The sequence below is a fragment of the Mycobacterium sp. P4_H6 genome, assembly GCF_056400845.1.
The window spans coordinates 1-44,592 of record NZ_JBFUKN010000046.1; the positions used below are offsets into that span (position 1 = coordinate 1).

42 protein-coding genes are annotated in these 44,592 nt (G+C 68.5%); 23 read left to right on the plus strand and 19 right to left on the minus strand.

Annotated elements, in window-relative coordinates:
* Positions 1 to 116 precede the first annotated feature (116 nt).
* The gene (locus tag AC1DTF_RS19055) at positions 117 to 482 is read left to right on the plus strand and encodes an SRPBCC family protein (protein WP_477475213.1); all 366 of its coding nucleotides are present in this window, start codon (positions 117 to 119) and stop codon (positions 480 to 482) included.
* A 41-nt stretch (positions 483 to 523) separates the two neighbouring features.
* Here the strand turns inward: AC1DTF_RS19055 and AC1DTF_RS19060 are convergent, their stop codons facing one another.
* Together AC1DTF_RS19060 and ilvD are read right to left on the minus strand one after the other, a co-directional pair.
* Positions 524 to 1,261, minus strand: a complete 738-nt coding sequence (locus tag AC1DTF_RS19060) for an SDR family oxidoreductase (RefSeq protein ID WP_477475188.1) — start codon at positions 1,259 to 1,261, stop codon at positions 524 to 526.
* 55 nt (positions 1,262 to 1,316) lie between these two features.
* Positions 1,317 to 3,041 (minus strand): dihydroxy-acid dehydratase, encoded by a 1,725-nt coding sequence (gene ilvD, locus AC1DTF_RS19065; RefSeq protein WP_057169951.1) that lies wholly within the window; start codon positions 3,039 to 3,041, stop codon positions 1,317 to 1,319.
* Between the two features lie 80 nt (positions 3,042 to 3,121).
* Here ilvD and AC1DTF_RS19070 point away from each other — a divergent pair, with 80 nt between their 5' ends.
* The 3 genes from AC1DTF_RS19070 (at position 3,122) to AC1DTF_RS19080 (ending at position 5,140) form a co-directional block, all read left to right on the plus strand.
* A complete protein-coding gene (locus AC1DTF_RS19070; protein WP_477475189.1) occupies positions 3,122 to 3,709 on the plus strand; it encodes a DUF305 domain-containing protein in 588 nt (195 codons plus the stop codon).
* Positions 3,706 to 4,002, plus strand: a complete 297-nt coding sequence (gene ricR, locus AC1DTF_RS19075) for a copper-sensing transcriptional repressor RicR (protein ID WP_057169949.1) — start codon at positions 3,706 to 3,708, stop codon at positions 4,000 to 4,002. The genes AC1DTF_RS19070 and ricR overlap by 4 nt, the downstream gene beginning before the upstream one ends.
* Before the next feature lie 172 nt (positions 4,003 to 4,174).
* Entirely contained in the window at positions 4,175 to 5,140 is a 966-nt protein-coding gene (locus AC1DTF_RS19080; RefSeq protein ID WP_057169948.1) for a L,D-transpeptidase, read from the plus strand.
* Positions 5,141 to 5,206: 66 nt separating this feature from the next.
* On the opposite strand, the gene AC1DTF_RS19085 is transcribed toward AC1DTF_RS19080, so the two are convergent.
* Positions 5,207 to 7,180, minus strand: coding sequence for a M13 family metallopeptidase (locus AC1DTF_RS19085; RefSeq protein WP_477475190.1), 1,974 nt, complete (start codon positions 7,178 to 7,180; stop codon positions 5,207 to 5,209).
* Between the two features lie 50 nt (positions 7,181 to 7,230).
* Here AC1DTF_RS19085 and AC1DTF_RS19090 point away from each other — a divergent pair, with 50 nt between their 5' ends.
* Positions 7,231 to 7,800, plus strand: coding sequence for a hypothetical protein (locus tag AC1DTF_RS19090; RefSeq protein WP_477475191.1), 570 nt, complete (start codon positions 7,231 to 7,233; stop codon positions 7,798 to 7,800).
* On the plus strand, positions 7,797 to 8,486 hold the full coding sequence (locus AC1DTF_RS19095; protein WP_477475192.1) for a hypothetical protein: 690 nt from the start codon (positions 7,797 to 7,799) through the stop codon (positions 8,484 to 8,486). The genes AC1DTF_RS19090 and AC1DTF_RS19095 overlap by 4 nt, the downstream gene beginning before the upstream one ends.
* A 13-nt stretch (positions 8,487 to 8,499) precedes the next feature.
* On the opposite strand, the gene AC1DTF_RS19100 is transcribed toward AC1DTF_RS19095, so the two are convergent.
* Both AC1DTF_RS19100 and AC1DTF_RS19105 read right to left on the minus strand, forming a co-directional pair.
* Positions 8,500 to 9,087: an XRE family transcriptional regulator gene (locus tag AC1DTF_RS19100; protein WP_477475193.1), complete on the minus strand. Its 588-nt coding sequence runs from the start codon at positions 9,085 to 9,087 to the stop codon at positions 8,500 to 8,502.
* On the minus strand, positions 9,084 to 11,936 hold the full coding sequence (locus tag AC1DTF_RS19105; protein WP_057169943.1) for an MMPL family transporter: 2,853 nt from the start codon (positions 11,934 to 11,936) through the stop codon (positions 9,084 to 9,086). The genes AC1DTF_RS19100 and AC1DTF_RS19105 overlap by 4 nt, the downstream gene beginning before the upstream one ends.
* 297 nt (positions 11,937 to 12,233) lie before the next feature.
* Here AC1DTF_RS19105 and AC1DTF_RS19110 point away from each other — a divergent pair, with 297 nt between their 5' ends.
* The 3 genes from AC1DTF_RS19110 (at position 12,234) to AC1DTF_RS19120 (ending at position 14,964) form a co-directional block, all read left to right on the plus strand.
* Positions 12,234 to 12,773: a hemophore gene (locus tag AC1DTF_RS19110; protein ID WP_477475194.1), complete on the plus strand. Its 540-nt coding sequence runs from the start codon at positions 12,234 to 12,236 to the stop codon at positions 12,771 to 12,773.
* Positions 12,774 to 12,851: 78 nt separating this feature from the next.
* Entirely contained in the window at positions 12,852 to 13,520 is a 669-nt protein-coding gene (locus AC1DTF_RS19115) for a response regulator transcription factor (RefSeq protein WP_082614434.1), read from the plus strand.
* Between the two features lie 16 nt (positions 13,521 to 13,536).
* Positions 13,537 to 14,964 carry a sensor histidine kinase gene (locus AC1DTF_RS19120; RefSeq protein ID WP_477475195.1) on the plus strand — a complete coding sequence of 476 codons (1,428 nt, stop codon included), beginning with the start codon at positions 13,537 to 13,539 and terminating at the stop codon, positions 14,962 to 14,964.
* Here the strand turns inward: AC1DTF_RS19120 and AC1DTF_RS19125 are convergent.
* The 3 genes from AC1DTF_RS19125 to AC1DTF_RS19135 are packed head-to-tail and all read right to left on the minus strand — an operon-like array spanning position 14,903 to position 17,599.
* A complete protein-coding gene (locus tag AC1DTF_RS19125) occupies positions 14,903 to 15,265 on the minus strand; it encodes a DUF3054 domain-containing protein (protein WP_477475196.1) in 363 nt (120 codons plus the stop codon). The genes AC1DTF_RS19120 and AC1DTF_RS19125 overlap by 62 nt on opposite strands.
* Positions 15,258 to 16,517: a M23 family metallopeptidase gene (locus AC1DTF_RS19130; RefSeq protein ID WP_477475214.1), complete on the minus strand. Its 1,260-nt coding sequence runs from the start codon at positions 16,515 to 16,517 to the stop codon at positions 15,258 to 15,260. Before AC1DTF_RS19130 ends, AC1DTF_RS19125 begins: the two co-directional genes overlap by 8 nt.
* Positions 16,517 to 17,599, minus strand: a complete 1,083-nt coding sequence (locus AC1DTF_RS19135) for a lysylphosphatidylglycerol synthase transmembrane domain-containing protein (RefSeq protein ID WP_057169939.1) — start codon at positions 17,597 to 17,599, stop codon at positions 16,517 to 16,519. The genes AC1DTF_RS19130 and AC1DTF_RS19135 overlap by 1 nt, the downstream gene beginning before the upstream one ends.
* 79 nt (positions 17,600 to 17,678) lie before the next feature.
* On the opposite strand from AC1DTF_RS19135, the gene AC1DTF_RS19140 reads away from it, so the two are divergent.
* The gene (locus tag AC1DTF_RS19140) at positions 17,679 to 18,824 is read left to right on the plus strand and encodes an AI-2E family transporter (RefSeq protein WP_057169938.1); all 1,146 of its coding nucleotides are present in this window, start codon (positions 17,679 to 17,681) and stop codon (positions 18,822 to 18,824) included.
* On the opposite strand, the gene mmpL3 is transcribed toward AC1DTF_RS19140, so the two are convergent.
* The 3 genes from mmpL3 to trmB form a co-directional block, all read right to left on the minus strand.
* Positions 18,784 to 21,672, minus strand: coding sequence for a trehalose monomycolate exporter MmpL3 (gene mmpL3 / locus AC1DTF_RS19145; protein ID WP_477475197.1), 2,889 nt, complete (start codon positions 21,670 to 21,672; stop codon positions 18,784 to 18,786). The two genes, AC1DTF_RS19140 and mmpL3, sit on opposite strands and share 41 nt — an antisense overlap.
* Before the next feature lie 64 nt (positions 21,673 to 21,736).
* Positions 21,737 to 22,429 carry an NYN domain-containing protein gene (locus AC1DTF_RS19150; RefSeq protein WP_057169936.1) on the minus strand — a complete coding sequence of 231 codons (693 nt, stop codon included), beginning with the start codon at positions 22,427 to 22,429 and terminating at the stop codon, positions 21,737 to 21,739.
* 2 nt (positions 22,430 to 22,431) lie between these two features.
* Entirely contained in the window at positions 22,432 to 23,214 is a 783-nt protein-coding gene (trmB, locus tag AC1DTF_RS19155) for a tRNA (guanosine(46)-N7)-methyltransferase TrmB (RefSeq protein ID WP_057170041.1), read from the minus strand.
* A 156-nt stretch (positions 23,215 to 23,370) separates the two neighbouring features.
* On the opposite strand from trmB, the gene AC1DTF_RS19160 reads away from it, so the two are divergent.
* The 4 genes from AC1DTF_RS19160 (at position 23,371) to AC1DTF_RS19175 (ending at position 28,832) form a co-directional block, all read left to right on the plus strand.
* The gene (locus tag AC1DTF_RS19160) at positions 23,371 to 24,309 is read left to right on the plus strand and encodes a hypothetical protein (RefSeq protein ID WP_477475198.1); all 939 of its coding nucleotides are present in this window, start codon (positions 23,371 to 23,373) and stop codon (positions 24,307 to 24,309) included.
* Entirely contained in the window at positions 24,303 to 25,751 is a 1,449-nt protein-coding gene (locus tag AC1DTF_RS19165; RefSeq protein WP_477475199.1) for a hypothetical protein, read from the plus strand. Before AC1DTF_RS19160 ends, AC1DTF_RS19165 begins: the two co-directional genes overlap by 7 nt.
* 173 nt (positions 25,752 to 25,924) lie before the next feature.
* A complete protein-coding gene (locus AC1DTF_RS19170) occupies positions 25,925 to 27,754 on the plus strand; it encodes a phosphoenolpyruvate carboxykinase (GTP) (RefSeq protein WP_057169934.1) in 1,830 nt (609 codons plus the stop codon).
* Between the two features lie 127 nt (positions 27,755 to 27,881).
* Positions 27,882 to 28,832, plus strand: coding sequence for an SDR family NAD(P)-dependent oxidoreductase (locus tag AC1DTF_RS19175; RefSeq protein ID WP_477475200.1), 951 nt, complete (start codon positions 27,882 to 27,884; stop codon positions 28,830 to 28,832).
* 1 nt (position 28,833) lies between these two features.
* Here AC1DTF_RS19175 and AC1DTF_RS19180 read toward each other — a convergent pair whose 3' ends face one another.
* From AC1DTF_RS19180 to AC1DTF_RS19190, 3 genes are all read right to left on the minus strand, one after another.
* Entirely contained in the window at positions 28,834 to 29,265 is a 432-nt protein-coding gene (locus AC1DTF_RS19180) for an SRPBCC family protein (protein ID WP_477475201.1), read from the minus strand.
* The gene (locus tag AC1DTF_RS19185; RefSeq protein WP_477475202.1) at positions 29,262 to 30,479 is read right to left on the minus strand and encodes a mechanosensitive ion channel family protein; all 1,218 of its coding nucleotides are present in this window, start codon (positions 30,477 to 30,479) and stop codon (positions 29,262 to 29,264) included. The genes AC1DTF_RS19180 and AC1DTF_RS19185 overlap by 4 nt, the downstream gene beginning before the upstream one ends.
* Before the next feature lie 102 nt (positions 30,480 to 30,581).
* The gene (locus AC1DTF_RS19190; RefSeq protein WP_477475203.1) at positions 30,582 to 31,361 is read right to left on the minus strand and encodes a hypothetical protein; all 780 of its coding nucleotides are present in this window, start codon (positions 31,359 to 31,361) and stop codon (positions 30,582 to 30,584) included.
* Between the two features lie 279 nt (positions 31,362 to 31,640).
* Between AC1DTF_RS19190 and fadD4 the strand changes: the two genes are divergently transcribed.
* The gene (gene fadD4 / locus AC1DTF_RS19195; protein ID WP_477475204.1) at positions 31,641 to 33,158 is read left to right on the plus strand and encodes a fatty-acid--CoA ligase FadD4; all 1,518 of its coding nucleotides are present in this window, start codon (positions 31,641 to 31,643) and stop codon (positions 33,156 to 33,158) included.
* 13 nt (positions 33,159 to 33,171) lie between these two features.
* Entirely contained in the window at positions 33,172 to 34,086 is a 915-nt protein-coding gene (locus AC1DTF_RS19200; protein WP_057169928.1) for an enoyl-CoA hydratase/isomerase family protein, read from the plus strand.
* Here AC1DTF_RS19200 and AC1DTF_RS19205 read toward each other — a convergent pair.
* The gene (locus tag AC1DTF_RS19205) at positions 34,049 to 34,759 is read right to left on the minus strand and encodes an SDR family oxidoreductase (RefSeq protein ID WP_057170039.1); all 711 of its coding nucleotides are present in this window, start codon (positions 34,757 to 34,759) and stop codon (positions 34,049 to 34,051) included. The two genes, AC1DTF_RS19200 and AC1DTF_RS19205, sit on opposite strands and share 38 nt — an antisense overlap.
* A gap of 101 nt (positions 34,760 to 34,860) precedes the next feature.
* Here AC1DTF_RS19205 and AC1DTF_RS19210 point away from each other — a divergent pair, with 101 nt between their 5' ends.
* The 6 genes from AC1DTF_RS19210 to AC1DTF_RS19235 all read left to right on the plus strand — a co-directional run bounded on the left by AC1DTF_RS19210 (position 34,861) and on the right by AC1DTF_RS19235 (position 40,729).
* The gene (locus tag AC1DTF_RS19210) at positions 34,861 to 35,679 is read left to right on the plus strand and encodes a helix-turn-helix domain-containing protein (protein ID WP_477475205.1); all 819 of its coding nucleotides are present in this window, start codon (positions 34,861 to 34,863) and stop codon (positions 35,677 to 35,679) included.
* A 48-nt stretch (positions 35,680 to 35,727) separates the two neighbouring features.
* Positions 35,728 to 36,993 (plus strand): MFS transporter, encoded by a 1,266-nt coding sequence (locus AC1DTF_RS19215; RefSeq protein WP_477475206.1) that lies wholly within the window; start codon positions 35,728 to 35,730, stop codon positions 36,991 to 36,993.
* Positions 36,935 to 37,309 (plus strand): ArsR/SmtB family transcription factor, encoded by a 375-nt coding sequence (locus AC1DTF_RS19220; RefSeq protein ID WP_057169925.1) that lies wholly within the window; start codon positions 36,935 to 36,937, stop codon positions 37,307 to 37,309. Before AC1DTF_RS19215 ends, AC1DTF_RS19220 begins: the two co-directional genes overlap by 59 nt.
* 85 nt (positions 37,310 to 37,394) lie before the next feature.
* Positions 37,395 to 38,291, plus strand: a complete 897-nt coding sequence (locus AC1DTF_RS19225; RefSeq protein ID WP_477475215.1) for a hotdog family protein — start codon at positions 37,395 to 37,397, stop codon at positions 38,289 to 38,291.
* Positions 38,292 to 38,318: 27 nt separating this feature from the next.
* Positions 38,319 to 39,434 (plus strand): CoA transferase, encoded by a 1,116-nt coding sequence (locus AC1DTF_RS19230; protein ID WP_477475207.1) that lies wholly within the window; start codon positions 38,319 to 38,321, stop codon positions 39,432 to 39,434.
* Positions 39,428 to 40,729 (plus strand): amidohydrolase family protein, encoded by a 1,302-nt coding sequence (locus tag AC1DTF_RS19235; protein ID WP_477475208.1) that lies wholly within the window; start codon positions 39,428 to 39,430, stop codon positions 40,727 to 40,729. The genes AC1DTF_RS19230 and AC1DTF_RS19235 overlap by 7 nt, the downstream gene beginning before the upstream one ends.
* Before the next feature lie 3 nt (positions 40,730 to 40,732).
* Here the strand turns inward: AC1DTF_RS19235 and AC1DTF_RS19240 are convergent, their stop codons facing one another.
* Positions 40,733 to 40,870 (minus strand): hypothetical protein, encoded by a 138-nt coding sequence (locus AC1DTF_RS19240; protein ID WP_477475209.1) that lies wholly within the window; start codon positions 40,868 to 40,870, stop codon positions 40,733 to 40,735.
* Positions 40,871 to 41,249: 379 nt separating this feature from the next.
* Here AC1DTF_RS19240 and AC1DTF_RS19245 point away from each other — a divergent pair, with 379 nt between their 5' ends.
* Positions 41,250 to 41,636, plus strand: coding sequence for a heme-binding protein (locus AC1DTF_RS19245; RefSeq protein ID WP_057169922.1), 387 nt, complete (start codon positions 41,250 to 41,252; stop codon positions 41,634 to 41,636).
* Positions 41,637 to 41,661: 25 nt separating this feature from the next.
* On the opposite strand, the gene AC1DTF_RS19250 is transcribed toward AC1DTF_RS19245, so the two are convergent.
* The 3 genes from AC1DTF_RS19250 to AC1DTF_RS19260 form a co-directional block, all read right to left on the minus strand.
* Positions 41,662 to 42,576, minus strand: coding sequence for an alpha/beta hydrolase (locus tag AC1DTF_RS19250; RefSeq protein ID WP_477475210.1), 915 nt, complete (start codon positions 42,574 to 42,576; stop codon positions 41,662 to 41,664).
* A gap of 14 nt (positions 42,577 to 42,590) precedes the next feature.
* Positions 42,591 to 43,121: an HD family phosphohydrolase gene (locus AC1DTF_RS19255; RefSeq protein WP_477475211.1), complete on the minus strand. Its 531-nt coding sequence runs from the start codon at positions 43,119 to 43,121 to the stop codon at positions 42,591 to 42,593.
* A gap of 79 nt (positions 43,122 to 43,200) precedes the next feature.
* On the minus strand, positions 43,201 to 44,592 hold a 1,392-nt coding region (locus tag AC1DTF_RS19260), incomplete at its 5' end, for an acyl-CoA dehydrogenase family protein (RefSeq protein WP_477475212.1).

Genomic DNA, 44,592 nt, shown 5'->3' on the forward strand with positions numbered 1-44,592 from the left:
CAACCATGCAGCGGGCGCGGCACGAGAAGGTCTTGGGCCGACTGGCAAGAGCTGAATGCAGCGAAACACGCCGGGTCATCGAGGGACCGGACGCTGTATTGGGTATGACCCCATCCATGTGGAAAGTGATTCGGGACGTCGAGGCGCCCGCAGACACCGTGTGGCGGATTCTGACCGATCTCGAAGCCTGGCCGCGTTGGGGACTGACGGTGTTCAGGGCAGAACTCGACGGCACCGCGTTCCTGCTGGGCGCGACGGGGCGGGTGTGGACACCGGTCGGTGTCCCGCTGCCGTTCGTGATCTCTGAATTCGATCCCGGCCGGACCTGGGGTTGGGATGTGGCCGGGGTACCCGCCACCCGGCACGGCGTGCGGCCGACCGACGGCGGCTGCCGGGTCTGGATGAGCGCGCCGGTGTGGGCGCCAGTCTATTTGCCGGTCCTGGAGGTCGCGGTGCGCCGGATCGCGAAGATGGCTCAGTAGAAGGGAGCTCAGCGAAGCGAGGCCCACTGAAAAGGCGCGGCTCAGTGAAAGGTGTAACCACCGTCCGGGAACAGCGTGGACCCGGTGGTGGACGGATTCAGCAGCAGATAGCCGACGGTCTGGGCGATCTCGTCCTCGGTGCTCAGCCGACCCAGCACCGTGGCCGTCCGGTAGGAGGCGAACGCCGCGTCCCGCACCTCGGCATCGCGGCGGGCCCACAGGGCGCCGTCCACCGTGCCGGGGGCGATCGCGTTGACGCGGATGGGACTGAGTTCGACGGCGAGTCCACGCGCCAGCCCCTCGATCGCGGAGTTGGCGGCGCTGTAGGCAGGCGCCGGGCCGGCGGGCCGGGCCCCGGCCGCACCGGACATCAGTACCACCGACGCATCGGCGGCGAGTTTCGGTAGCGCGGCCTTCACGGCGCGGTACTGGCCCCAGAACTTGGAGTCGAAGGCCGTTGCGGCATCGGCGACCGAAAGCTCTGCCAGCGGACCGGTGACGTACGTGGCCGCGGTGGTCAATAGTCCGTGCACCGTGGCGATTTCGGCGAAGAACCCGTCGATGCTCGCCGGGTCCGAGGTGTCGACCACACCCCACTCGGCCGCCTCACCCAACTGATCGGCGGCATCGCGAAGCGTGGCCGCGGTGCGACCGCCGAGCACCACCCGACCACCGGCGGCGGTGACGAGACGCGCGACCGCCAAACCGATCCCCGAGCCACCGCCGATGAGGACGACGGTACGACCGGCAAAAGCACTCTCCGACAACAGATATGGCATGACCTCAGGCTAGAGGCCGCCACCCGGACCCGCCCCGGTTCAGATCACTCGGATCTCAGCTGCAGACCGCGCCGACCGCCGCCGAACCGACCAGCTTGGTGTACTTGGCGAGCACGCCGGTCTTGTACACCGGGGGCAACGGCTCGAAACCAGCCTTGCGGGACTCGAATTCGGCCTCGTCGACGAGCAGATCGAGGGTGCCGTTGGCGACATCGAGACGGATCCGGTCGCCGTCCTGCACGAAGGCGATCGGGCCGCCGTCCACCGCCTCGGGGGCGATGTGGCCGACGCACAGGCCGGTGGTGCCGCCGGAGAACCGGCCGTCGGTCATCAGTAGTACATCCTTGCCCAGCCCGGCGCCCTTGATCGCACCGGTGATGGCCAGCATCTCGCGCATACCCGGGCCTCCCTTGGGGCCCTCGTAGCGGATGACGACGACGTCGCCGTGCGTGATGGTGCCGTCCTCGAGTGCGTCCAGCGCCGCCCGCTCGCGCTCGAAAACCCGTGCGGTGCCCTCGAACACGTCGGAGTCGAATCCTGCGGACTTGACCACCGCGCCCTCCGGCGCCAGCGAGCCGTGCAAGATGGTGATGCCCCCGGTGGGGTGGATCGGGTTGTTCATGGCGCGGAGCACCTTGCCGTCCGGGTCCGGCGGCTCGATGTGGGCCAGGTTCTCGGCCATTGTCTCACCGGTGACGGTCAGGCAATCCCCGTGCAGCAGACCGGCATCGAGCAGCGCGCGCATCACCACCGGCACGCCGCCGATCTCGTCGACATGCTTCATCACGTAGGCGCCGAACGGTTTGACGTCGGCGAGGTGCGGAACCTTCTGCCCGACGCGGGTGAAGTCCGCCAGCGTCAGTTCGACCCCGGCTTCCCACGCGATGGCCAGCAGGTGCAGTACCGCGTTGGTGGAACCGCCGAACGCCATCACCACGGCAATGGCGTTCTCGAAGGCCTCCTTGGTGAGGATGTCGCGGGTGGTGATTCCGCGGCGCAGCATCCCGACCACCGCTTCACCGGACCTGCGCGCGTACTCGTCGCGGCGCTTGTCGATGGCGACCGGAGATGCACTGCCCGGCAAGGACATGCCCAGTGCTTCGGCGGCCGAGGCCATGGTGTTGGCGGTGTACATGCCGCCGCAGGCGCCCTCACCCGGACAGATGGCGCGCTCGATGATGTCGACGTCCTCACGCGACATCAGCCCGCGCGCGCACGCCCCCACCGCCTCGAAGGCGTCGATGATGGTGACTTCCTTCTCCGAGCCGTCGGTCAGCTTGGCCAGGCCCGGCATGATCGAGCCGTTGTACAGGAAGACGCTGGCCAGATTCAGCCGCGCCGCCGCCATCAGCATGCCGGGGATCGACTTGTCGCAGCCGGCCAGCAGCACCGACCCGTCGAGGCGCTCGGCCTGCATGACGGTCTCGACGCTGTCGGCGATCACCTCGCGGGACACCAGGGAGAAATGCATGCCCTCGTGGCCCATCGAGATCCCGTCGGACACCGAGATGGTGCCGAACTCCAGCGGGTAGCCGCCGCCGGCGTGCACGCCGGCCTTGACGGCCTGCGCCAGCCGCTGCAGGGACATGTTGCATGGGGTGATCTCGTTCCACGACGAGCCGACGCCGATCTGCGGTTTGGCCCAGTCGTCATCGCCCATGCCGACGGCGCGCAGCATGCCGCGGGCGGCGGTCTTCTCCAGGCCGTCGGTGACATCACGACTGCGCGGCTTGATGTCGATTTCGGCCGTGGTGGGAAGAGAATCAGAACCTGAGGGCATGAAAATAAGTATGCATTCGGCGTCGTTGCCAGCCCAAACTTATTGTCGATACCCCTCTGGGGTACCGGTAGCCTGGGCCCATGAGCCGAACGGGATTACTGGCAGCACTGGCGGTTGCTGCGCTGATCTCGGGCTGCGGCGGCCAGCAATCCACACCGACGGAGTCAGCCGGGGCGACGACGTCGGGGACCGCCACCCTGACGCCCGGGGTCAATGCCACCGACCGGGCCTTCGCCTACGGGATGCTGGCCCAGCGGCCGCAGATCGACCAACTGGTCCAACTGGCGCGCACCAACTCCGGGAACCCGTCGATGGTCGCGATGGCCGACACGCTGGCCGTCAGCGAACAGCAGCAGAGCGAGACCATCAACGCACTGCTCGTGCAGTGGACCGACGGCGAAGAGGGCGGCCAGGGCCCACCGCCCGCCGGCCCGACGCTGTTCGACCGCGGGGCCGTCGAGCGGCTCGGGTCGCTGCAAGGCCCGGAATTCGACAAACTATGGCTACAGGTCATGCTCAACCACCACCAGGCTGTGATGACCATGGCTTCCTCCGAGATCAGGGAGGGTGAGGACATCAACGCCAAGACGCTGGCGCAGGCGATCATCACCACCCGTCAGGAGGAGATCGTTCACATGCAGCAGTTGATGGGAGGCGGTCCGCGATGAGTGAGGCACCGGAGCACGGCTACTCGCCGCAGAAGGAGAACTACGCCAAACGGTTGCGGCGTATCGAAGGCCAGGTCCGTGGGATCGCCAAGATGATCGACGACGACAAGTACTGCATCGACATCCTGACCCAGATCAGCGCGGTCAACAGCGCGTTGCAGTCGGTCGCGCTGGGCTTGCTCGACGAGCACCTGGGCCACTGCGTCACCCAGGCCGTCGCCGAGGGCGGCGATCAGGCCGATGCGAAACTGGCCGAGGCATCGGCGGCGATCGCCCGCCTGGTGCGGTCCTAGCGGCCGCTGAGAGAGATCACAGTTGTAACGAACCACGGCCCGGTGGCGATCAAACTCCCAGGTCAGTGGTGCGGGTCGGACGGCGATGAGGGGTCCGTCCGGCCTCGCCAGGGGATAGCTCGTTCCCCTGCTATGACACACTGGTCTGCAGATATGCCTGTGGAGGTGACATATGGCGCAGCGGACGAGAAGCACACTCGCCAGCGCGTTCTTGGCGGCCGGATTGGTCGTCGGACTTGGTTTCGGCAGCCCGGCTGCCTCGGCGGAACCCCCGGCGCCACCGCCGGCACCGGCGTTCCCCAATCCGTTCGCACCGCCGCCGGCGGCTGAACCCGACCCGTTCGCACCGGTCGGCGGCCCCGGTGCGGTGCCCCTGGCGATCCCGGAGGGCACCCCGGCCGGGCAGAACCCGAACCCCTTCATCGGGCTGCCGCCGTTCGTCCCGCCGTCCTTCAACCCGGTGAACGGGTCGATCGCGGGCGCGGCGAAGCCGATCTACATCAACTTCCAGCGGCCCATCGCCAACCGGCAGATGGCACAGGACGCGGTGCACATCACGTCCAACCCGCCGGTRCCCGGCCGGTTCTACTGGGTCACCGATACCCAGCTGCGCTGGCGGCCCCAGGACTTCTGGCCGAAGGGCGCCGTCGTCAGCATCGACGCCGCGGGCACCAAGTCGACATTCACTGTCCCGGAGCAGCTCGTCGCGACCATCGACGACGCCACCAAGACGATGACGGTGATGCGCGACGGCGAGCAGGTCAAGGAGTTCCCGGTGTCCATGGGCAAGGCGGGCAACGACACCAAGAACGGCACCTACTACGTGCTGGAGAAGTTCGCCGACATGGTGATGGACTCCTCGACCTACGGGGTGCCGGTGGATTCCGACGACGGGTACCGGACCAAGGTCAAGGACGCCGTGCGCATCGACAACAGCGGCATCTTCGTGCACGGTGCACCGTGGTCGGTGGGCTCGCAGGGCGAATCCAATGTCAGCCACGGTTGCATCAATCTCAGCCCGGCCGACGCGAAGTGGTTCTTCGACAACTTCGGCAGCGGCGACGCGGTGGTCATCAAGAACACCGACGGCGGGCTCTACAACCAGCCCGATGGCGCGTCGGATTGGCAGATGTTCTAGCCACCCGGCCGCAACGCGAAAATCCCCCGAAACCTCCAGGTTTCGGGGGATTTCTCGTTCTGTGCCTCAGCTCCAGATGCGAACGCGGCGTTCCGGCTCCAGATAGAGGGCATCGTCGGTGCCGACCTCGAACGCGTCGTAGAACGCGTCGATGTTGCGGATGACGCCGTTGCAGCGGAACTCCGGCGGCGAATGCGGGTCGGTGGCCAGCCGGCGGATCGCTTCGGCATCACGCGATTTCGTGCGCCACACCTGCGCCCAGCCGAACAGCACCCGCTGCACACCGGTGAGTCCGTCGATCACCGGCGGCTCCTCACCATCGAGCGACAGCTCGTAGGCCAGCAGCGCGATGGACAGCCCGCCCAGATCGCCGATGTTCTCCCCGACGGTGAACGCGCCGTTGACGTGATGCGAAGCGTCCAGGCTGCGAGGTGTGAATGCCTCGTACTGATCGATCAGAGCGGTGGTGCGATGGCCGAACTCGGTGCGGTCGGTGTCGGTCCACCAGTCGACGAGGTTGCCGTCACCGTCGTACTTGGCGCCCTGATCATCGAATCCGTGCCCGATCTCATGCCCGATGACCGCGCCGATCCCACCGTAGTTGGCGGCATCGTCGGCCCCGGCGTCGAAGAACGGCGGCTGCAGAATCGCTGCCGGGAAGACGATCTCGTTCATGCCCGGGTTGTAGTAGGCGTTGACCGTCTGCGGCGTCATGAACCATTCGTCATGGTCGACCGGGCCGCCGAGCTTGGCCAGGTCGCGGTCGTACTCCAGTGCGTACCCACGCTGGTAGTTGCCGTACAGGTCGGTCCGGTCGACGACGAGCGCCGAATAGTCGCGCCAGCGTGCGGGATAGCCGATCTTCGGGGTGAACTTGTCCAGCTTGGCCAGCGCGCGTTCCCGGGTCTCGGGAGTCATCCAGGCCAGGTTGGTGATGCTGACCCGGTAGGCCTCGCGCAGATTGGCCACCAGCTCGTCCATCCGGGTCTTGGCCTCGGGCGGGAAGTGGCGCTCCACGTACAGCTTTCCGACGGCGTCACCCATCAGGTTCTCGACCAGACCGACACCGCGCTTCCAGCGGTCGCGGATCTCCTCGGTGCCGCTGAGTGTCTTGCCGTAGAACGCGAAGTTCTCGGCCACCAACTCGTCGGTGAGCAGTGATGCGCGCGAGCTGATCACCCGCCAGCTCAGCCACTGCTTCCAGTCCTCCAGCGATTCACCCGACCACAGCGCCGCGAACGCGGTCAGGTAGTCGGGCTGGCGCACCACCACTTCCTCGGGGGCCGCCCCGAGCGCACTCACCCAACCGGACCAGTCGAATCCCGGTGCTTCGGTGGGTAGTTCGGTGAAAGCGCGCAGGTTGTAGGTGAGGTCGGCGTCGCGGCGCTTCACCACATCCCAGTGCGCGGCCGCCAGCTTGGTCTCCAGCGCGACGATGCGCGCGGCGGTGTTCTCCCATTCACCGGCGTACTCCTCGCCGTGCACCAGGGCGAACATCCGCGCGATATGGGCGGGGTAGCCGGACAGGATCTCGGCGTGCGAGGCGTCGCGATAGTAGGACTCGTCGGGCAGCCCCAGCCCGGACTGCGACATGTGCAGCAGGTAACGGGTGGAATCCTTGGAGTCGGTGTCGACGTAGACGCCGGTGCCGCCGCCGATCCCGGTCCGCTGCAGCCGGCCCAGCACATCTGCCAGTGCCTCCCGGTCGGAGGCGGCCGCGATGGTGGCCAGCTCGGCCTGTAGCGGGGCGACGCCGACCCGGGCGACGGTGTCGGTGTCCATGAAGCTGGCGTACAGGTCGCCTATCCGCGCCGCATCGGGCCCGTCCGCCGAGGATGCGGAGGTGATGATGTCGCGGACCTGTTCCTCGGCCCGATCGGCCAGGGTGCGGAACGCGCCGTCGGTGGCCCGATCGGCGGGAATGTCGTATTCGGCGAGCCAGCGGCCGTTCACGTGGCCGAACAGGTCATCCTGGGGACGCACCTGGGAGTCGACGAAACGCAGATCGATACCGGAACGAATATCACTATCCAGAGTCACTCTCACATCCTGCCAGAGCCTGCGACCCGGGCACCGGTAGCCTCACGGCCATGCCTGATGAGCAAACCCGGGGGCTGTCCGCTTACGGCATCGCCGCGATCGTGTTCGGTGTGCTCGGGGTGGCCGCCGCGGTCCTGGGAACGATGATCTGGTCCGGACACCGCGACGACGTCACCGAACGGGTGCACCAGACCGAGGTGCTGCAGGCCGCGGCGGACTGGACCGGTCTGCTGATCAACCTGAACAAGGACTCGGCTGCACAGAACCTGCAGCAGCTGCGCGACGGCACCGTCGGCCAGCTCAACGTGGAGTTCGACAAGACCACGGCGCCGTTCACCAGTCTGGTGGCCAAGCTGGATTCCAAGACCGTCGGCCAGGTCGAGTCCGTGTCGATCGAGACGCTGCACCACCAGGCCGGGGATGCGCAGGGCCGGCCGCCCGAGGACTCCCAACCCGAGCTGGACTCGGTGGCCTCGCGCACCGACACCGTGCTGGTGGTGGCGACCTCGGTGAACCAGAATGCCGGCGCGGAGCCGACGACCGTGCGCTGGAATCTGCGTCTGGATGTGGCCGACGTGGACGGCAAACTGCTGATCTCACAGCTGGAGACGATCCGATGAGCAACCGGCTGCGGGTACTCGCCGTCGACATCGCGGCCCCGTTGGCCGCCATCGTGGCGCTGGTGTTCATCGGCGCGGCATTGGACTGGCCGCGCTGGTGGGTGGCGGTGTGCACCGCGCTCGTCCTGCTGATCGTGCAGGGTGTGGTGGTCAACGTGGTGCTGTACCGCCGCGACGGGGTCACCGTGGGCACCGATGACGACGGTCCGGTGCTGCGCTTCGGCGTCATCACCGCCGCCGCGGTGGCGCTGGCTGCGGGCGTGTTCGTCGGCTACACGCAGTGGACGGTCCCGGATCGCAACCTCAACCGGGACACCGCCGAGGTGGTCGGTATCGCGAGCAGCGTGTCCGAGGCGTCGGCGACCTTCTCGCCGAGCAGCCCCAATGCGTCCATCGACCGGGCCACCGCCTTGATGTCACCGCGGCGCGCCGAGTCCTATCGCAACGAATTCGCAGCTGTGGCAAAGGATTTGACCAGCCGCAACATCTCCGGTCAGGCGCAGACAGTGTCGGCCGGGGTGGAGGCCATCGGGCCGGCGGTGGCCAGCGTCGCCGTGGTGATGCGGGGCACCCAGAACGCCCCGGGCAAGCCCGCCGATGTCGCGGTGCTCGCGCTGCGCGTGACGTTGGAGAAGGAAGGCGGCAAGTGGCTGGTGACCGACGTGACGCCGATCAACGCCCGCTGAGGAGGGGGAGGAGCTAGCCGGAGTTGGCGGCGCGCTGGGCGCGGATCCGGGCGAACCGGTCCGACAGCCGGCGCATCCGGATCATCAACGACGCCGACGGAGTGGTCGCCGCGTCCAGGAACCCGGTGAACTCCTCGCTGGGAACCCCGATACGGGAGGCGAACTCCGGGGCGCCGAGACCGGAGCGTTCCAGTAACTGGCGCACATGGCGGGCCACCTCGGCGCACTCATTGGCCTCAAGATGCTCGCGGGCCTTCTCCAGGACCTCGGCCAGCGCGGCCGACACCCCGTAGGGCTGCTCGGTCGCCAGCACCTCTTCGACCTGCCGGGCGGTCCTGCCGAACGGGTCACGTTTGATGGCGGCGACGATGCGCTGCCACACGTCGAGGTCGTCGTTGTCCAGTGCGGCACGGATCGCCGACGTCGGCCAGAACTCCACGGGCCGCTCGTCGGGACGTTGAAATTTCCCGTCGCTTCGCTCGCCCGGACCGAATTTCCCGTCGCTTCGCTCGCCCGGACCGAACTTCCCGTCGCTGCGCTCGCCCGGACCGAACTCCCCGTCGTCCTGCCGGCTCGGCGAGGGCTTCGCGGCCAAACTCACTTCGCCTCCTCCAGCATCGCTACGGCAACCGACAGGCAACTCTGCCGGACTGTGGCCCAATCGGCGTCGGTCTGTTCCGGCGCGTCCGGTTCGTCCGACGGACGCGGGTCTGCCAGCCGTCGAACCAGTTGCGTGGCGACCCATTGCGCCCGCGGGCGTTGTCCACAGTAGTACCGGTCCATGCCGGTGAGGACGCGGGCCGCGGTGTGGGTTTCCATAGAATCCACCAGCCGGGCGAACTCGGTGTAGTCCTTGGTGCTGTTGCGGCACATCAGCAGGTAGCTCTTCAGCCGCAGCGTCTCGGCGCCGGTCGGGATGAGCAGCCGGTCACCGGTGGGCAGCTGCACATTGGTGGCCTCCATCGGGCCGCGGCGCTGCACCGGCAGGCGCTCGGAGTCCGAGGCGGTGGCCAGTGCGTCGAGTGCGACGTTGAGCCGCCCACGCCACATCGTGATGGGATGCACGGGCCGGGCCGCGGTGTTGGTCGGGATGCGCCCGCTGAACCGTCGCGCGCCGACGACATCGGGTGCCGGGCCGCAGCCGCTGAACGCCAGCGGGTCGGGGACCACCACGGTGTGCGGGGCAAGGCTTTTCAGCTTGGCTGCGGATTTGACCACCATGCGCAGGTCCCCGCCGGGCGCGGCCGCCGCGGTCTCGGGGACCATCACCAGGTCGCTGATGTCGACCTTGGGCAGCGGCTTCTCGAAGTCGACCGACGGCAGGATGCGGTCCAGCCAGCGCGGCAGCCACCAGTTCCACTGGTCGAACATCGCCATCAGTGCGGGCACCAGCACCAGCCGCACGATGGTGGCGTCCACCGCGATGGCCGTCGCGCAGGCCACCCCGATCTGGGCGACCAGCGGCATACCCGCGAACGCGAACCCGATGAACACCGCGATCATGATCAGCGCCGCGCTGGTGATGGTGCGGGCGCTGGTCGACACGCCGTAGGTGACGGCGTCGCGGGTGTTGTTGGTGATCAGGTACCGCTCCCGGATCCGGGTCAGCAGGAAGATCTCGTAGTCCATGGACAGGCCGAAGGTCATGGCCAGCACCAGCGGCGGCACCGTGCTGTCCAGCGACTCCAGCGGCGCGAAGCCCAGGTCTTCCAGCCAGCCCCACTGGAACACCACGACCAGGCTGCCGTAGGCGGCGGCCACCGAGAGCACCGTCATCAGCACGCCCTTGAGGGCGAGGAACACCGACCGGATCGCAATCAGCAGCATGACGAACGCGATCAGCGACACGAACAGGAAGACCAGCGGCTGTACTGCCGACACCTGATCGTCGAAGTCCTTGATCAGCGCCGTGGGGCCACCCACGTCGATGCGCAGCGCGCTGTCGACGCGGGGCAGCTCGGCGCGCAACCAGTCCACGGCCTCGCGGGCCCGGAAGTCCTCGGGGTCCACCGACAGCACCGCCGACATCAACGCGCTGTCGTTGTCCTTGCCGATCGCCGGCGGGGACACCGTCGCGACGTTGGGTCCCTGGGCCATCCGCTGCCCGATGGCGTCCAGCGTGCTGCGCGACGTCGAACTGTCCGCATTGCCGTCGGGGAAGGTGACCAGTACCCGCACCGGTCCCAGCGCACCCGGTCCCAGCGCCTCGGAGGCCGCATTGACGCCGCCGCGGATCTCGTGGCTGGGGTCGAACTGGCGCAGCATGCTGTTACCGAGGGTCATCGCGAACGCGGGGGCGGCCATGGTGAGCAGGAAGACCGCGGCCAGGGAGGCGGACAGCCACGGGCGTCGCATGACGCCGCCGATCCAGCGGGTCCAGAACCGGGACTGGGTGGTATCAGGGCGTCGAGACCAGTGCAGCAGTCGGGACCGTTTGGCCGCGGAGCGACCGAAGGTGGCCAGCACCGCCGGGGTCAGCGTCGTCGAGGTGAGCACCGCGACGGCGACCGCCAGGATGGCGCCGGTCGCCATGGACTGCAGCACCGGGGTGTTGATGAGGTAGATACCGGTGACGGAGGCGATCACGGTGGCACCGGAGAGCACGACGGCCAACCCCGAGGTCGCCATCGCCGCGTCCACGGCCTGGGCCGAGTCGCGGCCGGCCCGCAGCTCCTCCCGATAACGCATCAGGATGAACAGCGAATAGTCGACGGCCAGCGCGATCCCGAACATCGACACCGTCGAGGTCGCGAACACACTCATGGTGGTCACCGAGGACAACAGGAAGACCACGCCCATCGTCACCGCCACCGTGCAGACCCCGAGCAGCAGCGGCATCGCCGCGGCCGCCAGCGAGCCGAAGACCGCGAGCAGGATGATCAGGACGACCGGCAGATTCCATTTCTCGGCCTGCGCGATGTCGTGTTTGGTGGCGTACTGCGCCGCGGCGCCGAGTGCGCCCTGCCCGATGACGTAGAGCCGGACCTTGCCGTTCTCGGATTCGCCTGCCGTGTCCCCATGGATGCCGACCTTGTCGCGCAGCTGATTGGCGATGTCGACGGCGCCGCTGTTGTTGAAGTCCATCTGCAGCTGGACGACGTAGGGGCGGTCCGGCGCCGGCGGTGGCTGCTGCGGGTTGGGTACCTCGGTGATGCTGGGCACCTCGGTGGCGATGCGCTGCAGCTGAGCGACCGCGGCGTTCATGTCCTCGAACGACGCGTCGGCGCGCGGCACGGCGACCAGCGCCAACGGTGAGGCGCCCTGGTCGGGGAACTGCTCCTCGATCTGGTGCTGAACGCGCAGCGACTGTGAGCCGGCGACTTCGAAACCGCCGCCGGTGAGCTGGTCGGACTGGTTCATCGCCAGGTATACGGAAGGCACCAGAAGCAGAACCCACACCACAAACACCGCCCAGCGATATCTGCGCAGGTTGCTGCTCAAGCGCATCATGAACTGCTGGATGGCGCCCTCTGCCTTTCTCCCCGCTGGCTGGTAGCGAGAGCGTACCGCAGCAGCCTGTGAGGTGGCGGGGGGTCGTTTTCACTTGTGACCAGGCCGGAATGTTCACGTTGCGCACGTGTGCGGTGCACGAACCCCGGACGACCTGCAAGTTTGCTGCGTAGATTGGTCGCCGGATCACCCGGATGGCATGATGGCCTCTGATCGTTTCTGGGTCGGGGATCCGAGCACCGCCGATCGCGACTGTTCGCGAGCCGGTATCACGTGCATCACTGGCAAGGAGTGCCCATGACTGTCACCACTGCGCCGCTGCGCCGCGGTCTGTTCGCCGTGTTCGCTGGAAGCGCCATCGGCGGGGCCGCGCTGCTCGGCATGTCCGGTGTGAGCGCGCCCGCGGCGGGTGCCGCACCCGATCCGTGCGCGGCCAGCCAGATCGCCAAGACCGTCGGTTCGGTGGCCACCTCGATGGGCACCTACCTGGATGCGCACCCGGCGGCCAACCAATCGCTCACGGCGATCGCGGCACAACCGGCGGGCCCGCAGTCGCTGGTCGCGACGAAGAATTACTTCGACACCAACCCGCAGACCGCCAAGGACCTGCAACAGCTGCAGGCCCCGCTGGTCAAACTGTCGGCCCAGTGCAAGCTGCCGGTCACGTTGCCCCAGTTGCTCGGACTGATGCAGGCCGCCCAGACGCCCGCCGCGAATCTGCCGGGCGGGCTGGACGCGCTGGCCAACGTCGGCGCCCAGGGTGCCGCCGACGCGGTGACCTCGGGCACCGTCCCGGGTATCGGTTCGGTGTCCGGTCCCGCCGCTGCCACGCGGTGACGCCGCTGAAGCGGCCATAATCCAGGAGTGCGCACAAACGAGCATTCCCCGTCGGAGAACACCGGCCGCACGGTCCTGATGGTCGACGACGACCCGGACGTGCGGACGTCGGTGGCCCGGGGGCTGCGCCATTCCGGCTTCGACGTCCGGGTCGCCGCGAACGGCAAGGAGGCACTCCGGCTGCTTTCCAACGAGGCGCACGACGCGCTGGTGCTGGACGTGCAGATGCCCGAACTGGACGGGGTGGCCGTGGTGACGGCGCTGCGGGCACTGGGTAACGAGATCCCGATCTGCGTGCTGTCGGCCCGCGACACCGTCAACGACCGCATCGCCGGTCTGGAGGCGGGCGCCGACGACTATCTGACGAAGCCGTTCGATCTCGGTGAGCTGGTGGCCCGCCTGCATGCCCTGCTGCGCCGGTCCAGCCATTCCGAACAGGAATCGGACGTCATGATCGTGGGGCCGCTGACCATCGACACCGCGCGCCGCCTGGTCTACGTCGACGGTGAACGCGCCGATCTGACCAAGCGCGAATTCGATCTGCTGGCGGTGCTGGCCGAGAACGCCGGCGTGGTGCTCACCCGGCAGCGCCTGCTCGAGCTGGTGTGGGGCTACGACTTCGACGTCGACACCAACGTCGCCGACGTGTTCATCTCCTATCTGCGGCGCAAGCTGGAGCGCGAGGACCGGCCGCGGGTCATCCACACCGTGCGCGGTATCGGGTACGTGCTGCGGGAAGAGGCGTAATGAGAAGGGGCTGCCGGTGCGCTTATCCCTTCCCCTGATCGGCCGGTCGGCCTCGCTGCGCACCCGGGTCGCCGTGGCGTCCGCGATCGCGGCCTCCGCGGTGGTGGCCGCCTTCACCGTGCTGACCACCGTGGTGCTGGTGAACAACGATGCCGCACAATTGGATCGGCGTCTGGACTCGATCGTCGAGGCGAGCATGTTCCCCGAGCAGCTGTCCGACCCGCGCCGGGGGGTCCTCACCACCGGCCGGTCCCGATCCAGCGGGCAGGTGATGTTTCAGCGCGGATTCCAGCTGCCGGCGCTGCCGCCGGGCACCGAGACCGTCGCGGTCAACGGTGTCGAATACCGGGTCCGCACCATCCCGATGGACCAGCAGGGCGGCGGTGTGCTGCTCTCGATCGGCATCCGCGCCGACAGTATCCTGTTGAGCCAGGCCAGAATTCCGATCTACATCGCGGTCGGTGTGCTGACGGTGTTGGTGGCGGCCGGATTCGGCTGGCTGCTGGCCGGGCCCGCGGTGCGGCCGCTGCGCAGGCTGACCGAGCAGACCAAGCTGCTGGGCAACAAATCGGGTGCGCAGATGCCCGCCGTCACCGGTGCGCGCGAAGCCGAGGAATTGTCGGATGCGATGGCGGGCATGCTGAGCAGGCTGGTGGCCGCGCAGCAGGCGACCACCCGGTCTCTGCAGGCCGCACAGGATTTCGCGGCCAACGCGGCGCACGAACTGCGCACCCCGCTCACGGCCATGCGGGCCGACCTGGATACCCYGCGCATCCACGATCTGCCGACCGAGGAGCGCGAGGAGGTGGTGGCCGACCTGCTGCGCGCCCAGCGCAGAGTGGAAGCCATCATCACCGCGCTGGGTCAGCTGGCCTCGGGTCAACTGGCCCAGGCCGAGGACCGCGAACTGATCGACATCACCGATCTGCTGGACCGGGTGGCACGTGAGAACGCGCGCGCCGACGCCCCGGCGGACATCACGGTGGAGGCCGGCGACGATCTCGGCATGGTGTGGGGGTGGCCCGGCGGGCTGCGCCTCGCGGTGGACAACCTGGTGCGCAACGCCGTCGCGCACGGTGCGGCGCACCGGATCGTGCTGTCCGGGATCCGCGGCCCGCACCGGCAATTGCGCATCGTGGTCGACGATGACGGGCGCGGCCTGCCCGCCGAGGAACGCACCGCGGTGCTCGGCCGGTTCGCGCGGGGTAGCACCGCCGCGCCCGGCGGCTCGGGTCTGGGGCTGGCGCTGGTCACTCAGYAGGCGGCGCTGCACGGCGGCCGGCTCGAACTGTCGGACAGCCCACTGGGCGGGCTGCGTGCGACGCTGACGATCTCCGACCGCGCGCCCGATCAGATCGAGGACGGTGCCGAGGCCTCGGCGCTCAGCGCCGCGCCAGAACCGTCGCGATGGCGCGCCAGCCGAGCAGCAGCACGGCGGTCGTGATCGAGGCCACCACGATGAAACTGGTGGCGGTTCCGGCAGAGGTGGCCCTGCGCAACAACATTCCGACGACCACGGTGAACACCCAGACGATCAGCCCGGTGGGGTAGAGGGTGGCGGGCCGCTGCCAGGCCCGCGCCGCGGCCCAGCCCGCCAGGGTCCCCGTCAGGAACGGCCAGGCCGTCTCGGCGACACCGGCGACGGTCAGACCCTCGGCGTGGCTGCGTCTGCCGATGGTGCAGAACACCACCACGCACAGCAGGTCGGTCAGCAGCGCCACCAGCGGGCGCGGACGTTCATTCACCGGAGTAGTCCATCACATCGGAAAACAGTGGGAGCAGCCCGGTTTCGTCACGCGGTGACACGTCGGGCTGCAACGGTGCGGGTTTGCCGGCCATCGCGGCGTCGACCGCATCGCCGTCCGGGCCGACCTGATCGGATGTCCGTGCGGTGAGGCGGAATTCGTCGATGACGAAGGGCAGGCCGTCGGCCTTGAGCGGGTCCGGTCCGTCCATCACGTGGAAATGCAGATGCGGTGCGTCGGTGTTGCCGCTGTTGCCCAGCTGCCCGAGCACCTGCCCGGTGCTGAGCCGGTCGCCGGGTTTCACCGCGACCGAACCGGTTTTCAGGTGCGCGTAGAACGCGTAGTTCCCGTTACCGATGTCCTGCACCACATGATTTCCGCCGTACTCGTCCAGCCGCAGCCCGGTGGGGTTGACGCCGGACACCTGCTCGGGCAGGCCGTCGAGGACGGCGACCACCGGACCGTCGGCGACGGCGTGGATATCGGCGCCGAAGTAGGGATAGCTCTGCAGGTCCTCGACCGCGCCGTCGTACAGCCGGCCGTCGGGCATCAGCTGCACGTAGTCGATGGCGAACCGTTCGGCTCCCCAGAGTCCGCCGTCGATCGGGTTGATCGCCATCCGGTGCGCCGTCATCCCGCAGCAGCCGTTGGCATCCCACCATTGCGGCCCGCGTAGCGGTGCGGCGATGGTGACCGGTTTCCGGGTTTGCACGGTCACCGGCGCGACGGACTCGGTCACCTCGGCKGGCATCAGCGGCGGCACGGGCTGGGTCAGTCTCACCCGCACCTGGTGGTCGAGTTCGGTGGGCGCCTGCCCGTTCTCGGTGATCACATCGAGCCAGACCAGCGCGGACTGCGACGGTCCGAGTGTTGCGGTCGGGGTGGTGGTGCCCAGCACCCGGGTGCGGCCGGCGAGCTCGGCGCCGGCCAGTGTCAGCAGGGGATCGCCGGCGCCGGGACGCACCAGGACCGAGTCCACGGTGACGTCCTGGTTCATCGAATTGGTCAGCAGCAGTTCGTAAACCAGGTGGGTACGGCCATCGGTGGCGGGCACCGGTATTGGGGCGGCCAGGACCCGGGCCAGCAGTGGGGTGGCCACCGGCGCGGCGGGCGTGCTGGTGGTGGATGTGGGCGCAGGAGTCGACGATGACGTCGCCGACGTCTCGGTACTCGCCTGTTCGGTGCTGGGCGAACAGGCTGCCAGGACCGCGACAGCGCCGAAAGTCAGTGCCAGGAAGGATGTTCGGCGCATCACGGGTCTCCTGCTTGCTTCGGTGGGTCCTCCGGTGCGTCGGGGTCGACGTCCATCTCGGTACGGAACATGAAGAAGAACACCACCCAGCCGATCGACGAGATGAAGATCCAGCTGACCAACCGGTAGATGAGCATGGCCGAGATCGCCGAGGCCAGGGTCATCCCGCTGGATACCAGGCCGGGCACCAGCACCGCCTCCACCACCAGCAGGCCGCCGGGCATCAGCGGGATCGATCCGACGGCGCGCGCGGCGGCGTAGGCCACCGTCAGTGCGGCCAGCGACGGATGTCCGCCCGCCGCGTAGGCGGCGAACGCCAGGCAGGCGACATCGGCGATCCAGTTGAACAGCGACCACCCGAACGCATTGCCCAGCGCACGCCGGCTCAGCCGCACCGATTCCAGCTGGCGCAGCATCTCGCGCCACTTGTCCAGCCAGGTGTCGGTGGGTTTGCCGCGCAGCGAATTGAACCAGGACAGCAGCCGGACCCCGATACCGTCGAGCTGCTGGGGGTTGGAGGCCACCGACTGGGCCAGCACCAGCAGCAGGAAGAACCCGCCGAGGGTGAAGATCAGCGAGAGCGGGTTCTTGCTGGCGCCCAGCAGGAACGCCCCGCCCAGCCCCAGTAGCGCCAGGCCGACGGCCTGCAGCACGCCGGACATCACCAATTGCCAGGACGCCACCACCGGGGAGGCGCCCCAGATGCGCTGCTGGCGGTACACGAAGGTGGCCGAGAGCACCGGTCCGCCGGGCAGCGTGGTGGACAGCGCGTTACCGGCATAGAACGCGGCCTCGGACCGCCACTGCCGCACCGTGACGCCCGCCGAACGCAGCAGGGTGCGCTGGATCTGCGCGAAGCTGTGCATCGAGGCCATCGCCGCGACGACGGCGGCCAGCACCCACCACCAGTTCGCCGACAACAGGCTGGTCCAGGCCTTGGCCAGCTGATCCCACACCAGCACCAGTTCGACAGTCAGCACCAGCACGGCGACCGCGAGGACGGCCCACCGCACCCACCAGTACTTGCCCCGCGGGCGCGCGTCCTGGCCAGGGGCGTCGCTCATCGGCGCGTCGTGCGACACGTCCTACAGGGTAACGGCGCGCGCTGCGGGTTCCCGCCGGTTCCGGCGGCGCGCCGCCACCCGGTCGTACGCTGCGGCCATGACGATAGATTCGGTCGCCGATCAGGCGGTGAGTCCACTGGTGCGCAAGGCCGCGGCGTGGGCGTGGCGGCTGCTGATCCTGGGCGCCGCGGTGGTGGCGCTGCTGTGGCTGGTGTCGAAGCTGACGCTGATCGTGGTGCCGGTGGCGCTGGCGTCACTGCTGGCCGCGCTGCTGCTGCCCGGGGTGGATCTGCTGCAGCGGCGCCGCGTGCCGCGCGGGTGGGCGGTGGCCGTGGTCCTGCTCAGCGCGATCGCGGTCGTCGGCGGCATCTTCAGCTTCGTGGTCAGCCAATTCATTTCGGGCGCACCGGGACTCGTGGAGCAGGTGACCCGTAGCGTGGACGGCCTGCGTACCTGGCTGATCGAAGGCCCGGTGCACCTGAGCCGCGATCAGATCGACCACGCCGGTGACGCGGTGATCAAGGCGCTGCAGGAGAACCAGGCCAAGGTCACCAGCGGCGCACTGTCCACGGCGGGCACCGTCACCGAGATCGTCACCGGTGCCGTGCTCGTGCTGTTCACCCTGATCTTCCTGCTGCACGGCGGCCGCGGCATCTTCGCCTTCGTCACCTCGATCTTCCCGACCACGGTGCGGGAACGGGTGCGCGACGCGGGGCGCGCCGGATTTCGGACACTGACCGGCTATGTGCGGGCCACCTGCCTGGTCGCACTGGTGGACGCCGTCGGCATCGGCACCGGTCTGGCCATCATGGGCGTGCCGCTGGCGTTGCCGCTGGCCTCGCTGGTGTTTCTCGGCGCCTTCGTCCCGCTGATCGGCGCGGTGTTCGCCGGCGGGGTGGCCGTCATCGTCGCGCTGATCGCCAAGGGCTGGGTTTACGCGCTGATCACCCTCGGCCTGATCCTGGCGGTGCAGCAGCTGGAATCGCATGTGCTGCAACCGCTGGTGATGGGCCGTGCGGTGGCGGTGCATCCGCTGGCGGTGGTGCTGGCGATCACCAGTGGCGGCGTGCTCGCAGGCATCGTCGGTGCGCTGCTCGCGGTTCCCGTCATGGCCGTGCTCAACAGCGCGGTCCGGGTGCTGCTGGCGCCCGACCCGGAGGCCGAGCATCAGCAGATTGCCGCCGAACTCGCGCCCGACGGAGTTACAGGCGACCCTCCCGGCGCAACAGATCCGCCGCGCTGACGCCGCCGCCACGGCGGGTCGGCGTCTCACCGGCGTCGCGGGTGTCGATCTTCTCGGTCGACTCCGGATCCTGTTGGGCGGGAATGGCAGTCGTCGGTTCGCTACCGCCGGCATCGGGGATGGCGCGAGTCGGGTCCGTCGACGGACGCGACGTGGGGGTCGCGGTCGGGATCGCGGTGGTCGGGGTGCTGCTGCCGCGCAGCTCGCCCAGCCAGGACTCGATCTCGCGGCGTTCGCGACCGGGTGACGGGTCGACCCGCGGGGCACGCTCCGTCGGGGGTGCGTTCACGGCGTTGATCGCCGAGGTCGCAGCCGAATCCGGTTGTGCGGCAAAGCGAGTCGTGGGGGGTTCCGGTGCGGGTCCGGGCGGTGCGGTCGGGATGCGGGTGGTGCCCGCGGCCGACGGGCCGGACGGGCGGACCGGAGGCAACGCGCCACGCGGTCCCGGCGCCGGCGGGATGGCCGGATGCCCGGGATCGTGCTGGGCCGGGTGTGCCGGCGCACCGGCGCCGACCAGAGCTTCCTGATCGGCGACCTCGCCCTCGGGCTCGCGCACGACGGGTCGCTTGCGCTCGTCGGGAAGCTCGGTCTCACCGAGGCCGATGCGTTCCTGCACGCGCTTCATCCACTTCGGCGCCCACCAGCAGTCGTCGCCGAGCAGCTTCATGATGGCCGGCACCAGGAACATCCGGATGACGGTGGCATCGAGCAGCAGGGCGATCAGCAGGCCGAAGGCCAGGTACTTCATCACGACCAGATCGGAGAACGCGAAGGCCGCGACCACCACTGCCAGCACCAGGGCGGCACCGGTGATGAGGCGGCCGGTGGTGGCGGTACCGATGCGGATGGCCTCGGCGGTCGACAGACCGCGCGCCCTGGCCTCCACCATGCGGGACACCAGGAACACCTCGTAGTCGGTGGACAGACCCCAGATCACCGCGATGATCAGGCCGATCATCGGCGCCAGCAGCGGCTGCGGCGTGTAGTTGAACAACTGGTCGCCGTGACCATCCTCGACGAACATCCAGGTCAGGATGCCCATCGTCGAGCCAAGCGTGAGCGCGGACATCAGCGCCGCCTTGATCGGCAGCACCAGCGATCCGAACGCCAGGAACATCAGGATGGTGGTGGTGATGACCAGGATCAGCCCGAGCATCGGCAAGTTGGAGAACAGACTGTGGATGCTGTCCTGGGCCAGCGCGGGGGTGCCGCCGACGAGCACCTCGGTGCCGCGCGGGGGCTGCAGGTCACGCAACTCGGCCAGCTTCTTGGGCGCGGAGCTGGCGTCGACCAGGCCGTTCTGCAGCACCCGGACCGACGGATCCTTGGTGCCGCCCTCCTGCGGAGACCGCTCCTGCCACATCTTCGCCGGGTCCTCGGTACCGGAGAAACCGGACACCGTCTGCGCCTCGGCGCGCAGCGTCGCGACCTGCTGATCGGTGACCGGCTCACCGTCGGTGGAGCGGATCACCATGGTCAGCGGTTCGGTGCGGAATTCGGAGAACTCGCGGTCGAACTGTTCCTGCGCCATACGCACCGAGTTGTCCGGTGGCAGGTACTTCTCGCTGAGGCCGCCGAGCGCGAGCTGGCCGATCGGGATGACCAGCAGCGTCATGATCACCAGAATCGGCGCCGCGAACGCGATGGGCCGCTTCATCACCTGGTTGACGAGCTTGCCCCAGAAGCCCTTCTCGACCTCTTCGCGGGTCATGGTCTTCTGGGTCTTCTCGATGAACCAGTCGATGATCTTGCGGGAGAACGGCCAGTTCGCCAGGAACGGCACCCGAAGCAGGGTGCGCACCCCAAGCGCGTCGACGTTCGGCCCGAGGATGCCCAGCACCGCGGGCAGCACCGTGATCGACAGGACCGCCGCGAGCAGCACCGAGGCGATGATCGCGTAGGTGATCGACTGCAGGAATCCGAGTGGGATGAGCAACAGCGGGAGCGAGGATGCCACGATGATCACCGCGGAGAACGCGACGGTGCGGCCGGAGGTCATGACGGAGCGCCGGACGGCGGCCTCGACGTCGTAGCCCTCGGCCAGCTCTTCTCGGAACCGGCTCACCATGAACAGGCCGTAGTCGATGGCGATACCGAAGCCCATCATCGTCACGACCGGTTGGGCGAAGAAGTGCACCGCGCTGAACTCGGCGGTGAACCGCAGGATGCCCAGCGCGCCGGCGATCGTCAGTCCACCGATGATGGCGGGCAGTGCCGCCGCGACGGCGCCGCCGAAGACGAAGAACAGCACCACCGCCACCAGCGGGACGATGACGAGCTCGGCGCGTTTCTGATCGGTGCCGATGGTGCCGGTGAGCTCGCTGGCCAGCGGGTTGAGACCGGCGAGCTTGATATCGCCGCCGTTGATCTGTTCCAGGTCGGGCTGGACCGCCTGGTAGTTCTTCAGAATCGAATCGTCGTCGTCGCCCTTGAGCGGGATGCTGACGAAGGTCTGGCGCAGATCCTCGGTCTTCATCTGGTTGACCGTGGCGTTGCTGGTGTCGGGGGCTTTCAGCCAGCCCACCCAGCCGACGATCTGATCGGGGTGGTCCTCGACCACCTGATCCAACTCGCCGGCCACCTTCTGCTGCCAGGCCCGATCGGTGACCTTCTTGCCGTCGGGCGGAGTCAGGATGGCGACCACATGGCTGGTGCGGTCACGGCCGTACACCTCGTCGCCGATCAGCGATGCCTGCACCGACTCGCTGGTCACATCGTAATAACCACTCTGGGTGACGTGGGACCCCAAACTGGCCCCGTACACGCCGCCACCAAGGCACAGTGCAACCATGACCCCGATCACTATGTATCGGAATTGGTACACCGTTCGACCCCACCAGGCGAACACGTCAGCTCCTTATTTGTTCTTGTCGATCTGAATCACGCTCCGCGCGCACAGTCACTTCAGTTCTTCACACGCGCGAGGTCAGCAACGCGGACAACGGCCGGAACGGCTGCAGCCAAGCGCCCTGCTCGGGCAGCGAATCAAGGCCGATTCGCGGTAGCGGCTCCCGGAAGACACCAGGGATGTCCTCCAGGTCGACGAACTCCAAGCTATCCGACGCTAACGCCCAACTGGCATGTTCGCGAAATCCGAGCACCTGCACCGGAACGCCCTCGTGGGCGATCTCTTCCAGCGGTATCCGGAACGCCTGACCGTCCGCGGATGCCACCACGACACCGGCCAGCCCCTCGTGGCGGCGCAGCGCGATGTGCTCCAGCATGTCGCTGTCCACGTCACTGTCATCGTCGATCTTGGGTTTGGCGAAGACAGCGAAGCCCACGTTACGCAACGCCTCCACCCAGGGCCGGACGACATCGGCGCTACCAGGGGCGATGTTGGTGAAGACGGTGGCCTCTGGCTCCAGCGTGGCGACCGCACCGGTCTCGGCGTCGCGACGGCTGGACAGTTCTGCGGTGCGGCTCAGCAGCCAGCGGCCCAGCGCGTCGAAACGCGGCCGGTGCGCCGCCGTCGGCCGGCCACCCAGGATGGACCCGAGGCCCATGTCGAGGTTGGGTGCGTCCCAGACCAGCAGCACTCGCTGGGTGGGCGGCACCTCGGGTGTCGTCGGCGGGGTCTCCGGGATGGTGGGGTCGGTCGTCATGGTCACAGGCGCTCCCACAGCAATTCGGTCACGACCGGCCCGGCCAGGGCCTTGCGCTCGTACTTCGTCTCGGGCCTGGCGACCGATATCGGCAGATCGTCGTTCATGCTGACGCGGCGCAGCCGCGGTTCGGCATCCCCGACCTCGGCGATGTGCTCGGCGTACCCCATGTGGTCGGTGGCCGCGTGCAGGATCCCGCCGGGCCGCAGCCGGTCGGCGATCAGGGCCATCGTTTCGGACTGCAATAGCCGGCGCTTGTGATGGCGGGCCTTGGGCCACGGGTCCGGGAAGAACACCCGCACCCCGGTCAGCGATCCCGTGGTCAACGAGTGTTCGAGCACGTCGACGCCGTCACCGCGGACCAGCCGGATATTGGGGATGGCGTCGCGGTCGATCGCGCCGAGCAGCTGGCCCAGCCCCTTCTTGTAGACCTCCACGGCGATGACGTCGAGGTCGGGCTCTTGCAGCGCCATGGCCGCCGTCGAGGTGCCGGTGCCGCAGCCGATCTCCAGGATCAGCGGGGCCTGCCGGCCGAACCACTGCGCGGCGTCCAGCACCGTCGGCCGGGCGTCGGCGTCACGGGCCTCGGTGCCGATCTGCGGCCACAGCCGTTCCCAGGTTTCCTGCTGCCCGCCGGACAAGGTGGAACGACGGGACCGGAAGCTGGTGACGCGGCGCATGTGGTGGGGCTGGGAGGCTCCCGCCCCGGTTGCTGCGCTCTGTTCCGGAGAGGTTGCCTCCCCGGCTTCCTCGCGCTGGGCATACATCGGTCCATCGTCGCTCATCCAGACAGGTGTACCCGCATCGTGGTGCAGATTGATACCCAACAGTTGTCTTTGCGCCGACATGTCTGGAAAACACTGCTCACCGGGGTGTCGTGGCGATGTCACCATGTGATGTGAGCCATGGTGGCGGTGCAACGGATGTGAAAGGAGCGGGGGATGTCTGTCGACGAATTCGTCTCAGAATTGTCCGCCCACGCCGAAGCCACCGGGCGGCCCGCGCTACGTCCGATCATCGATGGTCTGTCCCGCCCGATCCGGGTGCGCGCGACGGGCCGCCCCGGGGTGGGACGGCGCACCCTGACGGCCGGGTTGCGCGACGCCGGGTTGACGATGGTGGACGCCCGGGCCGACGTCGAGGTGCTGGTCCTCGCGGAGACGGCCAAACCGGAGGACTGCCGGACCGCCCAAGCGCCCGACGGCCCCCTCGTCGTCGCGCTCAACAAGGCCGACCTGCTGGGTGCCGCCGCGGCCGACCGCACAGCGGCGGTCCGCCGGGTCACCGGTGTCCCGGTCATCCCGGTGTCCGCACTCCTGTCGACCGCCACGCTGGACGACGCGCTGGTCGCCGCGGTGCGGGTGCTGGCCACCGAACCGGCCGACCTCAGCTCCACCGACGCGTTCTGCGCCGCGCCGCACTCCGTGGACACGGCCACCCGGGCGCGACTGCTCGCAGTGGCCGACCTGTCCGGGATCGCGCACGCGGTCGCTGCCGTCCGCGCCGGCGCGGACGGACACGCGCTGACCGCGGTGCTGCGCCGGGTGAGCAATATCGACGAGGTGCTGGCCGGTGTGCGCGCCGCCGGCGCACCGTTGCGGTACCGGAGGCTGTGCGCGTCGATGACCCGACTGCGGGCCCTGGCGATCAGGACCGGCGACCCACAACTGGACGCGATGCTGACCGGGGATGCCGCCGTGCGGGCCGCGATGGCGGCGGCCGCCGAGGTGGTGGGCGCGGACGGCCCGGAGGCCGGACCGGATGATCCGCTGCGCCGGGCGGTGCGCTGGCAGCGATACAGCCGGGGCCCGGTCAATGCGCTGCACCGCCGCTGCGGCGCCGATATCGCGCGGGGAGCGTTGCGCTCGGGGGTGTGGTGACCGCCGAACTGGTCCGCGAAGACCCCCACGACCTGGACGCCAGGATGTCCGCGCTGGCGCCCGGGCTGACCCCGCCGCGACCGGTACCCGGTGCGGCCGTCCTGGTCATCGGTCCGTGGCTGGCCGGAGTGACCAGTCTGGCCGCGGCACTACGGGAGCGCATGCCCGAGCGGGAGTTCGTCGAGGCCGAGGAACGTGCGCCCGATATCGCGCCCGTCGCGGTCGTTTTCGCGGTCTCCGCCGTGGCCCCGCTGGCCGAATCGGACTGCGCGGTACTCGAGGGCGCCGTCCGACATACCGATCTCGTGGTCGGTGCGCTGACCAAGATCGACGTCCACCGGGACTGGCGGGCGGTGCTGAGCGCCGACGCAGGGGCTGTCGGCGCGCGGATACCGCGACTGGGTGGCATGCCGTGGGTCGGTGTGGCCGCCGCGCCACCCAACGGCAGGCCGCACCTCGACGGTCTGGTCGCGGTGCTGCGGGAGGCGCTGTCCGATGACACACTCGTGCGCCGAAATCGCTTGCGGACGTGGGAAACTCATCTCAGTGATCTGATCGGTGCAGCTTCGGAAGCGGCCGCCGACGCTGAATCCGCGGCATTGCACCGCCGGCGCGAAGACATTCTGCGGGACGCCCGGTTGTCGCGCTCGGAGCGCACCATCGCGTTGCGCAGCCGCATCCAGCAGGCCCGTGTGCAGCTGGGCTACTTCGCCCGCAATCGGTGTGCGTCGGTGCGCACCGAACTGTCCGAGGACGCCGCGACATGGGGTGGACTGCCCTGGGTTGGCCGGCGTCGCGCCGATGATTTCCAGACCCATGTGGCCGGCTGCGCCGCCGTGGTGGTCGCGGAGGTCGATTCCGGTGTCACCGAACAGTTCCGGGATATCGCCGCCGAACTGGGTCTGGCCGCACCGCCGGCGCCGCCCGCCGCGCACGTCCCGAAGGTGGGTGGTGCCGGGCTGCCGTCCCGGCGCCTGGAGATGCAACTGATGATGGTGTTGGGTGCGGGTTTCGGGCTGGGTGTCGCGCTGGCGGCCAGCCGGCTGTTCAGCGGGCTCGCGCCGGGTCTGACCGCGGTCGGTGCGGTGGCCGGTGGCCTGCTCGGGTTGTTGCTCACGGTGTGGGTGGTCGGTATCCGGGGTCTGCTGCACGACCGGGCGCAGCTGGACCGATGGGTCGGCCGTGTCGCCGCGGCGCTGCGGGAGGACACCGAGGCGCTGGTCGCCACCCGGGTGCTGGCCGCCGAGGTCGACTTCACCGGCCAGGCGGCGGCCGCCGACGAGCGGGCCGCCGCGGAGACGGCCCGCCAACTGGATGCCCTCGATGCCCGGCTTCGGGAGCGCGCGGTGTCGGCGGCGCGTGCCGCCTCGGCCGCCGAACGTCGATTACCGGCGCTGCACGCCGCGCTGAATGCCGTCCGCGATGATTTAATAATCAGATGAATTCGGTTACCGCTCAGTACGAATTTTCTGAATAGGTTTCTGAATCGTTCCTGTGAGTGATCGGACATTGTCCCGATTCCCCAGACCAAAGTCACCCGCGTTAACCTCTTATTAGGGACGATCGTGACCAGTCGGTTATCGGCATGTTCACGGAAACTACGCAGGAGACTTTGATGACCTCAGCGACCATTCCCGGTCTGGACACCGCACCGACGACGCATCAGGGGCTGCTGGCCTGGGTCCGCGAGGTTGCGGAGCTGACACAGCCCGACCGCGTCGTGTGGGCAGACGGTTCACAGGAGGAGTACGAGCGCCTGGCCGCTCAGCTGGTCGAGGCCGGCACCTTCCAGAAGCTGAACAACGAGAAGCAGCCGAATTCCTACCTGGCGCTCTCCGACCCGTCCGATGTGGCGCGCGTCGAATCCCGGACCTACATCTGCTCCGAGCGTGAGGTCGACGCCGGCCCCACCAACAATTGGATGGATCCGGCCGAGATGCGGCCGCTGATGACCGAGCTGTACCGCGGCGCGATGCGCGGCCGCACCCTGTGGGTGGTGCCGTTCTGCATGGGCCCGCTGGAGGCCGAGGACCCGAAGCTGGGCGTGGAGCTCACCGACTCGGAGTACGTGGTCGTCTCGATGCGCACCATGACCCGGATGGGCCAGGCGGCGCTGGACAAGATCGGTGAGGACGGCTTCTTCGTCAAGGCCCTGCACTCACTCGGCGCACCGCTCGAAGACGGCCAGCAGGACGTCCCGTGGCCGTGCAACGACACCAAATACATCACGCACTTCCCCGAGAGCCGTGAGATCTGGAGCTACGGATCCGGCTACGGCGGCAACGCGTTGCTGGGCAAGAAGTGCTACTCGCTGCGCATCGCCTCGGCGATGGCCCACGACGAGGGCTGGCTCGCCGAGCACATGCTGATCGTCAAGCTCATCTCCCCGGAGAACAAGTCCTACTTCGTGGCCGCGGCATTCCCGTCGGCCTGCGGTAAGACCAACCTCGCGATGCTGCAGCCCACCATCCCGGGCTGGCGCGCCGAGACCGTCGGCGACGACATCGCCTGGATGCGGTTCGGCAAGGACGGCCAGCTCTACGCGGTGAACCCCGAGTTCGGCTTCTTCGGTGTCGCTCCCGGCACCAACTGGGACTCCAACCCCAACGCCATGAAGACGATCGCCGCCGGCAACACCGTCTTCACCAACGTCGCCAAGACCGACGACGGTGATGTGTGGTGGGAGGGCCTGGAGGGCGAGCCCGATCACCTGATCGACTGGAAGGGTCAGGACTGGGTCCTCCGCGAGACGGAAACCAAGGCCGCTCACCCCAATTCGCGTTACTGCACCCCGATCTCGCAGTGCCCGACGCTGGCGCCCGAGTGGGACGATCCGCAGGGCGTGCCGATCTCGGCGATCCTGTTCGGCGGCCGCCGCAAGACGACGGTCCCGCTGATCACCGAGGCCCGCGACTGGCAGCACGGTGTGTTCATCGGCGCCACCCTGGGCTCCGAGCAGACCGCCGCCGCCGAGGGCAAGGTCGGCACCGTGCGCCGCGACCCGATGGCCATGCTGCCCTTCCTGGGCTACAACGTCGGTGACTACTTCCAGCACTGGATCAACATCGGCAAGCAGGCCGACGAGTCCAAGCTCCCGAAGGTGTTCTTCGTCAACTGGTTCCGCCGTGGCGACGACGGCCGCTTCCTGTGGCCCGGATTCGGCGAGAACAGCCGCGTGCTGAAGTGGGCCGTGGAGCGCATCGAGCACCAGGCCGACGGGAAGAGCACCCCGATCGGCATCGTCCCCACCGCCGCCGATCTCGATCTGTCCGGGCTCGATGTGGACCCGGCCGATGTCGACGAGGCGCTGGCCGTGAACGCCGATGAATGGCGTGCCGAGCTGCCGCTGATCGAGGAGTGGTTCGAGTTCGTCGGTGAGAAGTTGCCGACCGGCATCAAGGACGAGTTCGACGCGCTGAAGACGCGTCTCGCCGAATCCGACTGAGCCCCACCAGCAGTCACGAATGGCCCCGAAATCACCTGATTTCGGGGCCATTCGTGTCTGCTCGCCACCCAGCCAGCAGGGCCCCGGCTCCGAATAACAGGTAAACGGCTGACGGGAGCTATCGGACATGTTGCGCAGGGTGCTCGACGAGGTGCTCGACCGGACGATCGCACCCGGCTACACCCGCCTGGGCCTGGCGGTGCGGCAACGGTTCTGGTCCCCATTGGATCCGGACGCGCTGGCCGGGTCCACCGTCATGGTGACCGGTGCCAATTCCGGTATCGGCAAGGCCATCGCCGCCGCAGTGGCGGAGCTGGGCGGCACCGTGCTGTTGACGGTGCGCGACCCGGCCCGCGGCGAATCTGCCCGCACGGACATCCTCGAAGCCGCCCCCGGCGCGGACGTGCAGGTCGAACGGTGCGATGTGTCGGATCTGGCGGGGGTGCGCGCCTTCGCGGCCGACCTGGTGTCCCGGGTGCCGAGGCTTGACGCGGTGATCCACAACGCCGGTGTCATGCCGCCGCAGCGTTCCAGAACCGAAGAGGGCCATGAGCTTTCGCTGGCCACCCACGTGCTGGGACCGCTGTTACTCACCGAACTCCTGCTGTCGGCGCTGGTGGAATCCCCGGACCCGCGGGTGGTCCTGATGTCCTCGGGCGGTATGTACACCCAGAAACTCCCGGTCGATGACATCGAATACCGGACCGGCAAGTACCGCCCCGCGGTCGCCTACGCGCGCAGCAAGCGGATCCAGGTCGCGCTGACACCGCTGCTGGCCCACCGGTGGGCCGCCCAGTCGGTCATGGTCGCCGCGATGCATCCGGGCTGGGCCGATACCCCCGGAGTGGCCACCTCGCTGCCCGCCTTCCGCACGGTGACCCGCCCGGTGCTGCGCACTGCGGAGCAGGCTGCCGACACCGCTGTCTGGCTGACGGCGAGTTCACCGACTCCGGCGTCGGGTGAGTTCTGGCACGACCGCGCGGTCCGTCCCACCCACTACCTGCCGACCACGCACTACGGCGACGCGGAGCTGCAACGGGTGTGGAAATACTGCCTCGGCGCGGTCGGACTGGCCTGATTCAGAGTTTGGCGAGTTCGCGCTGAAGTCCCTCGACACCCTTGTCCATGAGATTGGCGACCGGAATGCGCAGCAGCGGCTCGCCAAATCGCAGCAGACCCTGGAACGCGAACTCGATACGGTAGGTGACCTTCGAGCCGTTGTCGTGCGGGGTGACGGTGATCGTGTCATGCGCGACCAGCGAATCATTTTGTCCGCGTAGCTGAATGGACCGCCCCGGCGTCACACCGATCACCTCGTATTCGAGGTCGCTGGTGCGGCCCGCGAACCGGGAGGTGTTGGCGTAGCGGGTGCCGACGCCGCCGTCCCCGTCGATGCGGGTGGTGCGTACTGTCCCGGGCTCCCACTGTTCGGTGGTGGTGAAATCCGACAGGTAGCCGAACACCACCTCCGGGGCCACCGCGGTGGTGACCTCACGTTCCATCTCGATCATCTGCTCTCCTCTTCGATGAGCTGCCGGGCATCCTCGCCCGAATCGTCGAAGGCCCTGCCGCGTTCCTCGGCTTTGTCGCTGCCGGAGAACAGGCCGGATTCGTTGGTGGTCGTGACTTTCTCGGTGTGCGGGCGGGGTGCCACGACCTCACCCGATGCCGGCTCGAACCGCCAGCGCGGGAGCGCGCCGCTCTGACTGCGTTGCAGCCACAGCACCATGCCCTCACGGACCGCGCACTGCAGGTCCCACAGTGCGCCTGCGTTGGGTGCGCTGACGGTGATCCGGACCCGCACGGTGCCGTTGACCGCGTCGACGACCTGCAGCACTCCGGACCGGCCGTCCCACAGCTCATTTCGGTTCAACAGCCGGTCCAACTCCGCGCGCATGGCTTCCAGGGGCACGGTGAAGTCGACGTCGATCATCACGGTGCCGAGTATCTCGGTCGCGCTGCGGGTCCAGTTCTGGAAGGGCGTGGTGGTGAAGTAGGTGCACGGCAGCACCAGTCGGCGCTCGTCCCAGACCTGCACCACCACGTAGGTCAGGGTGATCTCCTCGATGYGGCCCCATTCCTTCTCCAGCACCACGACATCGCCGACCCGGATCGCATCGGTGAACGCGATCTGCAAGCCGGCGAACACCGAACCGAGCGAGGTCTGCGCGGCCAAGCCTGCCACCACCGAGAGCACACCGGCGGAGGCGAACAGCGTCTTGCCGATATCGGCGAAGGACGGGAAGGTCATCAGTGCCGCGGCCATCCCGAGCAGCACCACGACTGCCATGGCGAGCCGACGCAGCACCGTCAACTGGGTTCGGACCTTGCGGCGTTGCAGATCGGCGTCGGTGAGCCCGGTGTCACCGCCGCCGAAGCGGGCGATCATCCGGCGCTCCACGACCACGACCAGCTTGGCGATCAGCCAGGTGACGGTGGCGATGGTCAGGATCCGCATGCTGTGGTCCACCCAGGGCCGCCAGCTGTCCTGCGGGTTGGACGTGCGTTGCAGTGCCACCGAGGCGGCGATGACCATCAGGCCGGCACGCACCGGCCGGCGGGTGAGCAGCGCGATATCGGTCAGCCATTGGCTGCGCCGGCCTGCGCGCTGGAGCACCCAGGACACCGCGACGCCCAGGAAATAGGCGATGGTGACGGCGCCGGTCACCCAGGTCAGGGTGACGGCGAGGTTTGTTGCGGAAACGAGTTCGAACTCCTCAGGCATGGCTGCTTTCGGGTCGGGATCAGGTTGGCCCGTGCGTCCTTGCACACCCGGCTTGGCTACCCGCCCTGTCGGCACATCAACCCCGGCCGGCGGAGACTCCGATCACGCGGGCCGCAGCAGTGCCCGGACGGCCTTGGCGCGCTCGAGCAGCCTGCTGTGGGCGTGCACGTTCTTGTAGTGCAGCACCACGGTGATGCGCCTGGTCCCGGGAGCGCACGGCAGGGTGGCGTGATAGGACCGGTAGCCCCAGAAAAGGTAGGCGTTTCCGGGCGTCATCGACACGATCTCGGTGTCCAGGCCCCAGCGCAGCCGGCGCAGGAACCGGCGGCGGTACGCATCGCTCTGCGCGATGGCCTTCTCCGCGACATTGATCAGCACCGACCTGCGATAGCCCCGGCGATTGGGGCACAACACGAGTTCTCCGGACTGGCCGGCTGTGGCCTCGGGAACGAGGACCGGAAGCACGACGGTCAGCACGGACGCGTCGTAGTGCAGCCACAGCGGCCGGTCCTGCGGATCGGGACCGTCGATGATCCGGACGGCGCAGTCGAACTCCCGGTCATCGTCGTCGCCACCGGGATAGGCCAACCGGGCGACAGACTCTGCGAGATGCCGCAGGCCGGCGTCGGCGGTGAGCTCCTGCAGGAAAGGCAGCCCGGCCGCTTCCACGCCCTCGATCATCTTCTCGTGCTGACCTCCGACCATGTCGGCGGCGAAGCCACGCACCTGTTCGAGCCATCCGGCACTGACGGCGGACGGCAGACAGGCCGAGCCGGCCAGGTCTATCTCGGCGACCACATCGGGCGCGGTGGCGGCGAATCCGGTGTGCGTCGCTCCGCAGTGTGTCGTGGCGTCCTCGCGCTCGCGGACATCGACGTCCATTGCCGCCCCCTTTTTTGCTGGGATCGAGAGCGACTCGTAATGCTCTATATTTCGCCAGTGATGGTAAAGCTAACGTCATAGATCGGTAGATAAGTAATATTACCGGCTTAATTGTCTGTGAAGGTCTTGAACAGCAATCGATTGATGAGTTGCCAAGATCACATCGTGACGTCGGGACGGCCCACCCAGGTCGGCGTCAGGCGTCGGCAATCTTGACGGATGTCAAGTTTTTGGTGGCTTGGCTGCCGGGGCGCGGTGGCGGCATCGTAAAGTCGCCTCATGCAGATCCGTGAAACGGCCGTCGCCACGCCCGACAAGCCCGCCGTCATCCTGTACCCCACCGGCACGGTGGTGACGTTCGGCGAGATGGAAGCCCGCGCCAATCAGCTGGCGCACTACTTCCGCGAACACGGGCTGGTCGAAGGCGACGCGGTCGCGATTCTGATCGAGAACAACGAGCACATGCACACCGTCATGTGGGCCGCGCGTCGCAGCGGGCTGTACTACGTGCCGATCAACACCCATCTCACCGCGGCTGAGGCGGCCTACATCGTCGACAACAGCGCGGCCAAGGCCATCGTCGGCTCGGAGGCGCTGCGCCCGGTACTGGAGGGGCTGGCCGAGCACCTGCCCAACGGACTTCCCCCGGTTCTGCTGACCACGGGAGACCTCGACGGGTGGGCGAAATACCCGGATGCGGTCGCCGATCTGCCGACCACTCCCATCGAGGACGAGTGGGACGGCGACCTGCTCCAGTACTCGTCGGGCACCACGGGCCGCCCCAAGGGCATCAAGCGCGATCTGCCCCACCTGCCGCCCTCGGAGACGCCGGGTCTGATGGCCGCACTGGTGTCGTTCTGGATGAACCCCGAGGCCGTATACCTGAGCCCGGCGCCGCTCTATCACACCGCGCCCTCGGTGTGGTCGATGCAGGCGCAGGCCGGCGGCATCACCACGGTGGTGCTGGAGAAGTTCGATGCCGAAGGCGCGTTGGACGCCATCGGAAAGTACGGCGTCACACACGGCCAATTCGTCCCGGTGATGTTCACCCGCATGCTGAAACTGCCTGAGCAGGTGCGCAAATCGTATGACGTGTCGAGCCTGCAGCGGGTGATGCACGCGGCGGCTCCGTGTCCGGTGGAGATCAAGAAGCAGATGATCGACTGGTGGGGTCCGATCGTCGACGAGTACTACGCCTCCTCGGAAGCCATCGGTGCCACCCTGATCAGCGCTGACGAGTGGCTGGCGCACCCCGGCTCGGTCGGCAAGGCGATGACCGGTGTGGTGCACATCCTCGACGAGGACGGTAACGAGGTGCCCGCGGGGCAGCACGGCGAGATCTTCTTCGAGGGCGGCGCCGATTTCGAATACCTCAACGACACCGCGAAAACGGCGTCCTCGCGGGACTCGCACGGCTGGAAGAYGGTGGGCGACATCGGGTATCTCGATGAAGACGGCTACCTGTACCTGACCGACCGGCGCCACCACATGATCATCTCCGGCGGGGTGAACATCTACCCCCAGGAAGCCGAGAACATGCTCGTCATCCATCCGAAGGTGATGGACGCCGCGGTGTTCGGCATTCCCGACGACGAGATGGGCCAGACCGTCAAGGGTGTCGTGCAGACCGTCGACCCCGCCGACGCCACCCCCGAGTTCGCCGACGAACTGCTGACCTGGCTGCGGGATCAGCTGTCGCACTACAAGTGCCCGCGCTCGATCTCCTTCGAAGCCCAGTTGCCGCGCACCGACACCGGCAAGCTGTACAAGCAGGAGTTGATCACACGGTACTCGTGATGACGGCGGCCCCATGACGGTGCTGGAGCTGCCCGCCGGAATACGCGTCGCCGTCGAGAAGCCGGACGACGACGCGACTTTCACGCTGACCGAAGCGGATTCGGCCGACCGGCGGGTCGTCACGGTCGCATCGGTCGATGACGCGCTCGCCGATCTGACCCAGCGCTGCGGGCGGTGGCCGCAGGCCGCGGCGGTATGCGATGACGTGCTGCGCGCCCATCAGCCGACCGCCCCGGCGTTCGGGGGTCTGATCACCGAATCGCTGGCATACTCGACGCTGCAGTCCGGAGCCGAATTCGCCCGCTGGCTCGACGAACGCGGGCCCGTGCAGCTACCGGTGGTGCCGGATCCGGTGCAGGCCGAACGCCGCGGCGACACCCTGTCGATCCGCTTCAACCGGACACGGCGGCACAACGCCTTCACCACCGATGCCCGCGCCGCCCTGCTGGAGGCTCTCGAGGTGGCCCGGCTGGACGATTCGGTGACCGAGGTGGTGCTGGCCGGCAACGGTCCGTCCTTCTGCAGCGGTGGTGACCTCGCCGAGTTCGGCACGTTCGCCGACCCGGCCAGCGCGCACCTGGCGCGCACCCGGCACAGCCCGGCCCTGGCGCTGGCCGAACTGACCGAACGTCTGGGCCCGGCCTGCCGGGCCGAGGTGCACGGCCAGGTGTTGGGCAGTGGGCTGGAGATGGCCGCCTATTGCGGGCACATCCGGTGCCACCCCGACGCCACCATCGGTCTGCCCGAGCTCGCGCTGGGTCTGATCCCCGGCGCCGGTGGCACCGTCAGCATCACCCGGCGCATCGGGCGCTGGCGCACCGCGTATCTGGTGCTCTCCGGTGTGACCATCGACGCGGCGACCGCGCTGGCCTGGGGGCTGGTCGACGAGATCAGCGCTGACGTGCCGGCCGGATCACCAGCTCGTTGACGTCCACCTCTGCGGGTTCGTCGATCGCGTAGGCGATGGCCCTGGCGATGGCGTCCGGCGGAATCGAGTCGGCCCGGTAGGTCTGCATCGCCGCTGCCGCCGTCGGATCGGTGATCGATTCGGCCAGTTCGGATTCCACCACCCCGGGGGAGACGGTGGTGACCCGGATGGACGGGTCGAGCTCCTGTCGCAGACCCTCGGTGATCGCCCAGGCGGCGTGTTTGGTGCCGCAGTAGACCGCCGCGGTGGGCACCACCTCATGAGCGCCGACCGAGGCCACCGTGACGAAATGCCCGTGGCCCTGCCGCTGGAACTGCGGCAGCGCCGCGGCGATGCCGTTGAGCAGACCGCGCACGTTGACGTCGATCATGGCGTCCCATTCGTCCACCAGCAGCGCGTCGAGCCGGGACAGCGGCATCACGCCGGCGTTGTTGACGATGACGTCGATGCGGCCGTAAGCGGCGACCGCCCACTCGACGAACGACGCGACATCGGCGCGGTCGGTGACATCGAGGCGGCGCACCGCAATGTTGTCACCCGCCAGTTCGGCGAGGCGGTCTTCGCGGCGGGCACCGGCGAGCACCTGGTGGCCCCGGGCGGCGAGCCTGCGGGCCACCGCCGCGCCGATACCGCTGGTGGCTCCGGTGACGAGGACGATCTTGTTATCTGTCATGACCCCAGCGTCGGACGGCACCGGACGGTCAGCCAGGACGCGGTGTGCCTGGGTGCAGCGCACCCAGGCAGCGCGGTGCCGATGCGTCCTACTGTGGCGGTATGTCGGATCTGGGGGACTACCTACGCAGCAGGCGCGCACTGGTCAGCCCGGGTGATGTGGGCCTGGTCAGCGTCGGGCACCGCCGGGTGGCGGGGCTGCGACGCGAGGAGGTGGCGCTGTTGGCCGGGGTCAGCGTGGACTACTACGTCCGGCTGGAGCAGGGCCGGGAACGGTCCCCGTCGGCACAGGTGCTCGACGCGCTCGGGGCGGCGCTGCGACTCGACGACGACGGCCGCCAGCACCTGTTCCGGGTGGCGGGGCTGGCGCCGCGGCCGCATACCGTCGTCGTCCCGGATCGTGTCGACCCCGCACTGATGCGCCTGATGGACGCCTGGCCGGACAATCCGGCACTGGTCTACAACCGGGCCTATGACGTGCTGGCCACCAACGCGATAGCCGATGCCCTGTTCGGTGATTTCGGCTCGCACGGCAATCTGCTGTCGCTGGTGTTCACCGAGGCCCGGGCCCGGGAGTTCTATGTGGACTGGCCCTCGATCGCGGCGAACTCCGTCGCGGGTTTCCGCCGCAACTACGCCGAAGCCCCGGGTGACCCGCGGGTGGCGGCCGTCCTGGCCGACCTGCTGGCTACCGCCGCCGACTTCGCCGATCTGTGGGCCCGACACGATGCCCGCGGAAAAACGCTGTCCACCAAGTCGTTTCAGCATCCGACGGTGGGACGGCTGACCTTGCAGATGCAGACGTTCGCGGTGCGTTCGGCGCCGGGCCAGGAGCTRGTGGTCTACCAGGCCGAACCGGGGTCCACGAGTGCGGACGCGGTGGCACTGCTCGGCAGTCTGGCGGCGACCGCCGACAGGTGAACACACATACATGTGCGCACGTGCGCACATGTATGTCATGCTTGACGAGTGAGCAGCACCGCCGTCCTCGGCAACCCGGTGTTCCGGCGACTCTTCGCGGCGCAGATCGTGGCGCTCGGTGGCACCGGCCTGCTGACGGTCGCGCTCAGCCTGCTGGCCTACGACCTGGCCGGACCCACCGCCGGAGCGGCGCTCGGCACGGTGCTGGCGATCAAGATGCTGGCCTACGTCTTCATCGCACCGATCATGGCGACGGTGACGAATCGCCTGCCGCGCAGAGCCGTTCTCATCGGGGCGGACCTGACCCGGGCCACGGTCGCCCTGATGTTGCCGTTCGTCGGGCAGATCTGGCAGATCTTCGCGCTGGTGTTCGTCCTGCAGGCAGCGTCGGCGACATTCACACCCGCCTTCCAGGCGGTGATCCCCGCGATACTCACCGACGAGCGGGCCTACACCCGGGGATTGTCGCTGTCCCGGTTGGCATATGACCTGGAGGCGATGGTCAGCCCGATCCTGGCGGCCGCACTGCTGGCGGTGCTGACCTACAACAGCCTGTTCGTCGGAACCGTCGCCGGATTCCTGCTCTCGGCGGCGCTGGTGCGGCGCGCGGCGGTGCCCGACATCGACCCCGACCGCGCACCGTGGCGGCGGCGATTGTTGTCGGGCGCGCGAAACATGCTGAACCATCGTGAATTACGCGCGCTGGTCGCCATGAATCTCGCGGTCGCCGCGGCCACCGCGCTGGTCATGGTCAACTCCGTGGTGTACGTCCGCGACATGCTCGGCGGCAGCGAGGCCGATGTCGCGATGATGCTGGCCGCCTACGGCGCGGGGTCGATGGTGGTGGCACTGTCGGTGCCGAGGCTGCTCACCGTGGTCACCGACCGCACCGTCATGCTGAGCGGAGCGGGTGTCGCCGCGTCCGGTCTGCTGGTGGCCGCGACGGTGCTCGTGGCCGCCACCCCGACGTGGCCGGTGCTGGCGTCGACGTGGGCGCTGCTGGGCGCAGCGACATCCATGGTCAACACCCCGGCGGGACGCCTGCTGCGCCGGGCGAGCACCGAGACGAACCGGACCGCCCTGTTCACCGCGCAGTTCTCGATGTCACACGCCGGGTTCCTGCTGACCTATCCGATCGCCGGCTGGGTGGGCGCGGCCGTCAATCAAGGGCTCGCCGCCGCGATTCTCGCTATCCTCGGTTCATTCGCGGCGCTCGCTGCGGCATGGATCATGACGCGCGGGAGGGGTGAGGCAGATGGGCGGGACATCGCCCGAGAAACCCCGAGCCGAGCCGTCGCCGAGTCTCGTCCATGATGCGTCCCCGGACCGCGACCGCCTCGACGCCGCCAGCGAAACCTTCCGGATGCTGGCCGACCCGACCCGTCTGCACCTGCTCTGGCTGCTGACCCAGGGCGAAGCCGATGTGAGTGCGCTGGCCGAGGTCACCGGCGGTTCCCGCACGTCTGTCAGTCAGCACCTGGCCAAACTGCGGTTTGCCCGGTTGGTGGACACCCGCAAGGACGGGCGACGGGTGTTCTACCGACTGCGTGACGGGCACCTGGGCAGGTTGGTGCAGGAGGGCCTCAACCATGCCGATCACCGGGTGACCGGCGAGCCACCGCACGCCTGAAACTAGAGTCCGAGCCGTGACTGGAAACGGCGGGCCCTATTTCGACGACCTGCAGGTCGGGCAGGTGTTCGACACCGCGCCGTCGATGACCCTGACCTCCGGCGCGGCGGCCACGCACCAGAGCATTCTGGGCGACCGTCTCCGGCTGGCACTGGATGCCGGCCTGGCTGCGGCGGTCACCGGCAGCGGCGGACCGCTGGCACATCCCGCGTTGGTCTGCGATGTGGCGATCGGTCAGTCGACGCTGGTCACCCAGCGCGTCAAGGCCAACCTGTTCTACCGCGGGCTGCAGTTCCACCGCTTCCCGGCCATCGGTGACACCTTGAGCACCCGGACCGAGGTGGTCGCACTGCGGCAGAACTCGGCAAAACCGGGGCGGGCCGCGACCGGCCTGGCCGCGTTGCGGATGACCACGGCGGATCAGGACGGACGGTCGGTCCTGGACTTCTACCGCTGCGCCATGCTCCCGTTGTCCGGCGATGATGTGCGGACCGGACATGCCGATGACCTCGACGCCGTCGGCGCCGATCGCCAGAGCCCACCGGACCCGACGGCGGACTGGAACGCGGAGGCGTTCACCGGTACCGGGTTCGATCACTCCCTGGTCGGTACCGTCCTGCACAGCACCGCCGATGTCGTCACCAGCGCACCGGAGTTGGCCAGACTGTCACTGAACATCGCTGCCACCCATCATGATTGGCGGGTCGGCGGGCAGCGGTTGGTGTACGGCGGGCACACCATCGGGCTGGCGCTGGCCCAGGCGGTCCGGTTGCTGCCGAACCTGGCGACCGTGCTGGGCTGGGAATCCTGCGATCACACCGGGCCCGTGCACGAGAACGACACCCTGCACAGCGAACTGCACATCGAGGCCGCCACGCCCGCCCCGGCGGGCACGCGGCTACGGCTGCGCTCACTGGTCCACGCCGTAGGGGAGGGCCGGGGTCAGGTGCTGGACTGGCGCTTCACCGCTTTGCATTTCTGATATGGGGCAAGTCTGATACGAGGCAAGATGGCGGGTGTGAGCACCGTCGGCGTCCCGGAAGCGCTGAGTGCGCGCGCCCAGGAGGTGGCGGACGCGTTCACTACGCACGCCGGCCCCCCGGTCGACGCCGCCGGGTTGCTCACCGGGCGGGCAGCGCTGCTGGGACTGACCGCCAAAGGGCAGACCTCGGCCGGCGGGGCGTCCCGCATCCTGCGCGGTGCCGACACCTGGTGCGCGTTCACGTTGTCCCGCCCCGACGACATCGCCGCGGTACCCGCACTGATCGAGGTCGACGAGGTAGGCGCCGACCCGTGGCCGCAGCTGCAGCGCTGGGTGTCCACCCGCGCCGCGGCAGCCGCCGTGGACCGGGCCCGGCTGCTGGGCCTGCCGGCGGCCGTCCTCGGCGAGGCGGCACCCCGCCCGCCGGTCACCCTGCCGCACGGACCCCGGGCACAGCGTTCCGGCCGGCTGCTGGTCGTCGACATGTCATCGATGTGGGCGGGCCCGTTGTGCGGGCAGCTGCTCGGTGGCGCGGATGCCACCGTGATCAAGGCCGAGAGCCGCCGCCGTCCCGATGGCACCAGAGCGGGGTCTGCCGCCTTCTACGACTGGATGAACCGCGGAAAGCTCTCCTATGCCATCGAATTCGATGACCACGCGGCGATGCAGCGGCTGTTGGCGGCGGCCGATGTCGTGATCGAGGGGTCGCGGCCCGCCGCGCTGATCCGCCGTGGCCTCGGGCCGGGCGACATCGCACCACGGGCCGGGCGGATCTGGTTGCGTATCAGTGGATACGGCTCCGACGGTGACAGCGGCACCCGGGTCGCCTTCGGCGACGACGCGGCAGTGGCCGGTGGACTGGTCGGCGCGGGTTCCGACGGACCGGTCTTCGTCGGCGACGCGATCGCGGATCCGCTGACCGGTCTGCATGCCGCGGCCGCCGTGGCCGAAGCGTTGACGCGGGGCGGTGGTGAACTGGTGGAGGTGTCGATGTCGGCGACCGCCGCCGGCTACGCCGGGTTTGTCGGCGGGCCCGTCCGGGAACCCATCGAACCGGCAACAGGCGCGTCGGCACCCGCGCTGGGCGCCGACGATGCTGCGGTGCAGGCACTGCTGGACGAAAGGCATTCCGTGTCATGTTGATCCAACGAGCAGCGCTGCTCGACGGACGGGTGGTCGACCTCCGCGTCGGTGCGCAGATCACCGAGATGGCCTCCGAACTCCCCGCGCACCCCGATGAGCAGGTGATCGACGCGGCCGGCGGTGCGGTCATCCCCGGGTTGCACGATCACCATGTGCACGTGCATTCGGCTGCGGCGGCGGCCGATTCGGTCCGGGTCGGCACCACCGAGGTGAACGACCGTGACGACCTGGCCCGGATTCTGGCCGACGCACAACCGGGAGAGGACGGCTGGATCCGCGCGGTCGGCTACCACGAAGCGGTGGCCGGCCCGCTGGATCGGGCCCGGCTGGATACCCTCGCCCCGCCGGTTCCGGTACGGATTCAGCACCGCAGCGGGATCCTGTGGACCTTGAACTCGGAGGGCCTGGCCGCAGTCGGCCTGGCCGACCACCCCGACGGCCGGTTGCGCAGCGCCGACCGCACCTGGTCGGATGCGCTGCAGCGCCGCGACACCGCGATCGACGACCTGAGTCACCGACTATCCGCCTACGGGATCACCGGAATCACCGATGCCACACCGGATCTCGACATCGGCGACATCGTCAAGTTGGACGAGGTGCACCGGCACGGTGGAATGCGTCAGCGGCTACACCATCTGGCGCCGGGAAAACGCATCCTGCATGACGACAATCTGAACCTCGACGAGCTCACCGATTGGGTCATCCGCCGCCATCGTGACGACGCTCCGGTCGCCGTGCACTGTGTCACCGCGGCGCAACTGGTCATCACCATCGCTGCGTTGCGCGCCGCGGGCAGTCATCCGGACGATCGCATCGAGCACGCCGCGGTGGTGCCCGACGACTGCCTCGCCGACCTCGTCGACCTGGGTGTCACGGTGATCACCCAACCCAATTTCGTGGCCGAGCGCGGTGACCAGTACCTCACGGACGTCCCGGCCGACGAGCACCATCAGCTGTGGCGGCTCGCGTCGCTGCTGGATGCCGGGGTGCGGGTGGCGTTGTCGACCGACATGCCCTTCGGTGACGGCGACCCATGGGCCGCCATGCGCGCCGCGGTGCACCGTCGCACACCGGACGGCGCACTATTGGGTGCGGCCGAACGCGTCGGTGCCCGCACCGCCCTGGAACTGTTCCTGGGCACGGCGACCGCGCCGACGGCGCCGCGCAGCGTGGCGCCCGGCCAGCCGGGCGATCTGTGCGTGCTCGGCGTGCCGCCGGCGAAGCTTCTCCACGACCTGGACGGCAGCGCCGTCGTGGCCACGTTGATCGACGGGGAGATCACCTATCGCAGGTGAACGTCAGTCCGGTGGTTCCGTGCCCGGTTCGGGCTTGTGCACATCCGGTGTCTGCTCATCGACATCGGACTCGTCCACCTTGGGCCGGGAGTCGTCACCTGAATCGTCGTCATCGACGTACACACCTTTACCGCGAGGCATCGGCTCCCTTTCTGAAGTTGTGACACATTCCGGAGTCGGCTACCCACAACGCTTACCCGGAAAACCGAGCGGACTCCGTTCCGCGGCTGATCCGGATAACAATCCGGTCACAGTGCAGATCACGATCAATTAAAAGTTTGCCGGTTGACATAAGAAAATGCCGCAAATCGTCAGAGGGCGAGACGGTTTTCGACGCGATTGCGACCGAAGTCACGTCCGGATGATGTAACACCGGCGCCTACCGTCCGACGTTTGATCTACGGTCCGGCGGGGCATCAATAAGGCACGCGTACCGTTGTTTTCGGGTCTGGGACCGTAAGCCTGGGATGTCTAGCACGAGGCATACAGAAGATCAGAACACGAAGGACACCAATCAATCATGAAGCTGAAGAACACACGCATGCGCCGGGTCTCCGCGGGCTGTCTGCTCGGTGCGGCCACCGTCGCGCTGGTAGCTGCGCCGACCGCCTCGGCCGCTCCGAATTGCAACCCCGACGCCGTGGCCGGCACCGTCAGCTCGGTGACCGGCGCCGCCAGTGCCTACCTGAATGCCCATCCGGGCGCCAATCAGGTGGTGCAGGCGGCCCGCACGCAGCCGCGCGCCGAGGCCTCGGCCAATATCCGGGCCTATTTCACGGCGAACTCGCAGGAGTACTACGAGCTGCGCGGCATCCTGGCACCGATCGGGGACACCCAGCGGCAGTGCAACGTCACGCTGCTGTCGCCCGAATTGGCATCCGCCTATTCGGAGTTCATGGCCGGCTAGGAGAACCGGGGCTCCCGTCATCCGCCTAGGCGGATGACGGGACCGGCTCGCCGGTGAATGCCCGCCGTAGCGTGGCGCACTGGCTGTCGAAGAAGTCCCGCGACACCGAGGTTTTCGGCGCGATGCCGTCAAAGCCGTGAAACGCCCCCTGCACCACCTCGACATCGCACGACACGCCCGCCTCGCGCAGGCGCTCGGCATAGGCGAGGTCCTCGTCGTGGAACAGATCGAGGGTGCCGACCCCGACCCATGCCGGAGGTAGCCCACTGAGGTCCTGTCGCCGGGCGGGCACCGCCACCTCGGGGTCGGCGCCGCCCAGATAGGCGGACCAGGCCAGGCGATTGCTCTCATGTGTCCACAGCCGGTGCCCCGGATCGTCGAATTGCGCGCCGACCGATCGGTCATCGAGCATCGGGTACACCAGCAGTTGCGCCACCAGCGACACCTCCCCGCGGTCGCGGGCCAGCAACGCCAGCGCGGCGGCAAGTCCGCCTCCGGCGCTGGCACCGCCGATCGCCACCCGCCCCGAATCGACAGCGGGCAGTCCGGCCAGCCAGGTCAGGGCCGCGTAGCAGTCCTCCAGGCCGGCCGGATATGGATTCTGCGGCGCCAGCCGGTAGTCCACCGAGGCCACCGTCACGCCGAGCGCGGACGCGAAGCGGCGGCACAGCACGTCGTCCTGGGCGGCGCTACCGATCACGTAACCGCCGCCGTGGATCCACAGCAGGGCCGGGCCGGGCGCTGCCACTCCGGCCGGCCGGTACAACCGGACCCCGACACCGGAGGCCAAGGTGAGTACCTCGACCCCGGGCGGGACACGACGGTCGGCCAGCACGGTCATCCGCTGCAACAGACCGAGATTCTTCGGAGTGACGATCTTGCGAGGCAGGACGCGCGCGAAGCGGGTCAGCTCCCGATGGAAGGCGGCGGTTGTCGACACCCCGACAGTATTGCTTACCGGGCGGCGTCCGGATCGGGATCGCGGCTGACGCGCACCCGGCGCGCGACCTCGAGCACCTGCTCGACGGTGGCACCCACGGCACCGGGATCCTTTGCCGCATCGTCATAGTGCCGCAACCGCAACGCATCCGGCCACCACGGATGGTCGACGAAGGCGGGGTCCACTGCCGCCCCACCCTGATGCTGCAACGACCGTTCCGAGATGGCGCTGAGCCGATAGCCGGGGACGGTCGCCGCCAGGTAACGCTTCGCGGCCACATGAGCCCCCGCCAGCCAGCCCACCCGCTGCCCGTACCGGGGCGTCAGCCACTCTCGCGCCAGCAGGTCATGCGCCGGGCCGGCGGGCATCAGCGGGCTGTGTGCGATGTCGTGCAGGGCGGCGGCCAGCACCAGTTCGTCATCGGCCCCGTCCTCCATCGCGCGGGCCGCGGACTGCAGCGCATGGTCCAGTTCGTCGACGGCGACCTCATCCCACACCCCGCGCAGCGACAGCAGGACATCGGCAAGGTCGGTGTGCTCGGGCATGGTTCCAGGTATAGGCACAGTCGCCGCGTCCCCGCACCCCTCGTGGCCGACTGTTCACCGAATGTTGGCCTCCCGGCGGCTATTTGAGCAGGGGATCACGGGGCAGGCCGAGGATCCGCTCCGCGATGGTGTTGCGGGTGATCTCCGACGTCCCGCCGGCGATCGTCATGGCGCGGTTGCCCAGGTATGCCCGGGTCAGTCCGTCGTTCTGTCCGGTGACCGCCGAGACGCCGGCCAGCGCCATGCCGAGTTCGGTGAGTCGCTGCGATTGTTCGGCCACCAACAGTTTGGTCACGTTGCCCTCGGGCCCCGGCTCGGCGCCGGCGATGGCCCGGCTGACCCGGCGCAGGTTGAGCATGGGCAGGGTCAGGGTTTCGGCGATCACCCGACCCGTCTCGTGCACATGGCCGGCGGCCACCGCGGGCGGCGCCTGATCCAGCAGCGCCACGACATCGGCGGTGCTGAACCCGGTGGGTGCACCCGATCCACCGCCGATCGAGATGCGCTCGTTGCCCAGCGTGGCGCGGGCGACCAGCCAACCCTTGTTCACATCGCCGACCACATCGGCGTCGGGAACGAAGACGTCATCGAAGAACACCTCGTTGAAGTGGGCGTCACCGGTGATGCCGCGCAGTGGATTGACCCGCACGCCAGGGGCTTTCATGTCAATGGCCATCATCGTCACGCCGGCGTGCTTGGGTGCGTCGGGATCGGTGCGCACGGTGGCCAGGCCCCACTGGCAGTGCTGGGCCAGACTGGTCCACACCTTCTGGCCGGTCACCGTCCAACCGCCGTCGACGCGCTTGGCCGACGTCCGCACCGCGGCCGCATCCGAACCGGCCTCGGGTTCGGAGAACAACTGGCACCACATCGACTGCCCGCGCAGCACCGGCTCCACCCAACGTTCACGCTGATCGTCGGTACCGGCCTGGGCGATGGTCAGGGTCACCCACCCGGTGATACCCATGTCGGGGATGGCGACATCGCGGAACTCCTCCTCGATGACCAGTTGCTCCAACACATCGGCGCCCCGCCCCCACGGCTGCGGCCAGTGCGCCACCAGATAGCCGGAGTCGACCAGGAAGTCACGCTGCTCGGCCTCGGGCAGCGAGCGGACCTTGGCGGCCGCCTCCGCGGCGGCTGCCCGGAACTGTTCGGCCTCCGGGGGCACGCTGAACGCCACGCTGTGGGTCTGCCCGGCGCGCTGTGCGTCGACCAGATCGGTCAGCGGGTCGGCACCGTCGGTCAGCAGCGCGGACAGGCTGCGTGCCCGGCGCAGGTACAGATGGGCGTCGTGTTCCCAGGTGAACCCGATACCGCCGTGCAACTGAATATTGTTCTGCGCGTTGAAGACCTGAGCGCGGATTGCGTGAGCCGCGGCGATCGCTGCCGGTAGCCAGGCCGCATCCAGGTCGTCGGCCCGGGCGGCGGCCCAGGTGGCCGCGGTGGTCTGCTCGGCGTCGACGAGCAT

What these genes read in the sequence shown, in the direction of transcription:
- AC1DTF_RS19115 (WP_082614434.1), top strand. Translation starts at nt 12,852, where the DNA reads ATGGTCGACGACGACCCGGACGTGCGGACGTCGGTGGCCCGGGGGCTG.
- AC1DTF_RS19105 (WP_057169943.1), bottom strand. Translation starts at nt 11,936, where the DNA reads ATGATGCGCTTGAGCAGCAACCTGCGCAGATATCGCTGGGCGGTGTTT.
- AC1DTF_RS19255 (WP_477475211.1), bottom strand. Translation starts at nt 43,121, where the DNA reads ATGCCCGAGCACACCGACCTTGCCGATGTCCTGCTGTCGCTGCGCGGG.
- AC1DTF_RS19095 (WP_477475192.1), top strand. Translation starts at nt 7,797, where the DNA reads ATGAGCAACCGGCTGCGGGTACTCGCCGTCGACATCGCGGCCCCGTTG.
- AC1DTF_RS19225 (WP_477475215.1), top strand. Translation starts at nt 37,395, where the DNA reads ATGACCCTGACCTCCGGCGCGGCGGCCACGCACCAGAGCATTCTGGGC.
- AC1DTF_RS19060 (WP_477475188.1), bottom strand. Translation starts at nt 1,261, where the DNA reads ATGCCATATCTGTTGTCGGAGAGTGCTTTTGCCGGTCGTACCGTCGTC.
- AC1DTF_RS19235 (WP_477475208.1), top strand. Translation starts at nt 39,428, where the DNA reads ATGTTGATCCAACGAGCAGCGCTGCTCGACGGACGGGTGGTCGACCTC.
- trmB (WP_057170041.1), bottom strand. Translation starts at nt 23,214, where the DNA reads ATGAGCGACGATGGACCGATGTATGCCCAGCGCGAGGAAGCCGGGGAG.
- AC1DTF_RS19230 (WP_477475207.1), top strand. Translation starts at nt 38,319, where the DNA reads ATGGCGGGTGTGAGCACCGTCGGCGTCCCGGAAGCGCTGAGTGCGCGC.
- AC1DTF_RS19190 (WP_477475203.1), bottom strand. Translation starts at nt 31,361, where the DNA reads ATGGACGTCGATGTCCGCGAGCGCGAGGACGCCACGACACACTGCGGA.
- AC1DTF_RS19175 (WP_477475200.1), top strand. Translation starts at nt 27,882, where the DNA reads ATGTTGCGCAGGGTGCTCGACGAGGTGCTCGACCGGACGATCGCACCC.
- AC1DTF_RS19240 (WP_477475209.1), bottom strand. Translation starts at nt 40,870, where the DNA reads ATGCCTCGCGGTAAAGGTGTGTACGTCGATGACGACGATTCAGGTGAC.
- AC1DTF_RS19150 (WP_057169936.1), bottom strand. Translation starts at nt 22,429, where the DNA reads ATGACGACCGACCCCACCATCCCGGAGACCCCGCCGACGACACCCGAG.
- AC1DTF_RS19090 (WP_477475191.1), top strand. Translation starts at nt 7,231, where the DNA reads ATGCCTGATGAGCAAACCCGGGGGCTGTCCGCTTACGGCATCGCCGCG.
- AC1DTF_RS19110 (WP_477475194.1), top strand. Translation starts at nt 12,234, where the DNA reads ATGACTGTCACCACTGCGCCGCTGCGCCGCGGTCTGTTCGCCGTGTTC.
- AC1DTF_RS19070 (WP_477475189.1), top strand. Translation starts at nt 3,122, where the DNA reads ATGAGCCGAACGGGATTACTGGCAGCACTGGCGGTTGCTGCGCTGATC.
- AC1DTF_RS19205 (WP_057170039.1), bottom strand. Translation starts at nt 34,759, where the DNA reads ATGACAGATAACAAGATCGTCCTCGTCACCGGAGCCACCAGCGGTATC.
- AC1DTF_RS19055 (WP_477475213.1), top strand. Translation starts at nt 117, where the DNA reads ATGTGGAAAGTGATTCGGGACGTCGAGGCGCCCGCAGACACCGTGTGG.
- ricR (WP_057169949.1), top strand. Translation starts at nt 3,706, where the DNA reads ATGAGTGAGGCACCGGAGCACGGCTACTCGCCGCAGAAGGAGAACTAC.
- AC1DTF_RS19200 (WP_057169928.1), top strand. Translation starts at nt 33,172, where the DNA reads ATGACGGTGCTGGAGCTGCCCGCCGGAATACGCGTCGCCGTCGAGAAG.
- AC1DTF_RS19180 (WP_477475201.1), bottom strand. Translation starts at nt 29,265, where the DNA reads ATGATCGAGATGGAACGTGAGGTCACCACCGCGGTGGCCCCGGAGGTG.
- AC1DTF_RS19170 (WP_057169934.1), top strand. Translation starts at nt 25,925, where the DNA reads ATGACCTCAGCGACCATTCCCGGTCTGGACACCGCACCGACGACGCAT.
- AC1DTF_RS19220 (WP_057169925.1), top strand. Translation starts at nt 36,935, where the DNA reads ATGGGCGGGACATCGCCCGAGAAACCCCGAGCCGAGCCGTCGCCGAGT.
- AC1DTF_RS19140 (WP_057169938.1), top strand. Translation starts at nt 17,679, where the DNA reads ATGACGATAGATTCGGTCGCCGATCAGGCGGTGAGTCCACTGGTGCGC.
- AC1DTF_RS19160 (WP_477475198.1), top strand. Translation starts at nt 23,371, where the DNA reads ATGTCTGTCGACGAATTCGTCTCAGAATTGTCCGCCCACGCCGAAGCC.
- AC1DTF_RS19245 (WP_057169922.1), top strand. Translation starts at nt 41,250, where the DNA reads ATGAAGCTGAAGAACACACGCATGCGCCGGGTCTCCGCGGGCTGTCTG.
- ilvD (WP_057169951.1), bottom strand. Translation starts at nt 3,041, where the DNA reads ATGCCCTCAGGTTCTGATTCTCTTCCCACCACGGCCGAAATCGACATC.